This window comes from Humiphilus diazotrophicus, assembly GCF_059726315.1.
Genome location: NZ_AP040870.1, coordinates 676,717 through 734,387 on the forward strand (window position 1 = coordinate 676,717; position 57,671 = coordinate 734,387).

Consider the following 57,671-nt stretch of genomic DNA (forward strand, 5'->3'; position numbering starts at 1 on the left):
AATCGATCCGGTTCTTGTTCCTCAGCGGACTTTATATACCGGCGCCAAGATGCCCGGAATTGGCCTTGGTACCTTCGGATCGGACCACATCACTGCTCAGCAAGTGGCCGAGGCAGTCTGCTGTGCAGCAGCCGCCGGATACCGGCATTTTGACTGTGCCTCTGTCTACAGCAATGAAGCCGAAATAGGCGCTTCTCTGCAACAGATCCAAGAAAATGGACTCAAGAGAGAAGAGCTTTGGGTGACCTCAAAGCTATGGAATGACAAACATGGGGAAGACGATGTGATCGCCTCCTGTCAGAAGTCCATAGCAGACCTGAGGCTGAAGTATCTTGATCTCTACCTGGTGCACTGGCCATTTCCCAACCATCATCCACCGGGTTGCGATGTGAGCTCTCGCAGCAATCACGCCAAGCCTTATATCCATGAAAACTTCATGAAGACCTGGCGCAAGATGGAGCAATTGGTCGATATGGGCTTAGTTCGTCATATTGGCACCTCCAACATGACCGTTCCCAAGCTCAAACTGGTACTCAGAGATGCCAGGATCAAGCCGGCGGTAAATGAGATGGAGTTACATCCCCATTTTCAGCAACCAGAACTCTTTCAATTCGTCTGCGAGAACGGAATCCAGCCGATAGGCTACTCACCAATTGGATCGCCAGCTCGTCCCGAACGGGATCGTACTCCTGAAGACACCGTCCCGACACAGGACCCTGTGATCCTCAAAATTGCAGAGCGGCTTGGAGTGCACCCTGCAGTTGTCTGTATTAAGTGGGCAATCCAGCGAGGGCAAACCCCCATTCCCTTCTCTGTCACTCGACGTAACTATCTTGCTAATTTACAAGGAAGCATCAGTGAACCTCTCACAGCAGCAGAAATGGAAGAGATCCGAAAGATTGATCGTAACTGCCGGCTGATCAAGGGCCAGGTCTTCCTATGGAAAGAAGGCCAGTCCTGGGAAGATCTTTGGGATATTCACGGAGAGATCACACCTCCCTAATGGAGGGTGTACAAGCATCGCAATGCCTTGTTCCGGGAAACCATAACCTTACGAAGGATTTTTGAAATGAGTGAAATGATGAAGGCAGCATATCTGCCAGGCAATAGCACAGTAGAGTTTCGTGAAGTGCCGGTTCCGACTCCAGGACATGGAGAAGTCTTGATCCGGGTGAAAGCATCCACAATCTGCGGGTCCGATATCCGTTGCATTTATCACGAGCATTTAGGTAAGGGACCGGAGGGATACCAGGGAGTAATCGCCGGACACGAACCTGCAGGACAAATCGTAAAAGTAGGACCGGGCTGCCGGAGATTCAAGCCCAACGATCGAGTCATCGTTTATCACATCTCCGGATGCGGAGTCTGCAATGATTGCCGCCGTGGATACATGATCTCCTGCACCAGCGCCGAATACCGGCGCGCCTATGGCTGGCAGAGAGATGGCGGAATGGCCCCGTACATGATCGCCGAAGAGAAAGACCTGATTGCCCTGCCCGATAGTCTGACCTATGCCGATGGCGCACAGGTTGCCTGCGGCTTCGGCACAGTTTATGAAGGGCTGGAAAAGATTGGTATCAGCGGCAACGACACAGTTCTGATCACGGGCCTCGGACCAGTCGGACTAGCTGCCGGAGCGCTCTGCCGCAAGCTTGGAGCCCCAAAGATCATCGGCATCGATATCTCGAAGGAGCGTATGGACCTGGCGCTAAAATTGGGTCTCTGCGATAACGTCCTGGCTTCCGGTCCAAACAATGTTGCCGAGGTTAAGGCATTAACAGGTGGCAACGGCGTCGAGCGTGCTGTCGATTGCTCAGCAAATGCCGAAGCTCGCGCTACCGCAATCCGCGCTACCCGGAAATGGGGAAAGATGGTCATGATCGGTGAAGGAGGAACAGTGAGCTTCAATCCTTCTCCCGACATCATCCATGACCAGAAAACTATCTATGGCTCCTGGGTAACATCGACCTGGTTGATGGAAGAACTGGTCGAACGCCTGGCCCGCTGGGGACTGCATCCGGCTGACATCATTACCCACCGTTTTTCGATCGACAAGGCAGATGAAGCATATGCCCTGATGGCTAGCGGCAAGTGCGGAAAAGTAGCCGTCTGCTTCGATGAGGAATTGAAGTAAAGAGTCCGTATCTCCCTGATCGATACATAAGGCATCCTGAGCCACATCGCGGAGCAGGATGCCTTATACCAACACAAGCATTCTCGGTGCCGCTGAGCATCTGTAATTTAATCTCACGTGGCGAATCCGTCTTGATGTCACAACAGCAAGGTATTTAACCCATCCGATGAAAAGTTGTAAGAGGTCTCTCGCGGATAGGGCTCCCAACGTATGTGGTCTTTGGGCCCCAATGGATCTAGAGAAAAGCGGAGCACAGCATGAAAATCACACGACGTCATCTATTGCAGCAGGCCGCCCTGGCAACAGCGGCCCTGAAAGCTAGAAACCTTTTTGGTTCCTCCTTGGTAGGGTCAGCCACCACAAGTAAGAGGACAATCGCTCCAGGCCCATTCTCTCCCACATGGGAATCTCTCAAGCACTACAAAACACCATCCTGGTTTCGTGATGCTAAGTTCGGAATATGGGCACACTGGAGCCCTCAATGCGTTCCTGAAGCTGGGGATTGGTATGCGCGAAGAATGTACCTCCAGGGCGACAGCTCCTACGATCATCATCTAAAGCATTACGGCCACCCCTCAAAAACCGGCTTCATGGAAATCGATAATCTATGGAAGGCGGAAAATTGGAAACCTTATGAGCTCATGGATCTGTACGTAAAAGCCGGAGCTAAATACTTCATGAGTCTGGCCAATCATCACGACAACTTTGACTGTTACGATTCCCGTTATCACAACTGGAACTCGGTACGTATTGGTCCCAAGAAGGACATTGTCGGGACGTGGGCAAAGGTCGCTCGTGAATTTGGGCTGCGCTTTGGGGTTAGCAATCATTCGGCCCATGCATGGCACTGGCTGCAAACTGCATACGGATACGATCCGGAAGGGCCTCTCGCTGGCGTGCGGTATGACGCCTATAAGCTGACGAAGGCAGACGGCAAGGGAAAGTGGTGGGATGGACTCGATCCACAAGAGCTTTACACCGGGCCCAATATGGTCATGCCCGATGGCATAAAAACGATAAAAGAGGCTAACGACTGGCATGAGCATCATGATCGCGAGTGGACGGAATTACCGCCTGCCAATAATCCCGCATTTGTAGAGAAGTGGTACTTACGCTGCCAGGATCTGCTGGATCGTTACGAGCCTGACATGCTCTATTTCGACAACACGGAATTACCTTTAGGCCAGGCAGGACTGGATATCACGGCACATTACTACAACAGCAGCATTCATCGTAATGGAAAGCTTCAGGTAGCAGTTTTTGCAAAGCAGTTCTCGCCCGAGCACCTTGGCGCAACGGTTCTCGATATCGAGCGCGGACGAGCGAAAGGAATTCTTCCCGAACCATGGCAAACGGATACCTGCATCGGAGACTGGCATTATGACCGCAAGATCTTCGAAGAGCACCGATATAAGACAGCGCGTCATGTAATCCAATCGCTAGCTGACATAGTAAGCAAAAACGGTAACCTGCTGCTCAGCGTTCCTGTGCGCGGCGACGGCTCAATCGATGAGGATGAACACAAATTCTTGAACGATATGGCCTCATGGATGCAAGTGAACGGCGAAGCCATCTTTGAGACACGGCCTTTTGCCGTTTATGGCGAAGGACTACCGGATGTGCAGAACTCATCCAACTTTAATGAGAACGGCGCCCGAGCCTTTACTGCAGAAGACATTCGCTTCACACAGAAAAAGGATGCGCTGTATGCAATCGCACTCGGCTGGCCTGAGAGCGGGTCGCTTACCATCAAAACTCTCGCACAGGGAAGCAAAGAACGCCCAACTCCGATTCAAAGGGTTGAATTGCTCGGTCAGGAGGGAGCACTTCCGTTTAAACGCGATGAGCGGGGGCTGAGTATTACACTCCCCAAACAGAAGCCAAATGACTGTGCCTACGTTTTCAGAATCAGGTAAAGGAAGTAACAAACTAAGCGACACACTCTGAAGCTTCAGAGCAAAGTCTTCAACAAATCTTTGCTCCCGATCTGCCTACCAGTCACAAACAGCACTGCCGCCGTATCATCGGCGGCAGTGTTGAAGATCAGGGTTCAAGAGATATAAAAGCCCACCATCCAGAATTTCCCTAAGATTTTCCAAAGATGGCAGGCTTTCCCCCTGAATTTGAACTAAGCCTTCTGCTTCTCGTTAGGCCTCGTCTGCACTGTGCGCTGCTTTCCATCTACGAAGTGCACTACAGCCGTATCATCCTTCAGACTGATACCGACAAACTCCTGCAATTTACCATTCAAATCAGTTACAAGGCGCACCGTACCCTTTACCGTGGCCAAGGGCTTGCCATTTAGCTTTAGTGAGGCCTGCTGGTCCTTATACTCGATTGCAGCCGAACCGCTCGGCAGCTGAATTGAATAGTTCGACTTTCCTGCCGCAGGAGTGCGAACATTCCACTCCAATTGCTGGCCTTCGCGACGTACACCTGACAGGCGCCACATGTAATCGAAGAACACGAGCGCCGCTGGTGAATACCCACTCGGATCTGTCTGAGTAAAGTCTCCGGTAAGCGGATCCATCTGCTGCCGGAACTCAGTATGACGGCTGATTGCTTCAACCCACTTCTGCATCATCTGGCCAAGATCAGCCGGCCTGCCATAGTACTCCATCCAGCGTGGTGCACGAAGAGCTGTCAAAGCCTGGGTAGCACCACCCCAAGAGTTGCGAGGAATGGGGCGAACAAAAGCTGGATCATCGAGGGCAATGGAGGTCAGAGGATATGGAGCCCAGAAAGCCATCGGGTTGTGAATCTGCTTCTTGTAAATATCTTCGAAGGTCTTCTGGTCAACGAGATGCTCACTCAAAACGCGAGAGATTACATCGCCGCGAACCCGGATGAACTTGTTCTGCGTATCCAGATCGTAGAAACTGCCGTCTTCGGGACTGTACAGCCGATCCAGAATAAGCTTCTGAATCTTGTTCGCCGCTTCTGTCCAACGATCGGCTTCCTTTGTCTTCCCCAAGGCCTTCGCAATCTTCGCCAACGCTACCCTGCCCCCATAAACCGAGGCTGAAAGATCGGGGGCCAGCCAAGGCATACCGGGAAGGTCCGGGCACTTACGGGCATCTGCATCCGGACAACGATTCGGAATTCCCTTCCAGCGAGGACTATTGTCATGGCCCGTATCGTAGGTGCAGAAGCCTTCTACCAATCCTGTACCGCGCGTATTGCGATACTGCATTAGCCATGCGTCGTAACGGCTGCAAGCGCGATAAGCAGCTTCCAGCAGTTCCTGATCTCCAATGCGTGTAGCCAGTTCATAGGCGGTAGCTGCCGGAGGAACTACGAGTTGCAGTTGACCATAGCCAATCGTATCCATCTTGATGCTGCAAGGAAGGTATCCGTCTTCCCGTTGCAGATCGAAGAAAGCCATGTGATTGTTTTTGCCGATGTCGGGGCGAATCAGGCTATAAACTTCACCCTCCTGAGGAGCACACTCCAACCAGATCCCCGGATAAACACTGCCTTCAATCAGTACCGGCTTCGAATACTTATGCAGAAGACGAACATTTCCAGCAAGGCAATCCATAGCGGCCTGATATGTCTTCGAGAGTGCAGGATCATCGGTGCTGAACGCCAACGAGGCAGGGGCACTATTGTTCTCCTGGCCTTGTGCCCAAACAGGCACAGAACGAGCTACGGAAAGGAATCCTATCGCACAAAAACTGCCCTTCAAAAAACTACGCCGCTGCATAATCACCCTCAACTCTAACGTTCTGCTGCATCGCTTTCTTTCAAGAAAGCAGTTCTATACTCTGTTTCTGCATATTGAAACGCTAGCCATTTACAGCTATCGCTTCCCCGTGCGATTTCTAGCCCGGGACCTCAGCTCCATGAAAAAAGCAGGGATTGTATCCAAAGCTGACGGCACAATCCCTTCGGGCAGATAATGCAGTGCTTCCTAATCCTCAAAACCGGAGCATTTTTGCGACAGAGTTTTTCGTTTTATAGAAGCGATTAGCACCATATGAAATTTCCCCTATCGCAGTCAATAGAGAAATAAATTCATATATAAATATCCTCAAATATCTACAAATACCTGACAATCACTCACATGGAAAACTTGGCGTTTCCAGAGATAAATTTGTCTGTATCGCACCAAGGAACTAAAACTGAAGCTTGGAAGTAGGGGGATGATCGTAAGGTAAGATGACGTCCCCAAGGCAACTGACGAAAGAGACGCAGTCTCCGCCAATGCCTATCAGAAGGCTCCTCTTGAGAACTTTCGCATCAACCATCTGGATATTCAGGCTGGCGCGGGCAGGCTGTATCGAGAATGCAAAAACTGGATCTGTTGCCGGTATCAAAATACCGGCAACAGATGGAAGCGCAGTACAAATCAGGAACAGCAATATGTGCCAGGGCTTCCGACTCAGCCAGCAACCGAAAAACAGATCCGCGTCAAAGATCCATTTATTGCTTCAGCATTTCCTGCTGCCGGGCCTTCGCCACTAGCCTGGCAGCATTTTTTTGCTCTCCTTCTCGCTTGCCGATAAAAAGCTTTCCTGAATATGAGACGGGGTTAGCTATGTATCGAATTATGAAACTTCAATAGAAATTTCTTCCGACGCAACAGGTCCATCGCGAACCCACGCAGATCTCACGGTTGTGCTGCAATTGTGATCTTCTATTAATTTTAAGCAGACGTAGACGGGCCTTCGACGGCACTTCCCTTACCAGAAACCGAGTGTTATTTTTTGTCCAACGTCGGTCCTGGATAAGGGGAATGTCTTTGGGCCCAGTGGGCTTAACTACGAAGACGTGCTAGTAAATCTTGCGGATGAACAGGCTTAGCTAGAATTTCGAATTCATGGCCCTGAGAACGAGCCCGCTCCAACAGATCAGCGGTAGCAGCCTGACCGGAAAAGAGCAGAATTTTACAGGAAGGCAACAGGGCACGAATCTTGATAGCAGCGTCGATGCCGTTCAGATCAGTCATAATGACGTCACTGATAAGCATGTCGGGTTTGAGCGTTTTGGCTGTTTCAACGGCCTTTTCCCCGCTATATACGGCCGTAGCCTCAAAGCCGCTCTGGTTGAGAATGATGGCCAATGTGTCGGCAATAACACGCTCGTCGTCGGCGACTAGAACTTTTGGCTTACTTTGGGTTTCGGACATTCCTTCACTCACTTACCGTTCTGTAGTTCTCTCCAACGAGATTGTTTCTCCAACGCAAAAAAATCACGATAGGAGATGATACAAGGCATTCACTCTACAACGAATTTATGATGATACGCTTCCTTTAGCAGATGCCTTGCTTCAGTAGCAGCACTCAAGACTCACAGTTGGCATAAATACCACGGAACCGGAAATTTAACCGAGCCCATTGCAGCGAGAGAATGCCTATGGTGGAACCAATCATCCGCGCGCAGCGTGTTGAAAAATATTACGCTCAGCCAAGCGAAAACCGCATCCAGGTAATTGCTCCAACCGACTTGTCCATTGTACCTGGAGAGATCGTTGCTCTTCTAGGTCCCTCCGGTTCCGGCAAATCGACCTTGCTGCGGATGCTCTCTGGCTTGTCGCGGCCTTCAGCTGGGGAGGTCTTTTGGCATGAACGCCCCATCTCGCAAACCGAGACAAATGTCTCCATTGTTTTCCAAAGCTTTGCGCTCTTTCCCTGGTTAACGGTTCTTGAAAATGTTGAAGCTCCATTAAAGGCCCGCGGAATGGATCCGGAGGATCGCCGGGAGCGCAGCCTGAAAATCCTGGACACGGTTGGCCTCGATGGATTCCAGGCAGCCTTTCCCAAAGAACTCTCCGGAGGAATGCGCCAGCGTGTCGGCTTTGCCCGTGCCCTGGTGGTCGAACCGGAAGTGCTCTTCATGGACGAGCCCTTTTCCGCTCTCGATGTCCTCACGGCAGAAAATCTGCGCAGTGAACTGCTGGAACTTTGGGCCAAGAAGACCATGCCCACCCAATGTGTCTTTCTGGTTACCCACAACATCGAAGAAGCCGTCCTGCTGGCAGACCGGATCATCGTTCTAGGCAGGAATCCTGGCCACATCCGCACAGATTTTCGAGTCACGATTCCACAACCCCGTGATCGTAAGACGGATGCCTTCACCCAACTGGTCGACTACATATACAAGGTTTTGACTCGTCCGGACATCGTGCCCGCAGCTGCACCAGACCCGATGACCGGACGTCCGGTACGCGATCAGCGCCAGATGCATTACCAGATGTTGCCCCATGCGCGTCCTGGCGGCATTGCAGGCTTGCTGGAACTGCTGATCGATAAAGGTGGTAAAGATGACATTTACCGTCTGGCCCACGATCTCGGATTCGAAATCGACGATTTGCTCCCGATTGTGGATGCAGCACAGCTTCTTGGCTTCCTAAAGATCGACGAAGGTGACGCGACCATCACTCCCGGGGGTCAGCAATACGCAGAATCGGAAATTCTAAGGCAGAAAGAACTCTTCCGCGAAGCTGCGGTAGAACACGTGCTGCTGCTTCGGCAGATCACCCGAGCGCTCAATACCAAGAGCGATCACACCGTTCCTGAAGAATTTTTCCTCGATATGCTCGACGAGCAATTCAGCGAGGACGAATCTTTGCGCCAGTTGGAAACTGCCGTCACCTGGGGCCGTTATGCAGAGCTATTCGATTTCGATGCCGCACGGCGGCGCTTCTTCCTGCCCGAGCCGGAGGAAGAGGAGGTATCCACTCTGAGCGAAGGAGAGAACGAGTGAAGCCTCGCTACGTCCTGCCGCGGGCGTTCGTTACAGTAAGCAGCCGGTCTTTCCTTACGGATTTAAGCTTGGCGATCGCGATTCTTGCTGTCTTTTTCTCGATCGTCCATATGACGCAGTATTGGATGGGGAGGCCGGTTCCTGCGGTAGAAATCTCACAATCGATCAAGGTGCTCCCCAGATACGCGTTCTTTTCGATAGTGCGCATCTGCATTGCCTATTGTCTGAGTCTGATCTTCGCTGTGGGATATGGCTACATAGCCGCCTATAACCGCCGGGTCGAACCTCTGATGGTTGCCGTTCTCGACGTGCTCCAGTCTATTCCGGTTCTGAGCTTTCTGCCTGGGGTCATGTTGGCGATGGTTTCCCTCTTCCCGACCAGGCAGCTTGGTATTGAGATGGGAGCTATCCTGCTCATCTTCACAGGGCAGGTTTGGAATATCGCTTTCAGCTTTTACTCTTCGCTCAAGAATATTCCGAGGGAATTACGTGAGGCCGTCAGTATCTACAGATTTTCGGCCTGGCAGCGCTTCTGGCATCTGGAACTGCCCTATGCGGCGATTGGCCTGATCTGGAACTCGATCATGTCGGTAGCCGGAGGCTGGTTTTTCCTGATCGCCTGCGAGATGTTTGTTTTGGGAAAGCGTGACTTTCGTCTCCCGGGCCTGGGGTCCTATCTGCAAACGGCGGCATCTACCGGGAACATTCATGCCATGTTGGCTGGACTGGTCACGATGATCCTTATTGTGGTTGCCACTGACCAGCTGATCTGGCGTCCAATTATTGCCTGGTCTGACCGCTTCAAATTTGAGCAGACGGAAAGTGGCGACCGAATTACCTCTCCGATTCTGGAGATCATTCGTCAATCTCGTTTTCTATCAATGGTCTCTCGCCACACCCTTACACCACTCAGCGAGAAGATCTACTCAAGTTTCAAATACTCAAAAAGAAAATCCATAATCAAGCCACTCGATGCAGAAGAAAACACCCGTTTGGCGATGATTCTCTGGACGATACTTGGAGTTGCGGCGGGTTGCTGCGTTATCTACACAGCATTTCACTCCTTGGCTTCGCTTCGTCAAGTGAGCATGCATGACTTTCTCATGCTCCTTGCCGGCGCCAGCGCAACTTTCCTTCGTGTGGCTGTTTCTTTGGCTCTCGCTTCTGCATGGACAATTCCCGTGGGAGTCGCCATTGGATCGAATCCTAAGCTAGCGCGCATTGCCCAACCTCTGGCCCAGGTTTTGGCTTCGGTTCCAGCCACCGCACTCTTCCCGATTTTGGTTCTCGCCTTAATCAAAATGGGTGGGGGCCTGGGAGTAGGAGCGATCATCCTTATGTTGCTCGGCACGCAATGGTACATTCTCTTCAATGTCATTGCCGGCACGATGGCCATTCCTTCCGACTTACGAGAGGTCGCTACTCTCTTCCGTTTCTCCGAATGGCAAAAGTGGAAGACTCTTATTCTTCCCGGGATATTCCCTTATCTGGTCACGGGCCTGATCACAGCCTCTGGCGGCGCCTGGAATGCGAGCATTATTGCGGAATACTTCCATCTGAAGGATCAGACACTCAAGACAATCGGCCTCGGAGCACAAATCAGCGCAGCCACGGACTCGGGCGAATTCCCTATTCTGCTACTCGCCACGATTATCATGGCGCTGATGGTGGTAACAACCAATAGACTGATCTGGCGCAGAATGTACCGACTGGCAGAAACCAAGTACAAACTTGAGTAGGTAATAGGCCCTACATCCTTCAAAGGCAACGGTTTACGTAAACATGGCATCTATCCTGCCAGTATTGCAAATTGCAGATGAAGAGAATTGCGACGGCGGCGGTTACCAGAACTCTGCTCGCGGCAGCCGTGGTATTGATCGCGCTGAACGCGTGGATGGCTCTGCAATCATTACGGCAGCTGACTCATACACAGAACGCAGTTGCACATACGTGGCAGGTTTTACGTCAACTCGACAGCATTACCGGAACATTAAATGAGGCGGAGAGCAGTACTCGCGATTTTTTGCTGACAGGTGAAGACCCCTCGCTTTCCGCATACCAGAGGACCCGCCAATTCGTCCCTGACGAAATCAAGGAATTGCGCATCCTTATTGAGGACAACCCTGTTCAGCAACAAAACATAACGGAGATGGAAGCTGTCCTGAACGACCGGTTCGATCTGCTTCAGCAGACGATCAAAGCGAGAAGATCGGGAGCCACGATCCGGCAGTTAATCGAGCTGAGCCGGAGCGGCAAAATCGTCATGGACCGGGTTCACGCCAGCATCAGCAAAATGCAAGATGAAGAGACCCGGTTACTTTCCATCCGATCCAGGGACACGGAGCGTGCACTACGCAGTACTCAATCGACCATTATCGTAGCTGCTTGTCTCAATCTTTTGCTTATTCTTGTAATGTTCCGTTTCCTGGCTAGAGAGCACCAGCTTCGCAAAGAGGCCGATGCCACCCGAGACCGACTGGAAAAGCTTCAGAACATCAATGATGTCGCCCTGACACAACTTACCTCGCGCGAATTAACCAATGAATTGATGGACCGGGTCTGCAATGTCATCCAAGCCGACGCTGCAATCCTCTGTATGTGGCATGGAGACGAAGTAGAAATTCATGCCGTTCGGGGAGCTAGGTTTTCCCCTGGGCAACGAATCCGAATCACCAAACAAGGGCCTATCGACCGCGCCGTCACAACCAACCAGATCGTTATTCTCTCCCCAGAAGATCACCTCACACTACCGATCCAAGGTTTTCGTGAAGAGATGCACAGCATCCTGGTAGCACCTCTAAACGTCTCAGGACGGATTCTGGGTGCAATTATTGCCGGACGAAGAAGCGGCGAAGCCTTCGAAGAGCGGGACAAACAACTTGTTTCGTTTGTTGCCGACCGTATAGCCATCTCCCTGGATCGAGCGCAGGCATATGAAGCGGAGTTGCGAGCACGCAGATTGTCGGAAGAACGGTCGGCAGAGGTACGCATACTCAATACTGAACTTGAAAAGCGTGTTCGACAACGAACCACCGAACTTGAGGTAACCAATAAAGAGCTGGAAGCCTTTAGTTACTCTGTCTCCCATGATCTGAGAGCCCCTTTAAGAACGATTGATGGTTTCAGCCTGGCCCTGGAAGAGGATTATCGTCAAAAGCTGGACGACACGGCACAAGATTACCTGCGTCGTATCCGGAATGGAGTGCAAAGGATGGGTATACTCATCGATGCACTCTTGCAGCTGTCCCGAATCACGCGCGCAGAGATTATTAAGGAAACGATAAACTTGACCGACTTGGCACAAGAGATATCGGCGGATTTGGTCTCCCAAAATCCAGAGCGGAAGATCCATTTCACGATTCAACCCAATCTTCTGGCGGAAGGGGATATCCGGTTATTACGAGTAGCTCTTGAAAATCTCTTCGGGAATGCTGTGAAATTTACATCCAATGTGCCTGTCGCCGAGATAGAGTTTGGACAAGAGAAATCAACCGCCGAATTCTATATTCGCGACAATGGAGCAGGTTTTGACATGCAGTATTCCAATAAGTTATTCACGGCATTTCAGAGGCTTCATGGAGATCGTGATTTTAAGGGCTCCGGAATCGGGCTGGCAACGGTAGCAAGAGTTGTCCGCAGACACCATGGAAATATCTCGGCAGAAGGTGCAGTCGGTAAGGGTGCCACCTTTCGATTTACTCTAGGATAGGAGGGTTCTGAAGATGCCCGATGCTCCAAGACAAATCCTCCTCGTCGAGGACGATCCGGATCACGAAGCGCTCACCATCCGAGCCCTTCGTAAATCCAAGATCGCAAATGAGATAGTTGTAGCACACGACGGCGAAGAGGCAATTGAAATGCTCTTCGGCTCAGGACCGGCAGCGCTAACGACACTCCCACAGATTGTGCTGTTGGATCTCAAGTTACCAAAGGTCGATGGACTAGAGATACTGAGGCGGATTCGCGAAAATGATTCCACTCGAATGCTTCCTGTGGTAATTCTGACTTCTTCGGATGAAGAAAGCGACATCATGCGCAGTTATCGAATGGGCGTGAATAGCTATATCCGTAAACCTGTGGATTTCAACGAGTTTGCCGAAGCAACTCGGCAATTAGGCATGTACTGGCTGGTTCTAAACGAATGTCCTCCTCGCACGATCTGACCGGACGACACCTAAAGGTTCTGCTGGTCGAAGACAACACGTCCGACGCACTGCTTGTTGAACGGCATTTCAACAGAGCCGGCTATCTCCCTGAAATCATACGGGTAGAGACCGAGGCCGAGATGCTGGATTCGCTCAACAAGTCAGGGGAGTCTTGGGATGCCATCTTGGCCGACTATCACCTGCCCTCCTTTAGCGCTCCGGAGGCGCTCAAGGTTCTCAAAGCCGCGGGCTTTGACATCCCCTTTATCGTGTTATCAGGAGCAGTCAGTGAAGAAACCGCTGTCGAAGCCATGCGCGCCGGAGCACATGACTACATCTCCAAACAGAATTTGGCTCGCTTAATCCCTGCTCTGGAACGAGAGATGGCAGAAGCTCGCGGCCGCCGCCACAAGCGAGAGGCGGAGCGAGCACTGCAAAAGAGTGAACAACGCTTCCATCGTCTTGTGGAATCTATGCCGGTAGGTCTGATCATCAGCGACTACTCCGGCCGGATTCTCTATGCCAATGCTGCAATCGAGCGCTTACTGGGCTACACCATGGAAGAATTGGCAAAAGGCACAGTGACGCTGGAGCGCATGCTTTCCGAACAGGAGAGTAGTCGGCTTTCCATGGCAAGGCGCCCATTCTGGCTCAGTGGCCTTCCTGAGCCAATGGAAGTAAGCTTTCTGCGCAAAGGAGGCTCCCCTGTTCCAGTACTAATCGGAGGAGCAATTCTCAATCCGGAAGCACCGGAAACAGAACGACAACTTGCAGCATTTCTCGCCGACCTCTCCGAACAAAAGAAGAGTCACGAAGTTCTTCGCCGCACGGAAAAGCTGGCTGCAGCAGGACGTTTGGCAGCATCAATCGCACACGAAATTAACAACCCGCTAGAAGCAGTCACAAACTGCCTTTATTTGCTGAGCAAGAGTGGACTTAATGATTCAGGACAACAATATCTGTCATTAGCGCAAAGAGAGTTGGACAGAGTTGTACACATCACCACACAAACGTTGCGCTTCTACCGCCAAAATACGAAGCCTGCGCGAACCGATGTCCACGACTTGCTGGAAACAGTGCTTGCGCTTTACGAAGGTAGGACTCGCGCATTCAACATTGAAATCAAGAAAGACTATGGAAAGATTCCGACAATCCTTGCTTACGACGGAGAGATACGTCAAGTACTGGCGAATTTCGTCGGCAATGCACTCGATGCTATGCAGAGCACCGGTGGCCGACTGATTCTTCGGACTCACAAAACCTACCAATGGAAGAGCGAAATTCCCGGTGTTGTTGTTACTGTCTCCGATACAGGAATTGGAATGGATAAGGCAACCCTCTCTCATATCTTCGAACCATTCTTCTCTACGAAGGGAACAACGGGGACAGGATTAGGCCTATGGGTAAGCCGCGAAATCATGGACAAGCATCAAGGAATAGTACGCGTACGCAGCCGCCAGGGAACGCGTAGTGGAACGATCTTCAGAATTTTTCTTCCCCTGGAGCCCGATGCAATTGCACAGATACCACAAAGAAATTTACGTGCATCGGCCTAGAGCTTTTCCCTCCAACATGAAGGCCAGAACAAAAGCATACGCAGCTTTCCGCTAAAAGCGGATCCCAGGCGAACCCTCTTTGGTTTGCTGGGGTGGAAAGAAAGCTGCTCCTTTCTATCGTCGGCGAGCCTATATCTATGCGGGAAATGTTCTGGACTTGCATAATGCCTTTCTCCAAAGAATGCTAATTATCTCTGTCCATCGCTCGAGGGAAACAGCTGTGCGTAGCGATAGGTACAACAAATCCCTGTATTGTCTGGGATGCACCGCGTTTCGTATGAGCAACGTTTCTCTGCTATCGGTCTTCTGACCTATCGGGGAATCGTTTAGATACGTCGTATTCCTGAAGCCTCACCAGCAATTCGATTCACTCCCCAGCGCATCAAACAATAAATGATCCTAAAGGTATGCCAATAGAATGGGAATCACTCTTCTTCCAGGAAAACCCTATCCTCTCGGCGCGAAATGGGATGGCACCGGAGTTAACTTCGCAATTTATTCCGAACATGCAACGGCAATAGAATTATGTCTTTTTGACGAATCGGGAGCAGAAACAGACAAAATACCGCTGGAGGAGTGTACAGCCTTTGTGTGGCATGGATATCTTCCGGGAATTCCACCAGGACAACTCTATGGATATAGGGTGCACGGACCATGGGAACCGGAAAAAGGTCTACGATTCAATCCCGCAAAACTTCTGGTCGACCCCTATGCTCAAGCAATCTGTGGCTATGTAGATTGGGAACAGCCTGTATTCCCTTATCAATTTGGAGAAGAAAATGCCGATCTCAACCGCGATGAACGGGACGGAGCATCGGGCATGCCGAAGTGTGTTGTCGTGAATCCTTATTTTGACTGGGAACAAGACCGTCCCCTGCGCATACCACTGTCGGATTCGATCATCTATGAAACACATGTTCGCGGATTCAGTATCCAGAATCCAGATGTTCCAGAGACATTACGCGGCACCTACGCAGGGCTAGCCTCCCCTGCCAGTCTGCGACATTTAAAGAAGCTTGGAATCACGGCAGTAGAGCTCATGCCGGTCCACCATTTTGTCAACGATGGCTATCTAGTCCAAAAAGGATTACGGAACTATTGGGGTTACAATACGCTAAGCTATTTCAGCCCCTACTCCCGCTACAGTTCCTCCGGTCAAAACGGAAACCAGGTGGCAGAGTTCAAAGCTATGGTCAAAGCACTGCATCGGGAAGGGATTGAAGTCATTCTCGATGTGGTCTACAACCACACAGCCGAAGGCAATCACCTGGGACCAATGCTGAGTATGAGAGGAGTTGATAATTCTACCTATTACCGGCTCATGCAGGACAATCCGCGTTACTACATGGACTACACCGGAACAGGAAACACCCTGAACGTCCGCCACCCCCAGGTACTCAAGCTCATCATGGACAGTCTGAGATATTGGGTACAGGAGATGCACGTCGACGGCTTCCGTTTCGATCTTGCGGCCACGCTGGCACGAGAACTCCACGATGTCGACCGTTTGAGCGGATTCTTCGACATTATTCACCAAGATCCCACTCTTGCCGACGTCAAGCTGATTGCAGAACCATGGGACGTAGGAGAAGGAGGATATCAGGTAGGAAACTTCCCTGTCCTCTGGGCCGAATGGAATGGAAGATATCGCGACACTGTACGGAGATATTGGAAGGGAGATGATGGACAGCTCAGCGATTTAGGCTATCGCCTGACCGGATCCAGCGACCTCTACCAACACGACGGCCGCAGACCATATGCCAGCATCAATTTCGTAACAGCCCATGACGGTTTCACGTTACGTGACCTGGTGAGCTACAACGAAAAACATAATGAAGCCAACGGGGAGAATAACCAGGACGGAGCCAACGACAACAATTCGTGGAACATGGGTGCTGAAGGCGCTACGGACGACCCCGATATCCTGCATGCCCGAGAGCGCCAAATACGCAATCTTTTGGCAACGCTGATCCTATCCCAAGGAGTTCCCATGATCTCAGGTGGAGATGAGATCGGCCGTACGCAAAAAGGTAACAATAATGCTTACTGTCAGGATAGCGAGATCAGTTGGTATGACTGGACTCCCGACGAAGCAAAAACAAAACTGTTGGAGTTCACCGCAAAACTGATTGAACTACGCAAGGTCCACCCCAATCTGCGTCGTAGAAAGTTCTTTCAGGATCGCGTCATTCACAATTCCGAAGCAAGAGATATTGCATGGTATGGTACCGATGGCAAAGAACTCTCAGGTGACGCATGGAATGCCGGATGGATCAGAACGCTCGGTTTGATGTTGAATGGCGCTACGTTAAAGATCTCAGATGAGCTAGGCAATAAAGTTGAAGACGATTCTTTCCTCATCTTGCTGAACGCTCATCACGAATCCGTTCTCTTTGCTCTGCCTCCTACCCCATGTGGAGGCAAATGGAAACTAATGCTCAATACAAACGAGATCGAGAATCCATTCAAAAGCAGCCGTAACGGGAAAAAGATTCTCCTCGAAGGCCGCTCTCTTCAGCTCTTCATAGAAAATCGGCCACAGGCTACGACTCTAACGTAGTCACCATCAGTTTTCGTCAGAGGCAAAAGGAGTTGCCCAGGCTCCTAACGGGGGCTTGGGCTCTCAATCGTGCCAAAAGGAATCAAGATTCTAAACGTCCCAATACAGGCAATGCTTCAAGGGTTGTTTTTGAAACTCTTTCGTTTACACCCTATTCGAAAATCTTAAATACTTTTTCGGGTACCTAATCTGACGCTTTTAACAGCAAACGCTCAGATTTGTCATACCGGAAAAAGAATGCTTACTATTTCCAGATCTGGAGGAGTAGCAGAAATATACAGCAATGGCAGATCTGCCTCTCGCAATCCGAGAGCATGTAATTTCTTTCTTGCCATTTCTCTTGTATTCCAATTACAAATTGAAAACTACTTCGCGAGCCGAATCTCAAGCAGGTTTCCTCAGTGACAAATTGTCGGCCCTTCTTTATTTGTACTTTGCTTTTTGTTGCAGTTTTGGCCTTAAGCTCCGCTACCGCTTATTCTCTGCCTGCGCAAGCAGCTAACTCACAGGACGGTCAGACGAATGAGGAGTTGCGTCGTCAAGTTCAAGATTTAACAGCTCGTATTGCAACCTTGGAAAAGATCGTTGCCACACTTCAGGGCAATGCTCCGAAGGAGCCCACGTCCGATATTACGGCACAGTCACTCTCTGATGCCTCTCGTGCACTGGCGACGACGCCTGTATCTGTCGAGCCGGAGAAAAAATCACCTTTCCCGGTAACGTTCAACTTCGCCTTCGACGGATACTATGCCTACAATTTTGCACGTCCATACGATCAGACAAACGCACTACGAGCGTATGACATCTCCCACAACAGCTTCAGTATCAATCAAGCTGCGGCAATCTTTGAATTGCCTCCAGACATCTCCGTGGGCCGCAGAATAGGTGCCCGTGTGGATCTCATGTTTGGCCAAGTGGCAAACGTGCAAGACAGCGGAAACGCAGCCAACACCTCTCACCAGAGTGGCTACAGTAATCTCTTTCAAGCCTACGGCACCTATGTGTTGCCAACGCCGAAGCCGGTCACAATCGATTTCGGGAAATGGTCCAGCACCCTTGGGCTGGAAGGCACCTATACCAAGGATCAGGCAAACTACTCACGCAGCCTCCTCTTCAGCATGCTGCCCTACTATCACACAGGATTCCGCGGTAGCTACGACCTGACGTCCAAGGCAACGGTTACGGCCTGGATCGTAAATGGAACGCAACAGACGGAAGACTTTAATGGCTTCAAATCCGCCGCGATCTTGTGGACATTACGGCCAGCAAAATCTCTCACCTGGGCGCTGAATTACTACACCGGGCAGGAACAAGCAACCTCTGTAGAGAACAACACGATTTCCCGTCCTGATGGCCGACAGCATATTGCCGACTCCTATGCGGTTTGGAATGTCACCAAAAAGGTCACACTTTCCGGACAAGTCGATTACTGCATCAGCAGGGTTTATCAATCGAGCGCGCCGACACACATTCTTGGCGGTGCGTTCTACGCTCAATATCAGGCCAATCCTCGTTCAACATTAACCGTCCGTAGCGAGTATCTCTCTGATCGAAACTTCCTCAGCACAACCAATCAGGCGCTCAAAGAGATAACAACGACCTGGGATTACAAGCTTGCTCCGGGATTGCTGACCCGAATGGAGTACAGAAGAGACTGGTCGAATCAGCTCTTCTTTACAACCGACAAGAGAGGCATCTACTCCGATCATCAAGATACAGCAACTTTGGGGCTGGTCTGGTGGTATGGGGCCAAGCAAGGCAGCTGGTAAAACAAACTGAGGGAAAGAGCTATTCAGCAGGACTGCTCTTTTCCTCAGGCGCACATTCCTACTCGAGCTACAAAATCCCTCCGAAAGCTGAATGCCTGGCTTCAAAACAGCGTAAACAAATCAGCAGAGGCCCTTCACCTTAAAATTTAAGTCACTTCCCCGTTTTATTCTTAATGTCTCTTCAAATTACCGTTAAAGACAATAAATACACCATGTAATCTCGCAGAAAAGGGCTCTAAGATTCTGTTCAGGATCGAACATGTTGAGCGAACTACCATTTGAGCCCTACAGAATCAAAGCAGTAGAGAAAATCCGGATGAGCACGGAAGCAGAGCGGAGAGCTGCTGCCAAAGCTGCCGACTTTAACCTATACGAAATCAGCTCAGATTTAGTCCTCATCGATCTGCTCACCGATAGTGGAACCGGAGCGCTCAGTACGGAACAGCGTTCTGCCATGATGCTTGCAGATGAATCGTATGCAGGAAATCGCAGCATCCGGAAGCTACAACGATGTATCGAAGACCTCTTTGGCTTTGTGCATGTTTTTCCGGCCCATCAAGGCCGGGCAGCTGAAAGGATACTCATTTCCAGTCTCTGCTCCCCTGGGGACATAATTCCATCGAACACGCACTTTGATACCACCAGGGCTAACATTGAAGCCGTCGGAGCGCAGGCACTCGATCTGCCCTGCCCGGAAAGCGCACAACTCTTTGATCCTCACCCCTTCAAGGGAAACATCGATCTTAAAGCTTTGCATGAATGTCTCGACAAGCATATTCTGCGAATTCCTTTCGTAACGCTAACGATTACCAATAACAGCTGCGCCGACCAGCCTGTCTCTATGGCAAACATTCGTGAAGCTGCAGCTCTGGCGAATAATTTCGGAAAACCGCTCTATCTCGATGCCTGCCGCTTTGCCCAAAACGCTTGGTTCATTCAAGCGCTAGAGCCCGGATACGAGAAGCGCTCCATCCGCTCCATTGTGCAAGAGATGTTTCACTATGCCGACGGCTTTTTCCTTTCCGCAAAGAAAGACGGGCTGTCGCCAATGGGAGGTCTGCTGGGCACACGTGACTCGCAAGTAGCCAAGAAGCTCCGTGAAGGAGTTTTGCTTTCGGAAGGCCATCCCTCCTATGGCGGTCTCGCTGGCGAGCATCTGGAAGCAATGGCGGTCGGCTTCTACGAATCTACCGAAGAGAGTTACCTCTCCTACCACATGGCTGTTGCCCGCTACCTGGGGACAAAACTCGCCGAAGCTGGCCTTCCCGTTGTCCAACCGGTTGGAGCGCATGCGGTTTTTCTTGACGCAACAGCCTTCTTGCCGGACTTCGAAGAGATGGATCAACCAGGACAGGCACTTGCTATTGAACTGTTCATACGTTATGGAATTCGTGCAGCCAAAATGAAATTTGCGGCGAACGGCCCGCATCCCTGCAGATTCGAATTCGTACGTCTGGCGATCCCCAGCAGGGTATATACCCAATCACACCTGAACTATGTAGCCGATTCGCTCCAAAAGCTCTATAAGCAACGCGACACGATTACGCCACTGTCCTTACTCTCCGCACCGGAGGTTCTATCTGGATTCGGCGCCCGGTATGCCCGGCCAATGCCGATGCTGACGGCAGTGAAAAATTAAGAAAATCGCAGTGTTGCCCTGAATTTATTCGACAAGAATGCCATTCTTCGGAAAGAATAACGGCAATGGATCGAGAGCTTTGGAAAGAGCAGTTCGTAGATTCCGACAGAATCTTCCCTCTCCGGAAAAGCACTGTCCTAAAATTCTGAGGATCGGATTTGCAAGGAAAACCGAATCTCGACGAAATCGACGCTAAAATTCTGCTCTGTCTTCAGGAGAATGCTCGCATCCCCTTCACAGAGCTGGGGCGTCGTGTTGCCCTGTCCACTCCAGCAGTTATCGAGCGAGTCCGCCGCCTGGAAGAGAGTGGCGTTATCGCCGGCTATCACGCAGAGGTCAGACCGGAGAAGGTCGGCCTGACGGTTCGAGCTTTCATCAAGGTAAGCGTAGCGGGTGACAAGCTGGAGAAGTTTGCATCCATAGTGAAGAAGGTTCCGGAGATCCTGCAATGCCATCGGGTGACGGGTTCGGAATCGTTTATTCTGCAAGCCGCTGTTGAGGACGTAACCCATCTCGAAGTAGTCATCGATTCTCTGATGCCTTACGTTGCCACCAATACAGCCATCGTCTTGGGATCTCCCGTGCCTTGGGCGCCTGTAGTTCCCAGAACACAAGGACATTTCAGGAAGAAATAAGTTCGCCTGGAAGTAACCCTTGTTGGACTTGGTTGCGATCAGTGTTTCCAAGAACAACTTTATCGGGTATATATTGAACTTTCGAATTTATTCATAGAACGGACAGAGAACGTGCCAAAGGCTGCTGCGAAACGCCTATATTTGATTCCAATCCTTTCCAAGGCATTGGATATCCTTGAGCTCCTGCAGGCAGAAAAGGAGCCGATTTCCCTGGAAGCGATCTTTCAGAGAACGCATATCTCAAAAACCACGGTATATCGAATCCTCAAGACCTTTGTTCATCGCGGATACCTCTCTCAATCGCAAGATGGTCTTTACCGATTGATTACTCGTCCACGCAAAATGAGGTTTGGATTCGCCGGACAAAGCAGTGAAATGCCCTTCTCCGAAGCAGTCAGGGAAAGCCTTCAGCAGGCAGCCGCTCAGGCAGGTGTTGACCTATTGGTACTGGATAACCAATATGACGCCAACATCGCGCTTAAAAACGCCGAAGAGTTCGTCAGCAATAGTGTCGATTTGGTCATCGAATTTCAGATCGAGCAGGGTGTAGCTCCGATCATCGCCGACCGAATCGCAGGAGCCAATATACCTCTCATCGCTATCGACATTCCCCACCCACATGCAACTTACTTCGGAGTCGACAACTTCCGCGTAGGGGTTGAAGCCGGTGAGCTGCTGGCAAATCACGCACTCACAGAATGGGGTGGAAAGGTAGATTGGATTCTCGGGCTCGATCTGGAAGGTGCCGGTCCGTTAGTACAAAGTCGCATCACAGGTGCCTTCGAAGGTGTTCGCAACAAGATACCTAACCTGCCTGTCGAGTGCTTTGTTCGCATGGATGGCAAGGGCATTCGTGAAAAGAGTGCCAAGCTGATCGAAGATTTCATGAATCGCCATCCGAAGGATCATCACATTCTGATCGCGGCAGCAACCGACACCAGCGCCTTAGGCGCCCTGCAGGCGGTACGCGCGTTGAAGCGCACAAAACATGTAGCGATTGCCGGACAGGATTGTATTCCCGAGGCTCTTGAAGAGATTAAGAATCCCAAGAGTCCATTTATCGGATCCGTCTCTCACGAACCGATAACCTATGGACCTCGGTTGATCCAGCTAGGACTCAGCATCTTGCGGGGACAGACAGTCCCTCCCTACAACTACATTGATCACAAACTCGTTTCGAAGGAGAGTTTGGTGACACCGCTAGACCAGGCTGTCTAGCAGCAGAATTGAAGCTTTATCGGGGTAGCCGGAGAATACTTGCAAACTGCGCATTCTCCGGTTACCCCGATAAAATTGCTCTCTCAGCTATCCAAGTTTGAGATTAAGAAGCTTTATGACCGTCTGAGTCGGATCTTGCGGATTTTCCATCTTCAAAAGACTGTCGGTTCTGAGCTGGACAGCTTCAAGCCATTCGGGATGGGAAAGAATATAAAACTGATCCTTCTTAATAGCCTCAAAGACCGCATCTGCTACATGTAGGGGCGGCATACTCGCCTCAAGGGCAGCATTGAATGCAGCCCGTCCAGCTTGCATCTCTGGAGTCATTGGAGCCGGTTCATCACGCAACTCCTCGGGTCTGTTCCGCTCGGAAGTTGCAATCTTTGTCCGCACAAGACCTGGGCAGAGTACCGACACTTTGACGAGCGACTTCCGTTGTTGCAGAGAAAAGTACAGACTCTCTGAAAGTGCGACTATTGCATGCTTTGTTACTGAGTAAGGGGCCGTACCTCCCCCGACCATAATCCCCGCAGTCGAAGAGGTATTGACGATATGGCATTCCGTATTCTGTGCAAGCATGATCGGCGTGAATACCTTGACACCATGGATCACACCCCACAAATTGACTCCAATCACCCACTCCCAATCATTCCAAGTCGCTTCCCAGGGAGCTCCTCCCGCAGCAACTCCCGCGTTATTGCACAGTAGATGCACGCCACCAAATACGTCTAGCGTTTTACTTGCCAGGCGTTCGACATCCCCCCGATTGGAAACATCGGTTTTTACGCTAAACACGGTACCACCGATAGCCTTCAGCTCGGCTTCTGCTGCGGCAAGGCCGCCTTCTTCAACATCGGCAAGAACTACTTTCATGCCCAAGCTGACACACCGTTCGGCGATTCCGCGCCCGATGCCGCTCCCCGCACCGGTAATCACTGCTATTTTGCCTTCAAAATCTTTCATGCTCTTCTTCCATAGGTACTGATATTCGACCTAGAACCTTTACAGACTAGTTTTAGTAGGGACCGGCAGCAGAGGACAGAGTGGTTACTCTGCCAGAGAAGCGAGGTCCCCATTCCGCCAATTACTGTGGCGGAATGGGTAGAAAGTACGGCCCAACTCGTGAGTTTTCGATGGACCCAAACGTGGTAAGGAAAGATCGTCTAAATAGAACGTTGATAAGAACGAAACGCCCGGGTTGCAATTGCAGCGGCAACAATTCCAAAGACAACCAGAAATAGCATCCGGCTCAAAACGAATGCCCAATCGGGATTGGCTCCGAGTGCTGCCCGGCCTGCTTCTACACTCCAATTAACAGGATTAAAGGCCGAGACCGTTCGAATCCATCCTGGCATGACATTCTTCGCCATAAAGACCGGGGAGAGAAAGGTCAGCGGCAGCAACAAAAAATTAGAGGCGCCAATTACCGACTCCTCCTTACGAATTGTGATTGCCATAGCATTTGAGAATGCTGCAATTGGCATCGCGAGCAAGGTTGCACTCAGAATCAGAGTTAGTATTCCGAGAATGCCGCCCTCAAAACGAGCCCCCATAATGAAGCCCAGAACCAGCAAAATAATGGACTGAATAGTACTCACTACGGCCATCGAGATAAGACGACCACCGATAAGCGCAACTCGACTGACAGGTGAAACCAGGAAGCGATCAAGAATGCCGCGTTCAAAATCATTGATCATCCCCATACCATTCCACCCAGCAGAGAAAATTGCGGTCATCACCACGATTCCGGGAGTAAGAAAGCTGATGTAAGAGCTGGCATTAAAACCAGGAAGCTCTACAACACGCTTGAATAATTGGCCATAAAGCAAGAGCCAGACAACTGGCTGTACAAGGGTGAAAGCAATATACCAGGGCTGGCGCATAAGAGCGCGGATCTGGCGAGTTGCGATCCACCAGGAATGCAAAAGAACTCTCATTGTTGGGCTCCTTGATCGGCCTCGCTGAAACTACGCCCCGTATGCCGCAGATAAACATCGTCCAGGGAGGGACGATTGACGCGCACAGAAGCAACGCTGATCCCCTTCCCTTCCAGCGTGGTTAACATTGAGGGAACAGCCGTAGCTCCATGTTGGGCGCGTGCGCGCAGAGATCGACCGGAAACGACAATCTCTCCAATCCCGTCAAGTGATCCGAGGGCATCCTTAACACGCTCCTCCGAAACTGCATCCGCCATCTCGATATGTACCGCATCGCCAAAGAGCTCACTCTTGAGCTGCTCGGGAGATCCTTCCACAACCACACGCCCACGATCCACAATCGCAACACGACGGGCAAGATGATCTGCCTCTTCCAGATAGTGCGTCGTCAACAGAACTGTCAGCCCTTCTCCGGAAGCCAGATGTGAAACCTCCTCCCACATCTCCGAGCGGGCTTCCGGGTCAAGCCCCGTCGTTGGCTCATCGAGAAAGAGAACCTTGGGACGATGAATCAAGCCCATCGCAATATCCAGTTTTCGCTGCATGCCACCGGAGTAAGTCCGCACCAGCCGATCGGCAGAAGAAGCCAGATTAAAGCGATCGAGCAGTTCATTGACTCGTTGCTTCAGTGGATTTCCGGATAGGCCGTAGATCTTTCCCTGAAGAATAAGATTCTCTCGCCCTGTAGCGGAAACATCGCCACCAGACTTCTGCAGCACACATCCAATGGCAAAGCGCACACGCGACGGATCGGAAATAACGTCGATCCCAGCAACACGAGCCGATCCGGAATCGGGCCGAGATAGAGTATTCAGAATTTTGACAGTTGTTGATTTCCCAGCACCATTCGGCCCCAATAAAGCAAAGATATTACCAGCTTCTACAGAAAAGCTAAGTCCATCCAGAGCTCGAACTTTATTGGGATAAGTCTTGACGAGGTCATTAGCCTCAATGGCACAGCCAGATATTATCGCCATTAAGTCTCCAATTTCACAAAAACTCAAACAGATTACAACTCTATAACAACGTGAGCGAAAGCAAAACCGGCACAGCCGTCTCCAGTGCACGGACGTTGATTCAGATTCTTTGTTTATGCAACCTGCAACCAAAACATTTTAGCTATGTGGGACAGAACGAGAGAGGAAGAGATGCAGCTTGCAGTATGCCGCAAAGGATGAGAATGAAAGGATGGGAGCCGGGAGAAGGATCAAAAGCCCTTCTCCCGGATAAGGAAAACTATTTGTGTGCGGCCATGCGACGGACTTCGGAACCCGCTAAGAGAAAGGCCCCAACTCCGTAATCATAACTTGCAGTTGGACGGTAATGCGCGGGAGCAGCGCCTGTCTGCTGAATACATCCAATCCGGCCATCGGCATAGATGTGTCCTAACATTCCCTTCCACGCTTTCTCGACAACAGGAGCATATGTTTTTCTATCTAGAATGTGTTCATTAATTCCCCACGCAATTGCATAGGTGAAAAGTGCTGAACCTGAAACCTCAGGCAAGGGGTAATCTTTAGCATCAAGCATGCTCGCATGCCAAAGGCCCTCTTCATTCTGAAGAGTCTTCACGCGTTCCGCCATTTCCTTCAACAGAACGATATATGCTGCCCGCCGCTTATCGTTCTTCGGCATATGCTGAAGAACGCGAACGATACCACCCATCACCCACCCATTGCCTCGTGACCAAAAGATTTTCTTGCCATTCGGCTCTCTTTTATCGAGGAAGGTCACATCCCGAGCAAAAAGATGCTCGTCATGGTCATAAAGAAGGTTGTAGGTCTTTAACCATTGCTGGTCCATGTAGTCCAGATACTTTTTGTCACCTGTTGCGGCATACATTCTGACCCAGACAGGAGGAGCCATATACAGAGCATCGCACCACCACCACGGTATCCTCTTGGGATCTTCAGGAGCAGTAATTAAGGCATCCAACTCTTGCTGGGTTGTTTTGATCCATTCCGGATTCTTCTTTTTGTTATGGAGATATAGCTCCAGATACATCTGCGCTACACTCTGATTATCCGCATTGGGCAGATGACTCCGTAATTGCCAGTGATACTTTTCACCTACGGCTTGCATCGCGTCCCGATATTTCTGATCGCCAGTAGCATCGGCAGCGGCAAGAAAACCAGTATAAAGAACGCTAGAGGTCCAAATAAGATCGTAGTAAGGCTGCCACTTATCGAGTTCCCAATCTGCAACTTTACGAATTACTTTATCCACCTCAGGCACGGTGAGCTTTGAAGAGATATCCTTCGCCAAAGGACCGCCATCCTCCGGATCGTCGCCGAAATGACGGCTCTTGTCCTTAGCGATTCCGGCAAGCTCTTCAGCCGTAAGAGGAGGATATTGCTGTTGCGCTGCATATGCATTCTGATTGCAAAATGCAGCCGTAAACGAAGCTAACAGGAAAGCTGCAGTACCGGAGCGCAGCAGAAATGACTTATGGAACATCACGAAATCTCTCCCATCTGACCATCGGGATCAGGTGTTCGGTTTCCGCCACAGAATCATGCTACGGCGGAGCTCTTTAAAACGTAGAAATGTGAGACCTCTTTAGTGAAAAACCTACGGGAGGAGGGCTGCCTGGCCCTCCCTTCTCCGCACACGATCTCCTCAGGAGCTACTGCGAGACTGCTCCATTTAAAAGATTTGCCCAGCGCGCAACGGCATCGATCTTGACACCGAAGGAACCGCGCTCTCCGGCAAGACAGGCAAGTTGGATTGCGAAGTTTCCAACCGTAGAACTCTCCGCAGGTCCTGTCACGATGACAACTCCGGATTTCTGTTCGGTAAGCCGGTTCAAATATTGATTCCGGCTGCCACCGCCAACAATACATACCTGATGGAAGTTTGTTCCGGTAAACCTCTTGATGTCTGCCAATACCTTGGCATATTTCGCAGCCAAGCTATGGAAAAGGAGATTCGCAACCTCTGGAGCCGCTTCAGGAGAAGCTGACAGCGGTTTTCCGCCCTTCTCGACAATTTGCCGATTGATCCGGGGCAGCATTGCTCCCGGCTGAGAAAGGTCCTCGGCATCAACATCGATACAGAAAGAAGGGATCGGCAATTGTTCACAAGCCGCGACGAGATCGGCGATCTCCCATGTTTTCCCGGCGTTTGACCATTCCTCCATACACTGCCCCAGAATCCACATGCCGTTTACATTGCGGAGGAAACAATAGCGGCCATCGAGTCCGCCAATGTTCGTGAATCCCGCTAACCGGGCCTCTTCCGTCACGACCGGCTTCTCTACAACCATCCCGACCAAAGACCAGGTCCCGGAGCAGATAAAGGTCTTGTCCTCTCCGGAAAACGGGCTGCCGGCTACGGCGGAGGCAGTGTCGTGACATGCCGGAGCGATTAATGCAACGTCTTCCAGTCCGGACTCCTTTGCAAGAGATCCTTGTATCCGGCCAATGACTGTTCCCGGAGGAACAACTTTAGGAGCAGCCTGAATTGCCTGCTTTGCCGCAGTCAGGATCTCCTGGCTCCACTCACGGGAAGATAAACCGACCAGTTGAGTGTGGGTTGCATTGGTGTATTCCGAAACGCGCTCTCCACCCAGCCTCGACAATAAGAATTCGGGAAGATTTACCCAAGACATCTCCGAAGGAACACCCTTCTGGTGATCTGCATAGAGCTGAAAGAGAGTATTGATACGTAAGGGCTGTATTCCGGTAAGTTCGAAGAGATGTTGAGGAGACACGATTTTGAGCAAATCGGTTTCCGCAGTGGCGGTGCGTTCGTCGCGATAACAGAAAGGGTCTCCTGCTGGTTTGCTGTCCTCGAGAAGACGCACATAATCTACAGCCCATCCGTCGACGCCGACCGCAGCGATACCTTCCGGTGCTTCTTTCGCACATAACCGAAGGCCTTCGTCCATGAAGTTCAAAATAGCCTGCAGATTCCAGGTGAGTCCCTTAGGAGTCTGCACAGGGCCATTGGGTATCCGGTGGATGAGCTTCCAACTCGGTTCTCCGTTGATCCAGCGAAGCAGTGAAACACGGCAACTCTGTGCGCCTAAATCGATGGCCACTAAAGCTCGGCCATTTGCTGGTATTTCCATCTTTCTTTTCAGATGCTCCTGACTGAAGCGCCATTTCCCCTCTAGTTATTCACTACGCAGGGCAGGCAATTTCTAAAAAAGGGAGCCTCTGCCTCCAAATCCCTAGAACTGAAGCTCCTGTCGTTTGCTGCCCATGCCTGTACCGGCAGGAGGCAACAGAACGTGTGCTTTGCTCTCGGCAACCCATCATACCGGAGAATTACAATAGAGCAACAGTTTCAAATTTCAATTTTAGTGATTATTATGACAGGCTCAATGCTGAAAAATCATTTGTTTTCTGCCGTATCCAGCAGAAATTGAACTGGTAGGACAACCTATCCCGATTGCCGGGATGACGGACAGAAGCACCTCTTCAAGCGCACCCCGGAGAAACTATCAAGTACCCCATAAACGAGAACTTTGCGAACCAGGAGCTTCCTCCCTCAATCAATTCAGGACGGGCCAGTCATTGGACCAATGGATTGTCTTAATCCATTGATATGACGCACCATTTTCACTCGACTTGAGGGCATGAAAGATCAGCAAGTCTCCGCGCTCGGCATCGCCCGGGATCAATCTCTCTTTGCTTAATCCCCGACCAGTAACTTCCATAGGTCAGCCACACACGCCCATCCACATCGACCAGAACATTCGGATCAATAGCATTGAAATCGTCTCCCCAATGTGAGGCAAGGACAACGCCGTTATCAGCCCATGCATAAGCAGGATCCGAGCGATCCAAGGTAGTATTTCGTTGCCAGCCCAATTACCGACTGCTGTGAGCCCGTCGTAGAACCGGCATAGTAGACGTGATATTTGCCATTGAAATAGGAAACATCGGGAGCCCAAAGTCTTCCGGCACCAGGGACCGCGCAGTTGCAAGCCATGACGGAATCTTTGTGAAAACGGAGCCGCAGTCCTTCCACGAGATAAGGTCACTTGAACAGCGAATGCTTAAAAAGGCATCTGTCGGAGTCCCGTTACTGTCGGAGCTAAAGGAATACCAAGTATTCCCCTGCCGGATCAGGCTTGGATCGTGTACCGGAGTTACATCGCCAAGGGCAGAATTAGAACCGAAAAGGATTGCGATACCCTCTAACGGAGTTGTAAGAGCCGATTGGGAGAGGGAGAGGTCTGTACCGCACGAAACGCACACGAGGGTAAGGCATACAAGTCCCACCGCTGCTAGGGAGCGGGAGAATGACTGCATGACCCTTCCTGGCTTCTTTCTACTGGGGAACCGTTATTAAACGGTAATCCCCATTAACGAAAGGACCAATAACACTAAAGTGGTATAGGGAAATTGGGCACAGATATATCCCTTGAACGGCTGCTCAAGGGGATCGCGCTTAGGAAACGCGGGCTACCTGTGTCTTGGCACTACGCACAGAAGAAGCAGCTACCGAACGGGCATGGATGCGAAGGATGGAAAAGGCACCTACACAGACGCCATAGGCCATCAAAACGCCGAATGCCATTGCTGCCAGGACTGCACAGATCAGCATGATCGTATTAACTAAATCCTGCATTCACTCAACCTTCAGAAAATAAGGTCCAACGTGCTCTTCCAATCGGCTGCTAGGGACCTTATCGACCCGAAGCTGTTTTCCGTGAGACAGAAAGATTATAAAAACTTGAACCCGTAAATCATTGTCTCAGAACTTGTTGAGCCTTCATGTATATTGTTGTTGCTTATTAAGATACCCCTATGACAGATTTCTTCCAATAAATTTCAACGAAATCCATGGAGACCTTTCATTTTGTGGTACCCATTCCCGTTTATGCTTCAATTCGAGTTTTCGCCTAAAATTTCCCTAGAGCATGTCCATTTCACATATCACAGTGCGCGGTGCGCGCCAGCATAATCTTCGCGACATCAGTGTTCAGATCCCACGCAACACACTGACTGTAGTGACAGGACTATCTGGCTCAGGAAAATCCTCCCTTGCCTTCGATACGATCTACGCCGAAGGCCAGCGACGCTATGTCGAAACCCTTTCTGCCTATGCCCGGCAGTTCCTGGATCAGATCGAGCGTCCCGATGTCGACTCCATTGAAGGACTAAGCCCAGCCATCTCCATTGAGCAAAAGACAACCAGCCGGAGTCCTCGCTCAACGGTCGGAACTATCACCGAGATCTACGACTACCTCCGTCTGCTCTATGCCTCGATTGGAGTTCCTCATTGTCCCAAGTGCGGTCTCGCTATCTCCCGACAAACTGCAGAGCAGATAGTTGAGAGAATCCTGGCCTTGGCTCCTGGGGAACGTGTTTCCATCCTGGCCCCAGTTGTTCGCGGGCGTAAAGGAGAATTTAAGGATCTTCTCGACTCGCTGGACCAAAAAGGATACAAAGCCAGAATCGATGGACAGATTCGCGATTTAGCCGACCCTATTCAGCTGGAGAAGAGAAAGAATCACACGATCGAAGCTGTCATCGATCGTCTTGTCCTTAAGGGTGGGGTGGAAAAGCGCTTGGAGTCCTCGGTCTCCCAAGCGCTGCAACTGGCAAACGGATTGGTGATGGTTCTGGTTGCAGGCAGCAACGAGGAACAGCTCTTTTCGTCGTCCATGGCCTGCCCGGAATGCGGACTGGACGTTCCCAAGCTGGAGCCACGCAGTTTTTCGTTCAACTCCACCTATGGAGCCTGCCCGGAGTGCCATGGGCTCGGGAACATCTACGATTTCGATCCCGCCAAGATCATCACCGATTGGTCAAAGCCGCTTCTAGATGGAGCTTTAGGGCCGGGATCTGCTTCCCAATACCTTCACCGCCTGATTGTGCTGGCAGCCCAGAAGTACAAGATCGATCTAAAGAAACCCTTCGGCGAGCTGCCTGAAAAGCAGCAGGATCTGCTACTTTTCGGACCACCAAGAACGGAAGCCCCAAAGACCGGATTCCATGGGATCCTCGCCTATCTTCACGAGGCCTTAGAGGAGTCCAAGTCGGAGGCATACCGTGAGTACATGCTCGGCTATATGTCCGCCTCACGCTGTCCTGCATGCAAGGGCAAGCGTTTGAGACCGGAGTCCCTGGCCGTCACCGTTGGGGAGATGTCCATCTCTGACTTTACGGCTCTTTCCTTACGGATGGCTCTGGAGTCAGCACGCCAGCTCAAGCTTGTAGGACGCGATGCTCTCATTGCAGAGCGACTGCGAAAGGAAGTTATCGAGCGGCTTGAATTTCTGAATACCGTCGGGCTTGGGTATCTCTCCCTGGATCGTGACGCTGCCTCCCTGTCCGGCGGCGAAGGACAACGGATTCGTCTAGCTACACAGATCGGCTCAAGGCTGCGAGGCGTCCTCTACGTCCTGGATGAGCCCTCTATCGGTCTCCATCAGCGTGACAATATGAGGCTGATCACAGCACTGGAGTCTCTCCGCGATCTTGGAAATACCGTCCTCGTCGTAGAACACGATGAGGACACAATCCGACATGCAGATTACGTTCTGGATCTTGGTCCGGGAGCTGGACGCCTCGGAGGACTGGTTGTTGCAGAAGGTACGCCGAAGCAGATCATGGAAACTCCGGATTCTCTCACCGGGAAATACCTTTCCGGAGAGGCGGGAATCCTACATCGAGCCGAACCGCGCCCATTGACCAACAACTGGATCACGGTAAAGGGCGCTCGCAGCCATAACCTTCGCAATCTGACGGCTCGCTTCCCTATCGGAATCATGACAGTTGTCACCGGGGTAAGCGGTAGCGGCAAAAGCACCCTGGTCAACGAAATTCTTTATCGGGCATTAGCCAAAGAGATCTATGGATCAAGAGAAGAGCCGGGAGAACACACAACTGTTGAGGGTATCGATCAGATCGACAAGGTAATCCAGATCGATCAGTCGCCGATTGGACGTACGCCCAGATCCAACCCTGCAACCTACACCGGCGTCTTTACAGCAATTCGCGATTTGTTTGCGATGTTGCCGGAATCCCGCCAACGCGGATACAAGGCTGGCCGCTTCTCCTTCAATGTTGCCGGCGGACGTTGCGAAGCCTGCCAGGGGGACGGACAGCGCAGAATTGAGATGAACTTCCTTCCTGATGTCTACGTCCAATGCGAAGTCTGCAATGGCCGTCGTTACAATCAGGAGACCCTGGCCGTGAAATTCAAAGGGCACTCGATAGCCGACGTGCTCGATCTGACAATCGAGGATGCTCTTCCCTTGCTAGAGGATATTCCTCAAGTTCGGCAGAAGTTACAAACTCTTGTCGATGTCGGATTAGGCTACATCCATCTGGGACAGAGTGCCACCACGCTGAGCGGAGGCGAGGCGCAGAGAATCAAGCTGGCCCGCGAACTCTCAAAACGTCAGACTGGACGCACGCTCTACCTTTTGGACGAGCCAACGACGGGTCTTCATTTTGACGATGTCCGTAAACTACTTGAAGTTCTTCATCGCTTGGCCGATCTCGGGAATACGGTTGTGATTATCGAGCACAATCTTGACGTTATCCGTAACGCCGATTGGATCCTCGATTTAGGTCCTGAGGGCGGAGAAGAAGGCGGCCAGATTGTAGCCGAAGGCCAGCCGCAAGACGTGGCCCAAGTAAAGGAATCACATACGGGACGGTTCCTGGCAAGGTATTATGCCAGCAGCCCAAAAACTGCCGCTCCTACGATCCAAAAGGAGAAGGCGAAAAAGCCCGGAACAACGCGCAAGAAAGCAACTGTTTCATGACTCCTGATTCACCATTAACGCCGTGGCCCGAGGCAAGTCTTCCCCACGAAGCAACTCCTCTTCTCGCCCCGGAAGCGGGTCCTCGGTTGATCCCACACCTGGGACACGTCGTCGTGTTCTTCTGCATACTTGGCCTGTCCTATGCCTTGGTGTGGTTGACCCTCATCATGGCAATTGCAATGCACGTTTTTGGGAATCTCCCGGTTGCAGAATTGCAGAAAAACACCTTCATTCTGGTGGGGATGCTTGCCGTAATCTATGGCATGACGGCGGGGCTTAGTTCCCTAATCATGCCTTATCTCTGGGATCGCAGTCTGTCGGAAGGCGTTTCCTGGTGCTTTAGTTCGGCAAAGAAGCATCTGCCCGGATTCATTGGGTTGGGTATTTGCATCAGCCTGATCGTAGAACTGCTGTCCAACTTTTTACCCATCCCGAAGGGCTTACCAATCGACGAATTCTTTAGGACTTCTCGTTCTATTTGGACAGTCGCCTTTTTCGGTGTGTTTATCGCGCCCTTCTTCGAGGAGCTTGTCTTCCGTGGCTTCCTCCTTCCTGCACTGGCAAACACCTGGGAATGGGCCTCCAATAAGGTCAAAGGACAGGACAAGCTCATAGTCGACGCTACTGGACAAACGCAGTGGAGCTTACCGGCGATGATCTTTGCCTCACTTATCACCAGCGTGGGCTTTGCGATTATTCACTCTGAACAGCTGGCACATTCCTGGGCTCCGCTCGCTGTTCTCTACTGTGTCAGCCTGGTTCTTTGTGCCGTACGCTTCTCAACGCGCTCCCTGGCTGCCAGCTCAATCGTTCACGCCGCCTACAACCTTACCCTTTTTGCAACCATCTTCTTCGCAACAGGAGGCTTCCGCCATCTGGAGAAGATTCAGAGTTAGCGCACAATGATCTAAAATTCTGGTGATGCTTACCGATCACCAGAAGCAACTCTTGGGGCTGTTGGCGAAGCTTTCCTTCAAGCTCGGCGAATTCAAACTCTCATCCGGAGGAACAAGCGATTACTATATCGATTGCCGGATCACCACGTTACATGCTGAGGGTGGCCGCTTGACCGGCCATGCAATTCTCGACCTCCTCCACGAACATAAAATCAAACCGGCCGCTGTCGGGGGCCTGACCATGGGAGCCGATCCTATCGTCTCGAACGTGGCTACAGCCAGCGCCTGGTATGCGAGGGAAAACCACGGGGCACCGTTGATCCATGGTTTCCTGGTTCGCAAAGCGGAAAAAGCTCACGGAACAGGGCGGAAGATCGAGGGCTTCTGCGAAAAAGGTGCGTCCGTACTGGTTGTAGACGATGTATGTACGACGGGCGCTTCCACCATCACGGCGATTGAAACGGTTCGTGAAGCGGATATGAAGGTGGCAGCTGTAGTGTGCCTCGTTGAGCGTGAAGAGGCGGGTGGCAGAGCTGCAGTAGAAGCCGCAGCACAAGACGCCCCCTTCTTAAGCCTCTTTACCGCAAAAGACGTTCGTGCCGAACATATCAAGCACCTGGCGATGTAGCTGGCGGAAATAGCATGCCCCATTAGCAATTGCCTCAGTTTTGGCGACTGCTGTTTCTCCTAATATTTTATACTTTTAAGCCAAAGAGCAAGAGGGGCTGCCGCACAATGCGGCAGCCCCTCTTGCTCTTTGCATGTCATCCGTTGCGGGAGAACTACGGTTCTTATTGTTGCTGCTGCGGTTGCAGTTGAGACATGCTGCCCTGAGAACCACCCATATTCGAAAGCAGTTGAATTTCTACTCTACGGTTCTTTGCCCGTCCCTGAGAGGTATTGTTGCTGGCGACGGCAACGTCCTTCCCAATGCCGATCAGGTAAAACTTGTGCGCAGGAATTTGGTACTTCGAAGCCAGATACTGCACTACAGCATCAGCCCGGCGCTGGCTCAAATCATAGTTGTATTGGGCACTTCCGGTTGAGTCGGTGCCTCCAGTAATTTCCAGGATGTAGCTCTTTGCACCCTGTATCTGAGAGGCAAACTGATCGAGCTGCTCCTTGTCCTTCTTAGTCAAGTTCGATTTATCGAAACCAAAGGTCACAGACACATCGCCCATTTGCTTGTAGTTATCAAGATTCGCTACCAGTCCTGCCAGGCTGTCGGCCCGGTTGACTGCTTCCTGTGCAGAGTGCTGAGCCTGGTTTGCCGCTTGGCCAGCCTGGTTTGCGTTCTGTGTCGCCGAATTGGCGGATTGCTGAGCTTGAGCGATTCCCTGTTGTGCCCGATGATCTACATCCTGAATATTCCGATTATTCGTCGCAGTAGCATCATCCAGCTCATTCGTCTTCTGAATGACAGGAGTGGTCTGATTCCTCACGTAATTCTTGGTCGTACAACCTGTAGCGAGCAGAAGGGAAAGGACCCCGGTGATGGAACCAATCTGCAAGGACGTCCGTTGCATCCGTGTCATATTGATGGCAACTCCAAACTATCGCCGAAGCCTGCTAAGGCGCGCGGCGGATTGAACTCCAGGGAGAACCTACTCCCTTTTCATATTGGCAATATGCAAGTAGAGAGCCAAAAAGATGCTTTTCGTATTTCCGTTTAGAATCAATCAGATAAATTGATCTAGCACTTTTGTAAAATGGTTCAAATAAAAGATTTCGCGTAATTTTTACATCTTTGGGCACTCCTTTCTGCCCGCTCTCCACGGGATCCATCGAAGCGAATAAACTGAGAAGTGAGCACCTGCCACAATGGATCTTTACGAGAAGATACGCACCCTACCTACCGGGCCAGGAATTTACCTCTACAAGAACGCTGAAGGCGAAATCATCTATGTAGGTAAGGCCAAGAATCTCCGTTCACGCGTACGCTCCTACCTTCTGGAGGCGTCACAGGCCAACGCCAAGACAGGCTCGCTCATGCGAGAGGCCGTCGACCTGGACTACATCACCGTCGACAACGAGCGTGAAGCGCTTGCTCTCGAAAACAACTTCATTAAGCAGAAAAAGCCCCGCTTCAACATTCTTCTTCGCGACGATAAGACGTATCCCTACGTAAAACTGACTCTGGCAGATCGTTTTCCAAAGGTCTTTGTCACCCGACGGCTAAGGAAAGACGGAAGCGCCTACTACGGCCCATACTTTCCAGGGAACCTCGCTTACCGGGTAGTGGAGCTGATCCATCGGAGTTTTCTGATCCCCAGTTGCAAAGTGGATCTTTCACGCTACCACTCACGTCCTTGCCTGCAGTACTACATCAAGCGCTGTTTAGGCCCCTGCGTTCAGGAGCTCACGACACCTGAAATCTACGGCGAGGCCGTCCGCGACACCCAGATGTTCCTCGAAGGACGTCAACATGACCTGGAAAAGTCGCTGAAAGACCGTATGGAAACGGCGGCCGTCAACGAGCAGTACGAACTTGCGGCCAAGTACCGGGATCTGCTGATCACGGTCAACCAGCTACAAGACAAACAGCGCATTGCAACAGTCGAGAACGACGACGCCGACGTCTTCGGATACCACTACGAAAACGGAATGCTCGCAGTGAACCTCTTCCATATGCGGGGAGGCAAGATCGTGGATCGCCGCGAATTCTTCTGGGAAGACATCCCGGAGCTGATCGGCCCCGAAGAGAATGGCCAGCCGGAGGAATCCGCAACAGAAGAAGACAATCCAGTGCAGAAAAACGGAGAATTTCATCCTGGACTCTTCTTCTCTGCCCTCTTAAAGCAACTCTATATCGACCAGAACTATGTTCCTAAAAGCGTACTTGTGCCGGTCAACTTCACAGATCGTGAGACGCTGCAAGAGTTTCTTACCGAGCGCCGTGGACATAAGGTGGAATTGGCAGTTCCACAGCGAGGAGAAAAGCGCTCTCTCGTCGATCTGGCAGGGCAAAACGCAAAGCAAAGCTACGATCAACGCTTCCGGGTTCTAATTCCTACACAAAAGGCAATTCAGGAGACGTTGCAGGATGTTCTTATGCTGCCCGAGTTGCCCCGGAGAATCGAGTGCTTCGACATCTCCCATATTCAGGGGGCCGAAACGGTGGCATCGATGGTTGTGTGGGAGAAAAGTGGAATGAAGAAATCCGACTACCGTAAGTTCCAGATCAAGACGGTAACAGGAGTTGATGATTTTGCGTCAATGCATGAAGTAGTCCTGCGACGCTATCGTCGTGTCCAGGAAGAAAAACAGGAGATGCCAAGCCTGATCCTGATCGACGGTGGTATTGGCCAGCTACGGGCAGCAGCAGCAGCATTAGAAGAACTCGGACTTACAACCCAGCCACTCGCTTCCATTGCTAAACGTGAAGAATTGATTTATCTCTACGGGCAGGAAGATGAACCGATCGTTATTGATCGCCGTTCTCCAGTTTTGCACTTAGTTCAGCAGATTCGCGATGAATCCCATCGTTTCGCTATTACCTATCACCGCAAGCGTCGCGAAATGCGAGATCGAAACTCGGAATTGTTGTCAGTTCCTGGTGTAGGAGATTTAACGCGCAAGCGCCTCCTTGAGCATTTCGGTAGCTTACGGAGCGTTCAGAATGCCGATATGGAAGCATTAATTGCAGTCGTACCTCGCAAGACAGCCGAAAAAATCTATCAGCACTTTCACCCGGAAGCTGAAACCAGTCATATGCAATAGAAACGAGAGTGAGGCAATAAACAATAGGCCGGAAATGGAGGAAGAGACAGGGGATTTATCATGCCCCTCATCTTTGGTCCTGTTAGTATTGGCTGCTTGTTTTTCGGTGCACTTGGACTAAGGAACGTCCTCCGCTTCAGGAAGAATGGAATTGAGGAATAGAATCCCCTCTTGCAATCTGACTTTTGATCCTTCTCGACTCTCCAGCATATCTGGCAATCCAATTAGCGTATGTACGGAACCTTGCTGGTAATCTTCTGAATTAGCTTAGTAGGACTAAGAAATATCTCCGCATAACTCCGATATGGAACAACCGTATTTATGGAAAAGCGCGGTTGTCCGCTGTCCGAAGACCACAAGCAAGACATGCGATCCAGCATTAAAGCATTTTCCGAAATACTGTGACTTTCCAAGTTAGGTGAAGAGCGGCTTTCTTTGGCAGAAAGCCGCGCCAACTTTATTGCTTTGGTCTACATCTTTTCGGGAAATGCTCCAGTGCCGGATGGAGGGCTTCAAACAGAAATGCAATGAGGTGCTTGTTATCACTCCAGAAATTGCATGACAAATCGATACTGTTCCACAAATGTCATACAACGGAGCTCTGGTTTCAAGACAAGAGCTCTCTGGAAACATACAGAGCAGCGCATGTAATATGATTCAGCCATGAAAAAAACCGGACTATTGCCTGCGTTCTATACAGCTGTGTGTTTTCCCAGCATGTCTTTGGTAATTGGAAGCTTCCTTGCACTACTGCCTATTCAGGTTAACGCACAATCGGCCACGGATATGGCCGTTTTGAAAGGCCTTGCACCGGTAACAGTACTAGCCAACACTCCAGAAGGAAGAGCAGCCCTCGGAGCAAATTATGTGGTTACCGGTGGCATCCAGAATGGAGAAATCAGACAGGCTACGCTTCTGCCCTTTGCGGAACAACAACAGCAGGCACTTCGGGACGCGTTTATTACAGGTAAAAACCTAGCCCAACTGTCCGATGGACTGGGAACGACGCTAGGTTCCGCTTATCTGGCACGGGCCCACTACATCGATGAGAAGCACTTTACCAGCGTGTCTCAGTCTGTAGCAGACGTGATTGCTTATGCTGAAGCTATCACCGGAGCGAACTCAAATTCTGGTAAATACTTCTTCGCAAATCAGACTACCGACGGGAAGACCCCCGTTTCGGCAGAAGCAATGAAGATTCTCAAGGACAACGGTGGCCATCCCGATATGTTCGGAACGAACTATAACCTGCCCGCCGGAAGTCCCGGAGCCGATGCCTACGGTAACTCGCGTCCCTTCCAGACTGAACCAAGTATTCTTCGGTTTGTCGGCCATGACTACCTCAATGTTCGTGCCACCAACGATGTTTACAATCGTGGACCAATCATGAACTTGATCAATAGTCCTTCTTATCCAAGTGGACATACGACCTATGGTTATACCGGTTCAATACTGCTAGCGATTCTTGTTCCGGAGCGATACCAGCAGATGATTGCGAGAGGTGCTGAATATGGCAACGACCGCATCATCATGGGGGCCCATTACACAATGGACGTAATGGGAGGACGAACCCTGGCCATGTATGATCTTGCACATCTTCTTGCCAATGATCCAACCTATGTCGATCAGCCCTTAAAAGGTGCGCCGAGGATCAAGGACTTTCAGGCTGCAATGAAAGCAGCACGTGCCGATATCGTTAAAGCGCTGGAAGCTGGCTGTGGTAACACGATGGAGATCTGCGCTCGTGAGGATACAGGACGCTTGAGCAATGCCGCAGGAGATGAGGCTTTTTACGCCTCCACACAGACCTACAACCTGCCGGTCGTCTATCCGAAAGATGCCAACAGACTCGAAGATGTCGGCAAGCTTGCTCCAGAAGCCGGCTATCTGCTGACCATCGCTTTCCCCTCTTTGACGATGGAGCAGGCTAACCAGATTCTTACCGAAACCGAGGGGCCGGGTGGTGGTTTCCTGGATGATGGCTCTTCGTTTGGTGTGTATTCACGGCTGAATCTCTATGCAGCAGCTGGCAGGGCGACAGCGCTCACCTCAGGCCATTCAAACAACGCGTCATCGAGGATTCAGTAACAACCAAGCTCAAGCTTTCTTCGATCAGAAATACTGACCCCCTAATCTTCCATCTTGGCTAGCGGCCCATATTCCGCAGTCAAGATGGAATATCCTTCTTTACAGGCTTTGCCGCCCCGGTACCACTTCCAGAGCATTTCCGCACCTTCAACTCCCTACGTGTCATCCAATAGGAAAGCGCAAAAACCTTGCGATAAATCTTAAGAAGAGAACACACTATTTGCCATGACAGGGAGCATACCTGCCTGATGGATCACTTGAACTATATCCTGGAACTGCTACTCGGCTTGCTCTGTGCGGTAGCGGCAGTTGCAGGCTTGGCGCGCCGACTCGCAATATCGTACCCAATCGTTCTGGTTGCGTTTGGATTGTTGTGTTCTCTACTTCCACACGTTCCGAATATCCCTCTGCCTCCGTCGATTGTCTTTCTTGTGATACTGCCGCCGCTTCTCTATATCGCGGCCTGGCAGACCTCCTGGCGAGAGTTCAAATACAACTTCGCATCCGTATTCAGTCTTGCTGTATTCCTTGTATTCTTCACCGCCGTTGGCGTGGCCTTCGCGGCGAAGTGGTGGCTTCCAGGTTTCAATTGGCAGCTCGGATTCCTCTTGGGTGCTGTAGTATCACCAACCGATGCAGTAGCAGCAACCTCAATTGCTCGCAGGGTCGGTATGCCCCAACGAATCGTGGACCTGCTGGAAGGAGAGAGTCTCCTAAACGACGCCACCGGTCTTCTGGCGCTGCAATTCGGCGTGGAGATGGTTGTTCAAGGAACCACACCAACTCTGATCCACGGGCTCCTTGAATTCGCGTGGCTAATTGTCGGAGGAGTACTCGTTGGTCTGGCAATTGGGCTCATTGTGACATGGCTTGAGCAATGGGTGAATGACGGCCCGGTAGAGATCGCGCTCTCCCTGATCGTGCCCTATGCAACGTATCTGGCTGGAGATGCAGTGAAGGCCTCCGGGGTGATTGCGGTAGTGGCCTGCGGTCTTTATGTCAGCAGGCGAAGCTCGAGTTTCTTTTCTCCCGAAGTTCGGCTGCAAGCAATGGCGGTTTGGGATGCTATAGAGTTTCTGCTAAACGGACTGGTATTTGTCCTCATCGGACTACAACTCTCTTACGTCCTTACCGGTATTCGCGGACAAAGCAAATTGAGCCTTCTTGGGTATGCCTTGGCATTCTCGGCCATTTTGGTGTTGCTGCGCATGGTATGGATGTACCCGGCAGCACGTATTGCGTGGTGGTTCCGAACCAGAATTGCGCATCAACACTACCTCAAACCTCAATCAAATCAGGTTTTCGTGGTGGGATGGACGGGAATGCGAGGAGTCGTAGCCTTGGCTGCGGCAAATTCCCTACCACTGACATTGAAGGATGGCAGCCCCTTCCCCCAGCGAAGCTTCATCATCTTTCTCACCTTTTCTCTGATCCTGGTAACGCTTGTGGTCCAGGGTCTGTCGCTGCCCTGGCTGGTACGAGTGCTCGGCCTCTCCAAACGCGACACAGGATTTTGTGAAGAAGGAGAGGCGCGACGTCTTCTATTGCAGGCAGCAATTGATTTTCTGGATGAGCGCAAGAATTCCGCAAAAGGAGAGCAGGAGACCCATCTTTACGAAGATCTATTACACCAATACGAACACAAGATCGCAGAAATCGAAGACTGCGGCCCAGATGGAACCACCGCAGAGGAAAGCTCTGTTGGCTTGACGATGCACAGAGTATTGCTGGATACGATTCGGAGGGAACGCGAAGAACTCAACCTCTTGCGCGCAAGCGGGAGAATTGGAGACGGGATACATCGGCGCCTTGAACGAGAACTGGACTTAGGGGAAAGCCGTCTGGCTTGAATTACAGTCTTTTGCCCAATAATTCAAGCTTCCCCTAACGCAGATACCATAATTACAGCTATGAGCAGGAGCTCACGCCTGAGCTCTGCCTGTCCACAAAACGCCTCTGTAATGTTTTCTTGACAGCTGCCTTACTTATCTACTAGCCTTCCGTCCGCAAGATATAAACCGATTTATTTCGACCGCTAAGTTTGTACATCCTCGAGACAACGCTGTCTCGAATCGTTCTCTCAGTCCACTGACCTCAGCTTTATCCGCAAGAGGAGAACCGATGTATTCGATTGGCTTTGTAAAGCGAATTCCCGTTGTTCTGATATTGGCCACCACGTCTCTCATAGCCCAATCAACACAGCCCAATTCAAACCCTCCATATCTGAATCCCTCACTGCCCATCGACCAGCGGGTTGACGATCTTGTCTCTCGCATGACGTTGGAGGAGAAGGCTTCTCAACTGGTCAACCAGGCCAGAGCAATTCCCCGACTCAACGTTCCGGAGTACGACTACTGGAGTGAGGCCCTGCATGGGGTGGCTTCCGCGGGTGTGGCAACGGTCTTTCCACAAGCTATTGCTCTTGGAGCGACCTGGGACACTCCACTACTCCACAATGTTGCTACCGTTATCAGCATCGAAGGGCGGGCCAAGCATCACGAAGCAGTTCGGCAGGGACGCCACAATATCTTCGAAGGCCTAACCTTCTGGTCTCCTAATATCAATATTTTCCGGGATCCACGCTGGGGACGAGGGCAGGAGACCTACGGAGAAGATCCCTTCCTTACAGCAAACATGGGAATAGCCTTTGTAACCGGCCTGCAGGGAGATAATCCAAAGTATCTGCGGACTGTCTCTACCCCGAAACATTTTGCTGTCCATAGCGGGCCTGAGCCTCTACGGCACAAATTCAATGTCGATATCTCGAAGCATGACGAAGAAGACACGTACCTGCCCGCCTTCCGCGCCACTATCGTCGATGGCCATGCAGCCTCGACTATGTGTGCCTACAACAGCATCAACGGAGAACCGGCCTGCGCGAATCAGTTTCTTCTCCGGGATCAACTGCGAGTCGCCTGGCGTTTTAATGGCTTCGTAGTCTCCGATTGCGGCGCGGTAATGGATATATGGTCAGGCCATCATTACACGAAGACCAAAGAAGAAGCGGCTGCCATCTCACTCAAGATGGGGATGGATAACGAATGTATCGACTTCCTGCAAAAGGTCCCCGACAACTCTGACTATGTGAAGTACATCGACGCAGTCAAGCAGGGCTTTCTCTCCGAGAAGGACATGGATGTGGCGTTGCGCCGTATCCTCAAGGCGCGTTTCCTGCTCGGGATGTTCGATCCACCGGAGATGGTCCCCTATGCGCAGATCCCCTTTTCAGAGAACGACTCTGAAGAGCATCGCCAACTCTCACTGAAGACAGCGCGAGAGACTATGGTACTGCTCAAGAATGACGGAATCTTGCCCCTTATAAACGCCCCGAAGAAAATAGCCGTTGTTGGTCCACTTGCCGACAACATTCGAGTGCTCAAGGGCAATTACAACGGGGAACCTTCCCGAGCCACAACCGCACTTGAGGGTATCCGCAAGCAGTTCGCATCCGCCGAAGTAACCTTTGTTCCTGGAACGCATTTTCTACGCGATCCCAAGCCCATGCCCGCCGAATTCTTCACCACTCCCGACGGTAAACCTGGACTGCAGGGAGAATATTTCCATGGCGCCGAACTGAAGGGCACACCAGCTTTAACCCGCGTCGATAAAGGCATCAACTTCAATTTCCTATTCAGGCCTGTTCCAGGCTTCTCTACTGGGGCCTTCGCCTCCGATGATTTCTCCGCTCGATGGAGCGGATTCATGACACCAACGGAGACAGGAGATTATCGAATCGGAATGAAGGCAGACGATGGCTTCCGCCTCTGGATTGACAACAAGCTCATCGTAGAATCCTGGTCCTCTCCGGGACCCGTCACCAAACTCGCTGACTTCCATCTCCAAAAGGGCAAAAAGTACGCGATTAAAGTGGAGTACTTCCAGACAAAAGGTGATGCAAATGCTCATCTCGTCTGGACAAACGACCTCACGAAAACACCTCTCGAAGACGCAGTCGCCGCAGCAAAGAAGGCCGACGTAGTCGTAGCCGTTGTTGGAATCACCTCCGATCTGGAAGGAGAGGAGATGAATGTCCAGACCGAGGGCTTTAAAGGTGGCGATCGAACGACAATAGATCTTCCCAAGGAAGAAGAGGCTCTTATCGAAGCGGTTCAAGCCACAGGGAAACCGCTCATTGTCGTACTCATGAACGGAAGCGCCTTATCCGTTAACTGGGCCAACGAGCATGCAAATGCAATTCTCGAAGCCTGGTACTCCGGAGAAGAGGGCGGCACGGCCATTGCAGAAACCCTCGTAGGAAAGAACAATCCGGCGGGCAGGCTTCCTGTCACGGTCTATACCGGCATTGACCAGCTTCCTCCTTTTGAAGATTATTCGATGGCCAACCGTACCTACCGCTATTTCAAAGGAAAGCCGCTCTATCCCTTTGGATATGGTCTTAGCTACTCGAAATTCGAGTACAGCAACGCCAAGATTTCGGCAAGGGACCTGGAAGCAGGTAAGGACCTGAGCATCGATGCCGACGTGAAGAACAACAGCCAGCAAGATGGCGACGAAGTTGTCGAGGTCTACCTAAACTTCCCTCAGATGCAGGGCGCGCCAGTGCGGGCTCTTCGCGGCTTCACTCGCATTCATCTTGGAGCCGGAGAAACCCAGAGAGTCCACCTTACACTCCAGCCTCGCGATCTCAGCTACGTCAATGAAAAAGGAGACCGTCTCGTCGCACCCGGCTCTTACACACTCTCTATCGGAGGGGGACAACCCGGAACCGGAGCCCCCACCGTAGAGACGGCATTTACCATCAATGGGCAAATGAGCCTTCCAGAATAAGAGCCCGCTCTCTTACAACTCATGCTCAGCCGGTCCTGACGCGGGGACCGGCTGGGATATTCCCGTACATCTATCTGGTAGAGTTCAGTTTTCTCTCCGTACTTTTGAGAAAATAGGGTAGGCTCTCCCTACACGGATGACAACAGCGGAAACGACAGAAGCTAAAAAAGATCTGCCACGAGTCCTCGGGGCATCCCATGCAACGGCTATCGTGGTTGGAACCATCATCGGCAGTGGGATCTTTCTTGTTCCCCAGGAAATGATGCGCGCCGTGGGCTCTTCAGGAATGGTCTACCTGGCGTGGATCACAGGTGGCCTGCTCTCGCTCTTTGGAGCCATGACCTATGCCGAACTCGGAGCGATGTTGCCCTATGCCGGTGGCGAGTATGTCTATATTCGCGGCGCTTACGGTGATGTTCCGGCCTTTCTCTACATGTGGACATGGTTTGCCGTGGCCAAACCTGCATCCATTGCCAGCGTTACAAGCGGACTCGCACGAACTCTCGGAATATTCCCGTCGTTTCACGGACTTGAGAATACTATCGGTTCTCTGCCTTTGACCTGGGGTCAAGTCTTCGCGATCTTCGTTACATGGTTGATCACTGGATTGAATTACCTCGGTATTAAGAAGGCCGGAGATTTCCAGCTTGTCTTTACCTGGCTAAAAGCGATACTCATCCTGGTCATCGTTGGCTTCTGCTTTTTGAGTCCCCTGGGACATTGGAGCAACTTCGTCACAGTCTTTCCGGGTGCTACGGGCGGCTTCAGCGGATTCATGATCGCTCTGATCGCTGCCCTCTGGGCTTATGACGGATGGAACGATCTCACGATGGTAGCCGGTGAGGTCAAAAATCCGGAACGCAATCTTCCAATCGCACTGCTCGGTGGAATCTTCATTGTCGGCGCTCTCTTTATGGCAACCAACGCCGCAATCCAATACGTGCTTCCCGCTGTACAAATTGCAGCATCTCCCCGGCCAGCTGTAGCAGCAATGGCTCTCATCTCCGGCAGCCGAGGAGCAGCACTGGTTTCTGCAGGCATGGCGCTCAGCATCTTCGTCACGCTGAATGGAACCATCATGTCGGGAGCGCGGATACCCTTCGCCGCAGCCCGCGACCGCCTCTTCTTCTCGCGTTGGGCAACGATTCATCCCCGGTTTCAGAGCCCTTCAACTTCACTCGTCATCCAGGGATTGCTTTCGACATTTCTACTGCTAGCCCTGGGACGGTTTCAGCAGCTCTTCGAACTCGCAATCTTTTCAGAGTGGCTCTTCTACATGGTCACGGCGACAACGGTGTTCATTTATCGGCACAAGATGCCAGAGGCAAAACGTCCCTATCGTGTATGGGGATATCCTGTTCTTCCCGCGATTTTCGTGATGGGAGCAGGAATTCTGCTCTACTCGTCGTACTCGAGCAACATCAAAGGCTCTCTCATCGGCACGGCTATCATCCTGCTAGGATTGCCAGTCTTTGTCTGGATACGAAAAAAGTATCCGGTAGCGGCAGCTTAGTTCACGAGGAATAACTGCAGGATTTTGAGCAACAGATGAAGCTGCGTCACCATATCAAGAGCCTTGACCAGCTTCGGCGTACTTCAGATAAGAGGACTCGTCGTTAAAGGCCGCTTCACTCCGGAGATCGACGTAGAGGCCGGATTGCGGTGCAAACTCGATTACGCCTTTGCGCTCCTGTAGCACAGCAGACGCCCCTTAAAACACAGCCATAAATCATTTCTCGCAAGGGCGTGCACTTTCGATTGCCCGTTGAGTAGCGATCCAATCCCCTTCTGCTCCTACCACTAGCAGCGTAAAAGTGTCTGCGTCTTAAATGTATTTGATAAATGACACATGTCGTGTTAACGTGACAACTATTCCCCTAAAAAGTACACAGCAAGCTATGGAGATCGAAACACCACGGAGACGTGGCAACTATCGCCGGCTGTAACGCACGGGTTCGTACATCCCTAGGAGAACGTAATGTTCAATTGCATTTCGTTGTGGGTGGCCATTTCCTCATTTCTCGCTGATTTTCGACAGAACTTTCATCGACCTGTCCTTTGCCTCCTTCTCGCCTTGACAACACCTCTACTGGCAGAAGCCGCTGAATCCGGAACGCTCAGCGGAATTGTCAAGGACGGCTCACAGGCTGCGATTTCCGGAGCTGCACTTACTATCACCAACGTCCAAACGAAGTCCAGCTCTCATGTCGTAACAGGAAGTCAAGGCAGCTACTCGGCAGGACCTCTTTCACCGGGATTCTATGAAGTGCAGGTACAGGCGAAGGGCTTTCAGGCAACGAAGAAATCTGTTCATATCATGGGCGGAGATCCAATCACCCTAGATCTAGTTCTTTCCATTGCTCCGCATCGCGAGACGATTGATGTGCGGACCATGCAGCCGTTAATCGGCGAACCTGCAGATGCGCAAGGAAAGAAAGACTATGTTGTCACCCACGGAACAACCGGAAGTAAAGCAGACCTTCCCGACAACTGGGTACCACAGGATATAGTGGTCATCCCCTCCAAAATAATTGAAGACCAGAATCCACGCAGTGTCGTTGAAGCAACCCAAAATGTCGCCGGGCTCAGCAATTCTTACCCCGGCTATTACATGCTCGACACACAGACCAGCACGATCATTCGCGGCTTCACCGTCAGTCAGACTCTGCGTGATGGACTATGGGACGCACAGTCCAATGGCAACATGGGCTGGATGGGAAGCGTGGATCGAATTGAAGTTCTCAAAGGGCCATCGGGACTCGAGTACGGAGCCTTTTCCGGAGGCATCGGTGGAGTAATCAACCTTATTACGAAGAGGCCTCTCTCCGAACGCAAATACACCTTCCAATCGAATACCGACTCCTACGGAGGTTGGGGATTTTCCGGAGATCTCTCACAGCCGCTGACCAGCAGTGGCAAATGGTTAACACGAGCCAACCTGAACATTGCAGAGCCGCAACTTTTCGCGAACAACACCGATCAAAAGAGGCGAGCAGCAAATGTCATCCTTCAAGGGCTGCTCACAGCGAAAGACGCATTCACGCTTCAATATGAGCGCCGCTGGCAATCGGCACGCCCCTACAGCGGACAGCCGGGATATGCTCTGCGCAATGGCACCCTGATCAACATGGGCAGTTTCGACATGGAGCTCAATGTCTATGCTCCTATCTCGCAGTGGACATATAACGTACACAACGGCCGCGCGCTCTACGAACATCGTTTCAATTCGAATTGGCACCTACGTTCTGCCGGACAGGTAATCCGCAATGGACGCCTGACTCGCGGACTCTCGGCGACTCCGAGTTGGAATGGGAACACACCCAAGTACACGGAGTCGTACAGTGAGATCCATATGGGACCGGTTCTAACCTGGGATACCGATACGATGGTCGATGGCCGTTTCTCTACCGGGCGCATCAAGCACGATCTGATTGCCGGTTATCGCTTCGCGAAGCTGGGCTACAGCATGAACATGTACCGTGGAACCAATATCACGGGAACAACGAGCTTCACCGATCCCACCAATCCGCAATGGGAGAAGGTCGGCTCTTCGATGCGTTATGTCTGGGGACTCTACTGGAATCATCAGCACGACATTTATCTCAATGACGTCGCCGCAGTTACGAATAAACTGCGCTTCTCCGCCGGGATCAATTTCATGCCCCGATGGAAGACGGGGAACGACTTTGGCATGAATGCCACCGCTGCAGCCAAGAGTTATAAAAACTCCACGGACAACAATAAAACGGCCTGGCGTGCGGGTGCTCTCTATGACGTGCACTCGAGCACAACTGTCTTCGCCGATTACTCCACAACTTTCCTCCCCAATACGCCCAACACCACAACCGATGGGATCGTGCAAAACTTCGATCCGCAAACCGGTAGTCAGTTTGAGATAGGCGTAAAGTCCACTCTCGCCCACAATGCCAGCCTCACAGCTGCGGTTTATCAGATCAACCTGAACAATGTCGTCATGTCCGATCCCGACCCCACCAGAAACACCTTGGGATACGAAGTAGCCCTTGGCGGGCAGCGCAGCCGGGGCATTGAGTTGGATGGCTCGTATCGCTTGCCTCACAATTGGAACTTGCTCACCGCGTATGCCTTTACCAACGCTCGGGTCAGCAAAGATGGAACCTATCTCACCGGATCGATGCTGCCCAATGTACCGAAGGAGTCGCTCAGGATCTGGAGTACGCACGAGTTCATCGAAGGTCCCCTCAACGGACTTGAGATAGGAGGCGGTGTCCATGCAGCATCTCGCCGAAATACGAATACGATCGCAGCATCCTCTCCATCGCTATTCGTGCGAATGCCTGCTTACGGAGTGGTCGATGCCATGGTCGCCTATAACTGGGCTCATCACTTGAAGATCAGCGCCAACTTGGGGAACCTCTTCGATCATCGCTACTGGGAATCATCGGGAGGCAGCTATAGCTATCTCTATCCTGGCGAGCCTGTAAATGCAAACTTCCGTGTCCAAACAAGCTTCTAGAGCACTGCCAGCACAAATGCTATAGAAAGCGAATAGGAACAACAAACGTTACAAATACAAAAAACGGGTCCTACGCGATTTGCACCTTTTCGCGAATCGCGTGGAATTCCCAGTTAGGGTTACAACCGATTTCAGCCGAAGTAGTTGTGTTGCCTCGCGGATGTTACATGAAAGCTCGAAGAACGGAGGTTTATGTCCCCTGCGAAATTTAAGAATGCATTTCTCAACGCACTGCCACCACTTCTGTTGGCGGCTATCTGCGTACCCATCCTGCCCCTTGCCTTGGCTCCGCCTACCGTCGTACGGACACAGACTCCAGCTGCCACTCCGGCTCGGCATGCAGTGATTCTGCCGGTAATTCTGGCGGCCTATTCGACAATCGACCGAGGTGTCAACCACATCCTGGCTGTATCCAATATTGCCCGAGAGTGGGGCAGCTACGGCCTGATGCACGGTATTTATCCCGCGTCGGGAAAGCTCCCGGTTATCGGACGCATGATTATCCCGGAACCCGAACAGCTCATGAAGGTGCATCCCGATGCTCTGCTGGTCCACAAGCAACAGAGTGATGTGCTTCGGAATCTTGGGATGCCCGGCTTAGTGGAAGTCAGTATGATGCCACGCAACCCACAACAATCGCGCATGGCTATCTGGCGGCTCATCGGACATACCACTGGCAACGAGCCTCGCGTAATGCAGCTGATTCAGTGGGATAAAAGCCAGCGCGGGCAGCTTCGAGCGCTTCTCCCTTCTGTGCCTGTTGCTCTCCGCCCGCGAGTGCTACTGGTCCATGTAGGAGCTGGAACATGGTCGGTTCCCGGAGGAGGTTATGCACTCGGCAGCAGTATTGAGGAAGCAGGAGGAAACAATCTCGCCGCCGGTTTCAAACTGACCGGGCGTATCAACCTGGAGCAAGTGCTCGCACTCGATCCGGACATCCTCCTGCTCGATCCCAATGTCATGATGTCGCCTTATGCCAGCAGTTCCAAGACAACTCCCGGCGACGTCTACTCGATGCCCGAGTGCCGCGTTCTACGAGCCGTGAAGAATCGAAGGGTCTACCAGCTTCCACAGCACTCCTATACGAATGAGTCTATCGAGGACCCGCTGTTGCTCTCCTGGATGGCGGAGATCTTTTATCCCAATCAGATGCCGCAACGGTTACGTTCTCTCTACAGGGATAGCTATCGCGATATTTATGACTACCCCCTCAGCGAGGACGAGATTGATCAGGCGTTATTTGTTCGGGAAAACCTGCAGTCGGCTGGATACAACAGATTTCTTCGCAAGGATGCAAAGCCGCAATGATGCTATTCCACATATTTCGAAGGCATACGAATCTTCTCATCACAGCACTATTCCTGCTGCTGATTCTCACCATGGTTCTTTCGCTGACCTTGGGACGATATCCCCTCACCATTTCGCAGATTGCTCATGTGCTGTTTACTACACCATGGATACATGCCTCCGGCAGCTATAACAATCCTTCCTGGGTGGTGGTCGAAATTGTCCGGCTGCCGCGCATTCTTATGGTCACACTCTGCGGCATGGGGCTTTCACTGGCAGGAGCCACGATGCAAGGGGTTTTTCGCAATCCACTCGTTGGTCCCGATGTAGTTGGAGTCTCCCAGGGTGCTTCCCTTGGTGGTGTTGTAGCCATCATGCTTGCCTTTTCTCCGCTGGGAATTGTCGCCATGGCCTTTGCCTTCGGACTGGCAGGGCTTATGCTCGCCTTTGTTCTGGCAAAACTGGCGGGCAACAGCAGCACTCTTGCACTAGTCCTTTCCGGAGTCATCATCGGCAGCTTCTTCTCTTCTTTTGTCGGGCTGGCCCAGTACGTTGCCGATCCGCAAACCCAACTCCCGGGAATCCTCTACTGGTTGCTGGGCAGTTTTGCCTCAGCTACGTATCAGAAAGTTGCAGTAGTTGCCGTCGCCACGCTCATCGGAGGTGTCGGACTGTTACTGCTGCGCTGGAGAGTTAACCTCTTCGCGCTTGATGAAACCGATGCCGGTTCACTGGGCACAAATCTCGATAAGCTTCGCTGGATCATCATCACCCTGGTCGTACTACTCGTCGGCGCGCAGGTTTCGGTTAGTGGAGGTGTCGGATGGATAGGACTCATTATCCCGCATCTTGCTCGTATCTTCGTCGGACCGGAACATTCTAAGCTCCTGCCCACGGCAGCCTTCCTGGGAGGAATCTATTTGCTGGTGATGGACGATCTGGCTCGCACCATCACAACACAGGAGATCCCGATCGGACTGCTCACCGGCATAATCGGAGCGCCTGTCTTTGCCTTTCTCTTCTGGAGAACACAAACCAAGGGGTGGATTCATGACTGACCGGGCCATAGCATTCTCTGCTCTCGGACACGCCTATCAGCCGGAGCAATGGGTATTTCAGAACCTCTCCGGAGAAGTTCACCGTGGAGAAGTATTCGCCTTACTCGGGCCCAATGGCTCTGGCAAGACAACTTTGCTTAAGGCTTTGCTTGGCGCCATTAAGCCGACAGAAGGACAAGTCCATGTCTCCGGTAGCATTGGCTTCGTTCCGCAGATCTTCCAGGTAAGCTTTGACTTCACCAGCCTTGACATGGTGCTCATGGGACGCGCCGGCAGGATCGGACTCTTTTCCACTCCCAGCAGAGAAGATCGCGAAGCGGCGCTGCAAGCAATGGATCGCTTCGGAATCGTCGAACTCGCGGCGCGTCCCTTCCACGAGCTATCCGGAGGACAGAGACAACTTGTTATCTTTGCCCGTGCACTGGTCTCTGAAGCAGAGATTCTCATTCTCGACGAACCGACGTCCGCACTCGACTTGAAGAACCAGGCGATGATTCTGGACTGGCTCCACAAGCTCAGCCATGAGGATGGACTCACCGTACTTTTCACGACGCATCATCCACACCATGCTTTCGCCGTCGCAGACACTACGCTACTGATGTTGGGACAGAGCCATTTCGAATGCGGTCCTGCCGCTCAGGTATTGAATGAAGAGAACCTTCGCAGTCTGTATGGAATCGACATTCGCAGGCTCAGCTTCGAGCATCGAGGGAAAAGCACGACGACGCTCGTCCCCATCTTTGTGTCACACGCAAATTCCCTTTTGGCCGAGGAGAGAACGAAGGCATGAACAAGACATCTGCAACAGGAGAAAACCGATCAATGGGAAATACCTCTACCAAGGACGCAAATGCAGGGAAACTGCCTCCAGGCTTGGAATCCTGCACGATGAAACCCATCGGAGTGATTCGTACTCCCTTCCCTGAACCGAAGGGAACACCACTTGAACCTTCGCGCGCGCAAGGAGCACAGGGAACGGTATGGATTGATGCACCGTTTCGAGAGGCCTTGCTCGATCTGGAGGGCTTTGATCGCGTGTGGCTGCTCTTCTGGCTCCATCGTTCCGTTGAGCCAAAGCCCTTGGTGACTCCATTCCTTGATGTCAAGCCGCACGGACTATTTGCCACTCGGGCGCCATCGCGCTTCAATCCTATCGGTCTCTCCGCTGTACGATTGCTGGCCGTACATAAGGACCGTATCGAAGTTGCAGATGTCGATATCGTCGACGGAACACCCCTTCTTGACCTAAAGCCCTATATTCCGGAGTTCGACAGTTTTCCGGAGAGTAATCCCGGATGGTTCGGCACATGCAAGAACGAGAAGCTGGTTGCTGACTCACGCTTTGCGGCTCCAACATCTTCAGATCACTCCACCCTGGAGATGTCAATCGAGGAGATGAAATGCCAGCGTTGTGACGAGCGCGTACGCGAAGCTCTCAAAGCGCTTCAGGGAATTGTCAGCTTTAGTGTCGAACGAGGTTCCGCCTCGGTACTATTCGATCCGACGCAAACAAGCGAGCAACAGATACTTGCAGCAGTGACTGCAGCTGGATTCCCGGCCCGCCATAGACACACAGAGCACAGGATCTCTACTTCCGCAGAAAATAACGGCTAGCTGCTTTGAGGATTGCTCCATTCGATGAGTCGGTATCGGACTCATCGGATGGAGCAATCACATCATTCTTTATCTATTGTCTACGATCGACGGCGGGCCACTTCTTCATACAGGCGAACATACTCTTCAGCAGGTTTCTTCCAGGAGAAGTCCTGGGCCATGCCGTTGCGCATTAAGCGCTGCCAGTTCTCCTTATCCGGGAATAACGCCAGGGCACGACGCAGAGCATCGAATAACTCTCCGGAATAATAGTTCTGGAACTTGAAGCCATTCCCTGTACCCGTTTCAGGATCCCACTCCTGAATTGTGTCATCCAAACCGCCTGTCGCCCGGACTACAGGCACAGTCCCGTACTTCAGAGAGTAGATCTGATTCAGACCGCAGGGCTCATAGCGAGAAGGCATCAGAAAGATGTCTGCACCTGCTTCAATCTTGTGGGCCAAGGAGTCACTGTACTGGATGCGGACCGCAAATTTTCCAGGATGGCGATGGGCAATATCCCGAAGCAGTCCCTCGTAATAGGGTTCCCCCGTCCCCAACGCTACGACAACCATGTCCTCTTGTGCCATAGCATCGGCAATTTGCGTAATAAGGTCAAAGCCTTTCTGGGTCGCAAAGCGAGAGACGATGCCAACCACGGGTGTGGTATCGGAAACATGCTCCAAACCAAAGGCATGTAACAGGTCTCGACGGCAAGCTGTTTTGCCACTCAGATTCTCCGCCGTGTAGTGAGCAGCAATGTTAGGATCGGCATCGGGGCTCCATCGTTCATAATCGACGCCATTCAAAATGCCATACAAATCCTGAGCACGCTTATGCAGAACTCCATCCAAGGTAAAGCCAAACTCTGGAGTCTGAATCTCCTCGGCATACTTCTTACTGACGGTTGTCAGCACATCGGAATAGGTCATTCCACCCTTGAGAAAATTGAAGGTATCGAAGTGTTCGACACGATCCATCGTAAAAATCTCCCAGGGGAACAATAGGCGCTCAGTCGTATTCGGCGGAAACCATCCCTGATAACCAGCATTGTGAATCGTCAGCAATGTTCCTGCATTACGCAGCACGGGATCGAAATAATAGAGCGTGCGCAGGTACACGGAGAGAATTGCTGTTTGCCAATCATGTACGTGAAAGACATCCGGCACACCAAGTTGCTTGGTGGCTTCTAGCACAGCTCGACTGAAGAGTCCGAAGCGCTCCCAATTGTCCAGATAATCGCCGGTTTGCGTGGCATAGAGCCCCTCACGATCAAACAACTCAGGACAATCTACAAAGTAAAGCTGAACCCCTTTATGCTCGCCTCCGTTCACAATAGAAACGAAACGGTTGTAATAGGTAAAAGGTATGGTCAACGAACGAATGATGGGCTTGCCATCGGGGATGTGCTGTCGTGCTTGTTTATAGAGAGGCAAGTACACCGTTACCTGGTGGCCCAATTGCACTATTTCCGGAGGCAATGCGGCAACAACATCGGCGAGCCCTCCTGTCTTGGCATAGGGTACACATTCCGACGCTGCAAATACGATATGCATTCGTTCTCACTCCTGCCTGGCTTCACAACTCAGCTACTATGACGTTTCCACATTCCTCATTGGGAGACAACAACAAGATCTTGGGCGTTCCGATAGAAACGCTGCCAGCCCCTGCCGTACGAGACCACGGAAATGTGATCAACACCGTAAATGCGTAGTCTACTACGCTTAGGATGAGTAAATTTGAATAGCGGGTTCAATAGAACCCCGGGAAAGATATGCCGCAGAAGCCAAAACTTGGACAAAACTTCCTTCGGGATGAAAACGCTATCGAACGAATCGTCGCAGCTCTAGGCGATATCTCTACACGTACTGTTGTCGAAATCGGACCGGGACGGGGTGCCATTACTCACCGCCTGGCCAAGCGGGCACATCGCCTTATCGCCATTGAGCTGGACCGCGAACTTGGACCGGCACTGCGAACACAATATGCGGACCAACCACAGATCGAAGTCCTGGAACAGGACGTTCTCACCGTTGACTTCACTCAGTTAGCAAAGTCCGAAAAGCTCTCAGTAGTTGGAAATCTTCCTTACTACATCACCTCGGATATTTTGCTGCATCTGCTCGAACACAATGGCGTCGTCGAACAGGCTGTGCTCATGGTTCAAAAAGAAGTTGCAGATCGCATCACAGCAGATCCCGGATCGCGAGACTACGGACTGCTCTCGGCTACGGTGCAAATGTACGGACGAGTCCAAAGACTCTTCACTCTTCCTCCCGGAGCCTTTTCGCCACCTCCGGAAGTTCATTCGACTGTCTTTCGAATCACGATGGCGCCAAGGTTCCATGAGTTGGACGTGGAAGAAAGGGGATTCCTGAACTTTCTGAAAAAGTGCTTTGCTCAAAAACGCAAAACATTGGCCAATAATCTGCGGGCTGCAGGGTTCGAAGCAGCACAAATACAGTCTTTGCTCTCAAACGCCGAAATCGATCTCAAGGTACGGGCTGAAGCCATCAGATTGGAAGAGATGGCCCGACTTTACAGGCAAATCTGAGTCGCGAACATACGACAGAATTGCAATTGATCCTTCCGCTCTGGAATTGCTGAAAGAGAAACCGAAGGCCGAAAAATGGGGGCATCTCGATGAGATGCCCCCATAGACAAGCACAGATCCTCCTCCACCAGCTATCTCGGACGACCGGAGGGAGCTGGCGCACTGCGAGGTGCCGCTGATGGAGCTGGCGCAGACATTCGCGGAGCTTCCATACGTGGAGCCGGGGCAGGCGAAGACATTCGCGGAGCCGAAGAAGGAGGCTGGATCGTTATCCTCGGCGGCGCAGTAACCGGAGCAGGCGCGATACGAGGAGCACTCGGAGCCGGCGCTGACTGCTGGGGAGGAGTGATCCTTATTGGCGGAGCTACCGTTCTCGGCATAGGAGAAACAGGCTGCGGATGCTGAACGGGAGCAGTAACAACAGGGGAACCCATGCGCGGAATCTCCGTGTTGCCACTTCCCTGGCCGGGCCTGATTCCACCGCCGGGCTGAGGTCTTACCGTATTCCACGTAGAGCTGCCAGACTGTCCCGGTCCTGGAGTAATGGCCACAGGACGATCAGGCCTTGTGATACCCGTCCGACCAACAACGACGGTGCCATCGGTCCTGTTTCCGGTCGTTCCATTAAAGCCATTCGAAATCCGGATTGGAGGAAGTGGGTTTACCGACCTTCCACCGATTGTCACAGGACGGGCCACACCGCCAGCACCATAGATCGGCTGTGGCTTATACCGGGAAACTCCCCCTCGTTGAACAGGAACGATCTCGCGGGTTCCTGCCACTACACCTACAGGCGGATTGATAATCGGGCGCCGAGGATATATCCATCCCGGAGGAGTATTCCAGACGACTATTGAGGTACCGATAAAGCCGCTGCCACATCCACCGGGGATCCACCCCCAACCAAAGTTGTTGAAGTAGTTCCATGCACCACATCGATACGGCAGATACCCCCAGGGATAGGCTGAAACCCAGGTATACCCATATCCGGGATACATCGCCCAATAACCTGAGCCATAAGGATCCCAGTCCGAACCGGCACCAGCTGGAGTCCAAACCTGACCATATCCATCTACGTCATACCAGTTTCCATACGCATCCAAATCGCTCCAGGCAGGATTGTTTGGATCCGATGTCGAAGCAGTAGCCGCGGTCTGACGTTCGGCTTCTTTATTCAGACTGCTATCGCGATCATTGTTCCACTGATCCCAGGACTCCCGGGAAAGTCCTTGTGACAAGTAATAACCAGCGGCATTTCCAGCGTCGAATCGCACCTGCTCATCAGAGTGCGCATCGACCGTGAACCCCGAACCGCCAGCCAAGTGAAGATCGCCAGACAATACCCCGAGCTCTCCGGGTGGGTTATCGGCATTTACGCGGAAGATTGCAAACGTAGTAGCTGTAATCCGGTTCTGTTGATAGACAACAGAAGTCTGGGAGGAGCTGGATTGTGGCTGCAGCTCAAAATATGCCAATCCGCCTAGGAACTCTATTTCGCTGGTTTTCAGCCCGTCTGAATCGGTGCGGAGCTGAGTCACAGCTAAGGAACTGTTCGGAGTCAGACGAGCAACGCTGCCATCTTCAAATTGCAGCTCGGCACGTCCATCATTTCCCGCCTGTAGGCGTGATCCTTCAATGATGGGCATATTGGCATATGCCTTTTGGAATTCAGTCTGGTCCCCCATCAAAATCCGGACAGTACCGTGAACGTAGCTTAATCGGACAGCACGGGACTGCTCGTCAGCTAAACTCCGCTCGCTCCAGAAAACCAAGCAGGAGATTAGCAACAGGGCTACAGACACAAACCGTATCGGAACAAATTTCGAAAGCAATCGAAAACAACTTACCGGGTGCTTCATAAGCACCTCCATTTCCAAGCCCTACTACCTTGAACGCTATCTAACAGCCAAAAGTTTCGTTGATAGGCGGGGAGTTACCTTTCCCGTCCCCTTCCTTTCGAACGCCTTAGGTTTCTGCATGATTCGAAACCTGAAATGCCCCGGCCTTATCATTCCCCCATTAATTGGACGTTCCCATCAACAATAGCGATTCTCGGCCTCCAGAGCATTTTTAGGCTTTCGTATTCTCACCCAAAGCCTTGTTCAATGCTCTAGCGAACCGGCAGCTTTTCGCCGTTCAATAAAGCTTTTGCGATACGTC

Annotated in this window: 42 protein-coding genes (2 of these 42 only partly in view); 28 read left to right on the forward strand and 14 right to left on the reverse strand. The window is 51.6% G+C overall.

The features are described from left to right. The 3 genes from AC6I7T_RS04400 to AC6I7T_RS04410 all read left to right on the forward strand — a co-directional run. Positions 1-1,003: the 3' portion of an aldo/keto reductase gene (locus AC6I7T_RS04400; RefSeq protein WP_497792098.1), read on the forward strand. Its footprint begins 41 nt before the window's first position; the window shows 1,003 of its 1,044 coding nt (coding positions 42-1,044); the start codon falls outside the window, past its left edge; its stop codon occupies positions 1,001-1,003. A gap of 66 nt (positions 1,004-1,069) precedes the next feature. Further along, positions 1,070-2,134: a zinc-dependent alcohol dehydrogenase family protein gene (locus tag AC6I7T_RS04405; RefSeq protein WP_497792099.1), complete on the forward strand. Its 1,065-nt coding sequence runs from the start codon at positions 1,070-1,072 to the stop codon at positions 2,132-2,134. 257 nt (positions 2,135-2,391) lie between these two features. Further along, the gene (locus AC6I7T_RS04410) at positions 2,392-4,050 is read left to right on the forward strand and encodes an alpha-L-fucosidase (RefSeq protein ID WP_497792100.1); all 1,659 of its coding nucleotides are present in this window, start codon (positions 2,392-2,394) and stop codon (positions 4,048-4,050) included. A 212-nt stretch (positions 4,051-4,262) separates the two neighbouring features. On the opposite strand, the gene AC6I7T_RS04415 is transcribed toward AC6I7T_RS04410, so the two are convergent. Beyond that, a complete protein-coding gene (locus tag AC6I7T_RS04415) occupies positions 4,263-5,840 on the reverse strand; it encodes an MGH1-like glycoside hydrolase domain-containing protein (RefSeq protein WP_497792101.1) in 1,578 nt (525 codons plus the stop codon). Between the two features lie 582 nt (positions 5,841-6,422). Here AC6I7T_RS04415 and AC6I7T_RS04420 point away from each other — a divergent pair. After that, the gene (locus AC6I7T_RS04420) at positions 6,423-6,701 is read left to right on the forward strand and encodes a hypothetical protein (RefSeq protein WP_497792102.1); all 279 of its coding nucleotides are present in this window, start codon (positions 6,423-6,425) and stop codon (positions 6,699-6,701) included. A 192-nt stretch (positions 6,702-6,893) separates the two neighbouring features. On the opposite strand, the gene AC6I7T_RS04425 is transcribed toward AC6I7T_RS04420, so the two are convergent. Next, a complete protein-coding gene (locus AC6I7T_RS04425) occupies positions 6,894-7,265 on the reverse strand; it encodes a response regulator (RefSeq protein ID WP_497792103.1) in 372 nt (123 codons plus the stop codon). A gap of 227 nt (positions 7,266-7,492) precedes the next feature. On the opposite strand from AC6I7T_RS04425, the gene AC6I7T_RS04430 reads away from it, so the two are divergent. From AC6I7T_RS04430 to AC6I7T_RS04475, 10 genes are all read left to right on the forward strand, one after another. Next, positions 7,493-8,842: an ABC transporter ATP-binding protein gene (locus AC6I7T_RS04430; protein WP_497792104.1), complete on the forward strand. Its 1,350-nt coding sequence runs from the start codon at positions 7,493-7,495 to the stop codon at positions 8,840-8,842. Beyond that, complete coding sequence (locus AC6I7T_RS04435; RefSeq protein WP_497792105.1) at positions 8,839-10,581, forward strand: ABC transporter permease; 1,743 nt, start codon at positions 8,839-8,841, stop codon at positions 10,579-10,581. Before AC6I7T_RS04430 ends, AC6I7T_RS04435 begins: the two co-directional genes overlap by 4 nt. Positions 10,582-10,658: 77 nt before the next feature. Further along, complete coding sequence (locus AC6I7T_RS04440) at positions 10,659-12,551, forward strand: sensor histidine kinase (protein WP_497792106.1); 1,893 nt, start codon at positions 10,659-10,661, stop codon at positions 12,549-12,551. Between the two features lie 13 nt (positions 12,552-12,564). Next, positions 12,565-13,005: a response regulator gene (locus AC6I7T_RS04445; RefSeq protein WP_497792107.1), complete on the forward strand. Its 441-nt coding sequence runs from the start codon at positions 12,565-12,567 to the stop codon at positions 13,003-13,005. Then, positions 12,984-14,543 carry a two-component system sensor histidine kinase NtrB gene (locus AC6I7T_RS04450; protein WP_497792108.1) on the forward strand — a complete coding sequence of 520 codons (1,560 nt, stop codon included), beginning with the start codon at positions 12,984-12,986 and terminating at the stop codon, positions 14,541-14,543. The genes AC6I7T_RS04445 and AC6I7T_RS04450 overlap by 22 nt, the downstream gene beginning before the upstream one ends. Positions 14,544-14,961: 418 nt before the next feature. Continuing rightward, positions 14,962-17,103 carry a glycogen debranching protein GlgX gene (gene glgX, locus AC6I7T_RS04455; protein ID WP_497792109.1) on the forward strand — a complete coding sequence of 714 codons (2,142 nt, stop codon included), beginning with the start codon at positions 14,962-14,964 and terminating at the stop codon, positions 17,101-17,103. A gap of 401 nt (positions 17,104-17,504) precedes the next feature. Next, positions 17,505-18,872: an outer membrane beta-barrel protein gene (locus AC6I7T_RS04460; protein WP_497792110.1), complete on the forward strand. Its 1,368-nt coding sequence runs from the start codon at positions 17,505-17,507 to the stop codon at positions 18,870-18,872. 259 nt (positions 18,873-19,131) lie between these two features. Continuing rightward, positions 19,132-20,511 carry a tryptophanase gene (locus AC6I7T_RS04465; protein WP_497792111.1) on the forward strand — a complete coding sequence of 460 codons (1,380 nt, stop codon included), beginning with the start codon at positions 19,132-19,134 and terminating at the stop codon, positions 20,509-20,511. A 158-nt stretch (positions 20,512-20,669) separates the two neighbouring features. Then, the gene (locus AC6I7T_RS04470; RefSeq protein ID WP_497792112.1) at positions 20,670-21,146 is read left to right on the forward strand and encodes an Lrp/AsnC family transcriptional regulator; all 477 of its coding nucleotides are present in this window, start codon (positions 20,670-20,672) and stop codon (positions 21,144-21,146) included. Positions 21,147-21,257: 111 nt separating this feature from the next. Further along, a complete protein-coding gene (locus AC6I7T_RS04475) occupies positions 21,258-22,364 on the forward strand; it encodes a substrate-binding domain-containing protein (protein ID WP_497792113.1) in 1,107 nt (368 codons plus the stop codon). Positions 22,365-22,451: 87 nt separating this feature from the next. On the opposite strand, the gene AC6I7T_RS04480 is transcribed toward AC6I7T_RS04475, so the two are convergent. The 7 genes from AC6I7T_RS04480 to AC6I7T_RS04510 form a co-directional block, all read right to left on the reverse strand. Further along, positions 22,452-23,327 (reverse strand): SDR family NAD(P)-dependent oxidoreductase, encoded by an 876-nt coding sequence (locus AC6I7T_RS04480; protein WP_497792114.1) that lies wholly within the window; start codon positions 23,325-23,327, stop codon positions 22,452-22,454. 200 nt (positions 23,328-23,527) lie between these two features. Next, positions 23,528-24,301 carry an ABC transporter permease gene (locus AC6I7T_RS04485; protein WP_497792115.1) on the reverse strand — a complete coding sequence of 258 codons (774 nt, stop codon included), beginning with the start codon at positions 24,299-24,301 and terminating at the stop codon, positions 23,528-23,530. Then, on the reverse strand, positions 24,298-25,278 hold the full coding sequence (locus AC6I7T_RS04490; RefSeq protein ID WP_497792116.1) for an ATP-binding cassette domain-containing protein: 981 nt from the start codon (positions 25,276-25,278) through the stop codon (positions 24,298-24,300). The genes AC6I7T_RS04485 and AC6I7T_RS04490 overlap by 4 nt, the downstream gene beginning before the upstream one ends. A 259-nt stretch (positions 25,279-25,537) precedes the next feature. After that, positions 25,538-26,758 (reverse strand): glycoside hydrolase family 88/105 protein, encoded by a 1,221-nt coding sequence (locus tag AC6I7T_RS04495; protein WP_497792117.1) that lies wholly within the window; start codon positions 26,756-26,758, stop codon positions 25,538-25,540. Between the two features lie 169 nt (positions 26,759-26,927). Continuing rightward, positions 26,928-28,373 carry a rhamnulokinase gene (locus tag AC6I7T_RS04500; protein WP_497792118.1) on the reverse strand — a complete coding sequence of 482 codons (1,446 nt, stop codon included), beginning with the start codon at positions 28,371-28,373 and terminating at the stop codon, positions 26,928-26,930. 493 nt (positions 28,374-28,866) lie between these two features. Next, complete coding sequence (locus tag AC6I7T_RS04505; RefSeq protein ID WP_497792119.1) at positions 28,867-29,094, reverse strand: hypothetical protein; 228 nt, start codon at positions 29,092-29,094, stop codon at positions 28,867-28,869. Between the two features lie 607 nt (positions 29,095-29,701). Further along, positions 29,702-29,881, reverse strand: a complete 180-nt coding sequence (locus AC6I7T_RS04510; RefSeq protein WP_497792120.1) for a hypothetical protein — start codon at positions 29,879-29,881, stop codon at positions 29,702-29,704. A gap of 292 nt (positions 29,882-30,173) precedes the next feature. On the opposite strand from AC6I7T_RS04510, the gene uvrA reads away from it, so the two are divergent. Genes uvrA through pyrE form a run of 3 tightly spaced genes read left to right on the forward strand, consistent with a single transcriptional unit; the run spans position 30,174 to position 34,556 of the window. After that, on the forward strand, positions 30,174-33,032 hold the full coding sequence (gene uvrA, locus AC6I7T_RS04515) for an excinuclease ABC subunit UvrA (protein WP_497792121.1): 2,859 nt from the start codon (positions 30,174-30,176) through the stop codon (positions 33,030-33,032). Further along, on the forward strand, positions 33,029-33,928 hold the full coding sequence (locus tag AC6I7T_RS04520) for a CPBP family intramembrane glutamic endopeptidase (RefSeq protein ID WP_497792122.1): 900 nt from the start codon (positions 33,029-33,031) through the stop codon (positions 33,926-33,928). The genes uvrA and AC6I7T_RS04520 overlap by 4 nt, the downstream gene beginning before the upstream one ends. Positions 33,929-33,953: 25 nt before the next feature. After that, a complete protein-coding gene (gene pyrE / locus AC6I7T_RS04525; RefSeq protein WP_497792123.1) occupies positions 33,954-34,556 on the forward strand; it encodes an orotate phosphoribosyltransferase in 603 nt (200 codons plus the stop codon). 163 nt (positions 34,557-34,719) lie between these two features. Here pyrE and AC6I7T_RS04530 read toward each other — a convergent pair whose 3' ends face one another. Further along, the gene (locus AC6I7T_RS04530) at positions 34,720-35,463 is read right to left on the reverse strand and encodes an OmpA family protein (RefSeq protein WP_497792124.1); all 744 of its coding nucleotides are present in this window, start codon (positions 35,461-35,463) and stop codon (positions 34,720-34,722) included. Between the two features lie 286 nt (positions 35,464-35,749). Here AC6I7T_RS04530 and uvrC point away from each other — a divergent pair, with 286 nt between their 5' ends. The 5 genes from uvrC to AC6I7T_RS04555 all read left to right on the forward strand — a co-directional run bounded on the left by uvrC (position 35,750) and on the right by AC6I7T_RS04555 (position 46,037). After that, positions 35,750-37,648 carry an excinuclease ABC subunit UvrC gene (gene uvrC / locus AC6I7T_RS04535; protein ID WP_497792125.1) on the forward strand — a complete coding sequence of 633 codons (1,899 nt, stop codon included), beginning with the start codon at positions 35,750-35,752 and terminating at the stop codon, positions 37,646-37,648. A 663-nt stretch (positions 37,649-38,311) separates the two neighbouring features. Further along, entirely contained in the window at positions 38,312-39,736 is a 1,425-nt protein-coding gene (locus AC6I7T_RS04540; protein ID WP_497792126.1) for a phosphatase PAP2 family protein, read from the forward strand. Between the two features lie 248 nt (positions 39,737-39,984). Next, positions 39,985-41,586 (forward strand): Na+/H+ antiporter, encoded by a 1,602-nt coding sequence (locus AC6I7T_RS04545; RefSeq protein WP_497792127.1) that lies wholly within the window; start codon positions 39,985-39,987, stop codon positions 41,584-41,586. 271 nt (positions 41,587-41,857) lie between these two features. Beyond that, a complete protein-coding gene (locus AC6I7T_RS04550) occupies positions 41,858-44,524 on the forward strand; it encodes a glycoside hydrolase family 3 C-terminal domain-containing protein (protein ID WP_497792128.1) in 2,667 nt (888 codons plus the stop codon). A 136-nt stretch (positions 44,525-44,660) separates the two neighbouring features. Continuing rightward, complete coding sequence (locus AC6I7T_RS04555; RefSeq protein WP_497792129.1) at positions 44,661-46,037, forward strand: APC family permease; 1,377 nt, start codon at positions 44,661-44,663, stop codon at positions 46,035-46,037. Positions 46,038-46,091: 54 nt separating this feature from the next. On the opposite strand, the gene AC6I7T_RS04560 is transcribed toward AC6I7T_RS04555, so the two are convergent. Continuing rightward, positions 46,092-46,223 (reverse strand): hypothetical protein, encoded by a 132-nt coding sequence (locus AC6I7T_RS04560; protein ID WP_497792130.1) that lies wholly within the window; start codon positions 46,221-46,223, stop codon positions 46,092-46,094. Positions 46,224-46,502: 279 nt separating this feature from the next. Here AC6I7T_RS04560 and AC6I7T_RS04565 point away from each other — a divergent pair, with 279 nt between their 5' ends. From AC6I7T_RS04565 to tsaA, 5 genes are all read left to right on the forward strand, one after another. Further along, positions 46,503-49,019, forward strand: coding sequence for a TonB-dependent receptor domain-containing protein (locus AC6I7T_RS04565; RefSeq protein ID WP_497792131.1), 2,517 nt, complete (start codon positions 46,503-46,505; stop codon positions 49,017-49,019). A 192-nt stretch (positions 49,020-49,211) separates the two neighbouring features. Next, complete coding sequence (locus AC6I7T_RS04570; protein WP_497792132.1) at positions 49,212-50,327, forward strand: ABC transporter substrate-binding protein; 1,116 nt, start codon at positions 49,212-49,214, stop codon at positions 50,325-50,327. Next, positions 50,324-51,364, forward strand: coding sequence for a FecCD family ABC transporter permease (locus tag AC6I7T_RS04575; RefSeq protein WP_497792133.1), 1,041 nt, complete (start codon positions 50,324-50,326; stop codon positions 51,362-51,364). Before AC6I7T_RS04570 ends, AC6I7T_RS04575 begins: the two co-directional genes overlap by 4 nt. After that, positions 51,357-52,154: an ABC transporter ATP-binding protein gene (locus tag AC6I7T_RS04580; protein WP_497792134.1), complete on the forward strand. Its 798-nt coding sequence runs from the start codon at positions 51,357-51,359 to the stop codon at positions 52,152-52,154. Before AC6I7T_RS04575 ends, AC6I7T_RS04580 begins: the two co-directional genes overlap by 8 nt. After that, complete coding sequence (tsaA, locus tag AC6I7T_RS04585; protein ID WP_497792135.1) at positions 52,151-52,978, forward strand: tRNA (N6-threonylcarbamoyladenosine(37)-N6)-methyltransferase TrmO; 828 nt, start codon at positions 52,151-52,153, stop codon at positions 52,976-52,978. Before AC6I7T_RS04580 ends, tsaA begins: the two co-directional genes overlap by 4 nt. A gap of 80 nt (positions 52,979-53,058) precedes the next feature. Here the strand turns inward: tsaA and glgA are convergent, their stop codons facing one another. Continuing rightward, on the reverse strand, positions 53,059-54,513 hold the full coding sequence (gene glgA / locus AC6I7T_RS04590) for a glycogen synthase GlgA (RefSeq protein WP_497792136.1): 1,455 nt from the start codon (positions 54,511-54,513) through the stop codon (positions 53,059-53,061). A 218-nt stretch (positions 54,514-54,731) separates the two neighbouring features. Between glgA and rsmA the strand changes: the two genes are divergently transcribed. Continuing rightward, on the forward strand, positions 54,732-55,511 hold the full coding sequence (gene rsmA / locus AC6I7T_RS04595) for a 16S rRNA (adenine(1518)-N(6)/adenine(1519)-N(6))-dimethyltransferase RsmA (protein ID WP_497792137.1): 780 nt from the start codon (positions 54,732-54,734) through the stop codon (positions 55,509-55,511). A gap of 131 nt (positions 55,512-55,642) precedes the next feature. Here rsmA and AC6I7T_RS04600 read toward each other — a convergent pair whose 3' ends face one another. Together AC6I7T_RS04600 and AC6I7T_RS04605 are read right to left on the reverse strand one after the other, a co-directional pair. Continuing rightward, entirely contained in the window at positions 55,643-57,370 is a 1,728-nt protein-coding gene (locus tag AC6I7T_RS04600) for a DUF6600 domain-containing protein (RefSeq protein WP_497792138.1), read from the reverse strand. A gap of 251 nt (positions 57,371-57,621) precedes the next feature. Further along, a protein-coding gene (locus AC6I7T_RS04605) for a hypothetical protein (protein ID WP_497792139.1) crosses the window boundary here: on the reverse strand, positions 57,622-57,671 show its end. The gene runs 607 nt beyond the window's last position; the window shows 50 of its 657 coding nt (coding positions 608-657); the start codon falls outside the window, past its right edge; it ends in the stop codon at positions 57,622-57,624.

What these genes read in the sequence shown, in the direction of transcription:
- AC6I7T_RS04405 (WP_497792099.1), top strand. Translation starts at nt 1,070, where the DNA reads ATGAGTGAAATGATGAAGGCAGCATATCTGCCAGGCAATAGCACAGTA.
- AC6I7T_RS04410 (WP_497792100.1), top strand. Translation starts at nt 2,392, where the DNA reads ATGAAAATCACACGACGTCATCTATTGCAGCAGGCCGCCCTGGCAACA.
- AC6I7T_RS04415 (WP_497792101.1), bottom strand. Translation starts at nt 5,840, where the DNA reads ATGCAGCGGCGTAGTTTTTTGAAGGGCAGTTTTTGTGCGATAGGATTC.
- AC6I7T_RS04420 (WP_497792102.1), top strand. Translation starts at nt 6,423, where the DNA reads ATGCAAAAACTGGATCTGTTGCCGGTATCAAAATACCGGCAACAGATG.
- AC6I7T_RS04425 (WP_497792103.1), bottom strand. Translation starts at nt 7,265, where the DNA reads ATGTCCGAAACCCAAAGTAAGCCAAAAGTTCTAGTCGCCGACGACGAG.
- AC6I7T_RS04430 (WP_497792104.1), top strand. Translation starts at nt 7,493, where the DNA reads ATGGTGGAACCAATCATCCGCGCGCAGCGTGTTGAAAAATATTACGCT.
- AC6I7T_RS04440 (WP_497792106.1), top strand. Translation starts at nt 10,659, where the DNA reads ATGAAGAGAATTGCGACGGCGGCGGTTACCAGAACTCTGCTCGCGGCA.
- AC6I7T_RS04445 (WP_497792107.1), top strand. Translation starts at nt 12,565, where the DNA reads ATGCCCGATGCTCCAAGACAAATCCTCCTCGTCGAGGACGATCCGGAT.
- AC6I7T_RS04450 (WP_497792108.1), top strand. Translation starts at nt 12,984, where the DNA reads ATGTCCTCCTCGCACGATCTGACCGGACGACACCTAAAGGTTCTGCTG.
- glgX (WP_497792109.1), top strand. Translation starts at nt 14,962, where the DNA reads ATGGGAATCACTCTTCTTCCAGGAAAACCCTATCCTCTCGGCGCGAAA.
- AC6I7T_RS04465 (WP_497792111.1), top strand. Translation starts at nt 19,132, where the DNA reads ATGTTGAGCGAACTACCATTTGAGCCCTACAGAATCAAAGCAGTAGAG.
- AC6I7T_RS04480 (WP_497792114.1), bottom strand. Translation starts at nt 23,327, where the DNA reads ATGAAAGATTTTGAAGGCAAAATAGCAGTGATTACCGGTGCGGGGAGC.
- AC6I7T_RS04485 (WP_497792115.1), bottom strand. Translation starts at nt 24,301, where the DNA reads ATGAGAGTTCTTTTGCATTCCTGGTGGATCGCAACTCGCCAGATCCGC.
- AC6I7T_RS04490 (WP_497792116.1), bottom strand. Translation starts at nt 25,278, where the DNA reads ATGGCGATAATATCTGGCTGTGCCATTGAGGCTAATGACCTCGTCAAG.
- AC6I7T_RS04495 (WP_497792117.1), bottom strand. Translation starts at nt 26,758, where the DNA reads ATGTTCCATAAGTCATTTCTGCTGCGCTCCGGTACTGCAGCTTTCCTG.
- AC6I7T_RS04500 (WP_497792118.1), bottom strand. Translation starts at nt 28,373, where the DNA reads ATGGAAATACCAGCAAATGGCCGAGCTTTAGTGGCCATCGATTTAGGC.
- AC6I7T_RS04510 (WP_497792120.1), bottom strand. Translation starts at nt 29,881, where the DNA reads ATGCAGGATTTAGTTAATACGATCATGCTGATCTGTGCAGTCCTGGCA.
- uvrA (WP_497792121.1), top strand. Translation starts at nt 30,174, where the DNA reads ATGTCCATTTCACATATCACAGTGCGCGGTGCGCGCCAGCATAATCTT.
- AC6I7T_RS04520 (WP_497792122.1), top strand. Translation starts at nt 33,029, where the DNA reads ATGACTCCTGATTCACCATTAACGCCGTGGCCCGAGGCAAGTCTTCCC.
- pyrE (WP_497792123.1), top strand. Translation starts at nt 33,954, where the DNA reads ATGCTTACCGATCACCAGAAGCAACTCTTGGGGCTGTTGGCGAAGCTT.
- AC6I7T_RS04530 (WP_497792124.1), bottom strand. Translation starts at nt 35,463, where the DNA reads ATGACACGGATGCAACGGACGTCCTTGCAGATTGGTTCCATCACCGGG.
- uvrC (WP_497792125.1), top strand. Translation starts at nt 35,750, where the DNA reads ATGGATCTTTACGAGAAGATACGCACCCTACCTACCGGGCCAGGAATT.
- AC6I7T_RS04540 (WP_497792126.1), top strand. Translation starts at nt 38,312, where the DNA reads ATGAAAAAAACCGGACTATTGCCTGCGTTCTATACAGCTGTGTGTTTT.
- AC6I7T_RS04545 (WP_497792127.1), top strand. Translation starts at nt 39,985, where the DNA reads ATGGATCACTTGAACTATATCCTGGAACTGCTACTCGGCTTGCTCTGT.
- AC6I7T_RS04550 (WP_497792128.1), top strand. Translation starts at nt 41,858, where the DNA reads ATGTATTCGATTGGCTTTGTAAAGCGAATTCCCGTTGTTCTGATATTG.
- AC6I7T_RS04555 (WP_497792129.1), top strand. Translation starts at nt 44,661, where the DNA reads ATGACAACAGCGGAAACGACAGAAGCTAAAAAAGATCTGCCACGAGTC.
- AC6I7T_RS04565 (WP_497792131.1), top strand. Translation starts at nt 46,503, where the DNA reads ATGTTCAATTGCATTTCGTTGTGGGTGGCCATTTCCTCATTTCTCGCT.
- AC6I7T_RS04570 (WP_497792132.1), top strand. Translation starts at nt 49,212, where the DNA reads ATGTCCCCTGCGAAATTTAAGAATGCATTTCTCAACGCACTGCCACCA.
- AC6I7T_RS04575 (WP_497792133.1), top strand. Translation starts at nt 50,324, where the DNA reads ATGATGCTATTCCACATATTTCGAAGGCATACGAATCTTCTCATCACA.
- AC6I7T_RS04580 (WP_497792134.1), top strand. Translation starts at nt 51,357, where the DNA reads ATGACTGACCGGGCCATAGCATTCTCTGCTCTCGGACACGCCTATCAG.
- tsaA (WP_497792135.1), top strand. Translation starts at nt 52,151, where the DNA reads ATGAACAAGACATCTGCAACAGGAGAAAACCGATCAATGGGAAATACC.
- glgA (WP_497792136.1), bottom strand. Translation starts at nt 54,513, where the DNA reads ATGCATATCGTATTTGCAGCGTCGGAATGTGTACCCTATGCCAAGACA.
- rsmA (WP_497792137.1), top strand. Translation starts at nt 54,732, where the DNA reads ATGCCGCAGAAGCCAAAACTTGGACAAAACTTCCTTCGGGATGAAAAC.
- AC6I7T_RS04600 (WP_497792138.1), bottom strand. Translation starts at nt 57,370, where the DNA reads ATGAAGCACCCGGTAAGTTGTTTTCGATTGCTTTCGAAATTTGTTCCG.